Origin of the sequence: Rothia sp. HMSC069D01, assembly GCF_001810135.1 — a bacterium.
Lineage (GTDB): Bacteria > Actinomycetota > Actinomycetes > Actinomycetales > Micrococcaceae > Rothia.
The window spans coordinates 1-57,671 of record NZ_KV800108.1; the positions used below are offsets into that span (position 1 = coordinate 1).

General features: G+C 61.9%; 39 protein-coding genes and 5 tRNA genes. 32 read left to right on the top strand and 12 right to left on the bottom strand.

Annotation, left to right across the window (positions count from 1 at the left end; all coding sequences use genetic code 11):
- Positions 1 to 154: 154 nt before the first annotated feature.
- Positions 155 to 472, top strand: a complete 318-nt coding sequence (locus HMPREF2710_RS04570) for a nucleotidyltransferase family protein (protein WP_070599761.1) — start codon at positions 155 to 157, stop codon at positions 470 to 472.
- A 138-nt stretch (positions 473 to 610) separates the two neighbouring features.
- Here HMPREF2710_RS04570 and HMPREF2710_RS04575 read toward each other — a convergent pair whose 3' ends face one another.
- Positions 611 to 1,453, bottom strand: a complete 843-nt coding sequence (locus tag HMPREF2710_RS04575; protein ID WP_070599763.1) for a response regulator — start codon at positions 1,451 to 1,453, stop codon at positions 611 to 613.
- A 41-nt stretch (positions 1,454 to 1,494) separates the two neighbouring features.
- Complete coding sequence (locus tag HMPREF2710_RS04580; RefSeq protein ID WP_172855771.1) at positions 1,495 to 2,943, bottom strand: histidine kinase; 1,449 nt, start codon at positions 2,941 to 2,943, stop codon at positions 1,495 to 1,497.
- Positions 2,944 to 3,482: 539 nt separating this feature from the next.
- Here HMPREF2710_RS04580 and HMPREF2710_RS04585 point away from each other — a divergent pair.
- The 25 genes from HMPREF2710_RS04585 (at position 3,483) to HMPREF2710_RS04705 (ending at position 34,684) form a co-directional block, all read left to right on the top strand.
- Positions 3,483 to 4,895, top strand: a complete 1,413-nt coding sequence (locus tag HMPREF2710_RS04585) for a hypothetical protein (protein ID WP_246824528.1) — start codon at positions 3,483 to 3,485, stop codon at positions 4,893 to 4,895.
- A 265-nt stretch (positions 4,896 to 5,160) separates the two neighbouring features.
- Positions 5,161 to 6,216: a 3-isopropylmalate dehydrogenase gene (locus HMPREF2710_RS04590; protein ID WP_070599768.1), complete on the top strand. Its 1,056-nt coding sequence runs from the start codon at positions 5,161 to 5,163 to the stop codon at positions 6,214 to 6,216.
- A 366-nt stretch (positions 6,217 to 6,582) separates the two neighbouring features.
- On the top strand, positions 6,583 to 7,680 hold the full coding sequence (locus HMPREF2710_RS04595) for a branched-chain amino acid aminotransferase (protein ID WP_070599770.1): 1,098 nt from the start codon (positions 6,583 to 6,585) through the stop codon (positions 7,678 to 7,680).
- A gap of 265 nt (positions 7,681 to 7,945) precedes the next feature.
- The gene (locus HMPREF2710_RS04600) at positions 7,946 to 8,698 is read left to right on the top strand and encodes a fumarylacetoacetate hydrolase family protein (protein ID WP_005507404.1); all 753 of its coding nucleotides are present in this window, start codon (positions 7,946 to 7,948) and stop codon (positions 8,696 to 8,698) included.
- Between the two features lie 57 nt (positions 8,699 to 8,755).
- Positions 8,756 to 10,267, top strand: a complete 1,512-nt coding sequence (gene gltX, locus HMPREF2710_RS04605) for a glutamate--tRNA ligase (RefSeq protein ID WP_049362078.1) — start codon at positions 8,756 to 8,758, stop codon at positions 10,265 to 10,267.
- A gap of 2 nt (positions 10,268 to 10,269) precedes the next feature.
- Entirely contained in the window at positions 10,270 to 10,737 is a 468-nt protein-coding gene (locus tag HMPREF2710_RS04610) for a hypothetical protein (protein ID WP_070506016.1), read from the top strand.
- A 264-nt stretch (positions 10,738 to 11,001) separates the two neighbouring features.
- A tRNA-Gly gene (locus tag HMPREF2710_RS04615) sits at positions 11,002 to 11,077 on the top strand.
- Between the two features lie 489 nt (positions 11,078 to 11,566).
- Positions 11,567 to 11,638: transfer RNA gene (locus tag HMPREF2710_RS04620), tRNA-Gln, on the top strand.
- 22 nt (positions 11,639 to 11,660) lie between these two features.
- A tRNA-Glu gene (locus HMPREF2710_RS04625) sits at positions 11,661 to 11,733 on the top strand.
- 403 nt (positions 11,734 to 12,136) lie between these two features.
- A tRNA-Val gene (locus HMPREF2710_RS04630) sits at positions 12,137 to 12,211 on the top strand.
- A gap of 108 nt (positions 12,212 to 12,319) precedes the next feature.
- A complete protein-coding gene (locus HMPREF2710_RS04635) occupies positions 12,320 to 13,168 on the top strand; it encodes a PD-(D/E)XK nuclease family protein (protein WP_070599772.1) in 849 nt (282 codons plus the stop codon).
- Positions 13,169 to 13,436: 268 nt separating this feature from the next.
- The gene (gene def, locus HMPREF2710_RS04640; protein WP_070599774.1) at positions 13,437 to 14,042 is read left to right on the top strand and encodes a peptide deformylase; all 606 of its coding nucleotides are present in this window, start codon (positions 13,437 to 13,439) and stop codon (positions 14,040 to 14,042) included.
- A 6-nt stretch (positions 14,043 to 14,048) separates the two neighbouring features.
- A complete protein-coding gene (fmt, locus tag HMPREF2710_RS04645; RefSeq protein WP_070599776.1) occupies positions 14,049 to 15,017 on the top strand; it encodes a methionyl-tRNA formyltransferase in 969 nt (322 codons plus the stop codon).
- Entirely contained in the window at positions 15,014 to 17,026 is a 2,013-nt protein-coding gene (locus HMPREF2710_RS04650; RefSeq protein WP_070599778.1) for an RsmB/NOP family class I SAM-dependent RNA methyltransferase, read from the top strand. Before fmt ends, HMPREF2710_RS04650 begins: the two co-directional genes overlap by 4 nt.
- A 54-nt stretch (positions 17,027 to 17,080) precedes the next feature.
- Complete coding sequence (gene rpe / locus HMPREF2710_RS04655; RefSeq protein ID WP_012903301.1) at positions 17,081 to 17,782, top strand: ribulose-phosphate 3-epimerase; 702 nt, start codon at positions 17,081 to 17,083, stop codon at positions 17,780 to 17,782.
- Positions 17,783 to 18,139: 357 nt separating this feature from the next.
- Positions 18,140 to 19,213, top strand: coding sequence for an ABC transporter substrate-binding protein (locus tag HMPREF2710_RS04660; RefSeq protein WP_070599780.1), 1,074 nt, complete (start codon positions 18,140 to 18,142; stop codon positions 19,211 to 19,213).
- 126 nt (positions 19,214 to 19,339) lie between these two features.
- The gene (locus HMPREF2710_RS04665) at positions 19,340 to 21,433 is read left to right on the top strand and encodes a peptidase (protein ID WP_070599782.1); all 2,094 of its coding nucleotides are present in this window, start codon (positions 19,340 to 19,342) and stop codon (positions 21,431 to 21,433) included.
- 213 nt (positions 21,434 to 21,646) lie between these two features.
- Positions 21,647 to 22,693 (top strand): plasmid partitioning protein, encoded by a 1,047-nt coding sequence (locus tag HMPREF2710_RS04670; RefSeq protein ID WP_070599784.1) that lies wholly within the window; start codon positions 21,647 to 21,649, stop codon positions 22,691 to 22,693.
- A gap of 143 nt (positions 22,694 to 22,836) precedes the next feature.
- On the top strand, positions 22,837 to 23,904 hold the full coding sequence (locus HMPREF2710_RS04675; protein WP_083303488.1) for a FecCD family ABC transporter permease: 1,068 nt from the start codon (positions 22,837 to 22,839) through the stop codon (positions 23,902 to 23,904).
- Positions 23,904 to 25,010, top strand: a complete 1,107-nt coding sequence (locus HMPREF2710_RS04680) for a FecCD family ABC transporter permease (protein ID WP_049342128.1) — start codon at positions 23,904 to 23,906, stop codon at positions 25,008 to 25,010. Before HMPREF2710_RS04675 ends, HMPREF2710_RS04680 begins: the two co-directional genes overlap by 1 nt.
- Positions 25,010 to 25,852 (top strand): ABC transporter ATP-binding protein, encoded by an 843-nt coding sequence (locus HMPREF2710_RS04685; RefSeq protein ID WP_060824615.1) that lies wholly within the window; start codon positions 25,010 to 25,012, stop codon positions 25,850 to 25,852. Before HMPREF2710_RS04680 ends, HMPREF2710_RS04685 begins: the two co-directional genes overlap by 1 nt.
- A gap of 578 nt (positions 25,853 to 26,430) precedes the next feature.
- Positions 26,431 to 27,819 carry an enterochelin esterase domain-containing protein gene (locus tag HMPREF2710_RS04690; protein ID WP_052265071.1) on the top strand — a complete coding sequence of 463 codons (1,389 nt, stop codon included), beginning with the start codon at positions 26,431 to 26,433 and terminating at the stop codon, positions 27,817 to 27,819.
- A 245-nt stretch (positions 27,820 to 28,064) separates the two neighbouring features.
- Positions 28,065 to 29,765 (top strand): (2,3-dihydroxybenzoyl)adenylate synthase, encoded by a 1,701-nt coding sequence (locus HMPREF2710_RS04695; protein WP_070599788.1) that lies wholly within the window; start codon positions 28,065 to 28,067, stop codon positions 29,763 to 29,765.
- A 66-nt stretch (positions 29,766 to 29,831) separates the two neighbouring features.
- Positions 29,832 to 30,059 carry a phosphopantetheine-binding protein gene (locus tag HMPREF2710_RS04700; protein WP_005507422.1) on the top strand — a complete coding sequence of 76 codons (228 nt, stop codon included), beginning with the start codon at positions 29,832 to 29,834 and terminating at the stop codon, positions 30,057 to 30,059.
- A 242-nt stretch (positions 30,060 to 30,301) separates the two neighbouring features.
- Positions 30,302 to 34,684 carry a non-ribosomal peptide synthetase gene (locus tag HMPREF2710_RS04705; RefSeq protein WP_210388902.1) on the top strand — a complete coding sequence of 1,461 codons (4,383 nt, stop codon included), beginning with the start codon at positions 30,302 to 30,304 and terminating at the stop codon, positions 34,682 to 34,684.
- 173 nt (positions 34,685 to 34,857) lie between these two features.
- On the opposite strand, the gene aceE is transcribed toward HMPREF2710_RS04705, so the two are convergent.
- Entirely contained in the window at positions 34,858 to 37,590 is a 2,733-nt protein-coding gene (gene aceE / locus HMPREF2710_RS04710) for a pyruvate dehydrogenase (acetyl-transferring), homodimeric type (protein ID WP_070599789.1), read from the bottom strand.
- Positions 37,591 to 38,071: 481 nt separating this feature from the next.
- Here aceE and HMPREF2710_RS04715 point away from each other — a divergent pair.
- Both HMPREF2710_RS04715 and gndA read left to right on the top strand, forming a co-directional pair.
- Positions 38,072 to 38,144: transfer RNA gene (locus HMPREF2710_RS04715), tRNA-Val, on the top strand.
- A 156-nt stretch (positions 38,145 to 38,300) separates the two neighbouring features.
- A complete protein-coding gene (gene gndA / locus HMPREF2710_RS04720; protein WP_070599791.1) occupies positions 38,301 to 39,773 on the top strand; it encodes an NADP-dependent phosphogluconate dehydrogenase in 1,473 nt (490 codons plus the stop codon).
- A 205-nt stretch (positions 39,774 to 39,978) separates the two neighbouring features.
- Here gndA and epsC read toward each other — a convergent pair whose 3' ends face one another.
- The 7 genes from epsC to HMPREF2710_RS04755 form a co-directional block, all read right to left on the bottom strand.
- Positions 39,979 to 40,563, bottom strand: coding sequence for a serine O-acetyltransferase EpsC (gene epsC, locus HMPREF2710_RS04725; protein WP_005505599.1), 585 nt, complete (start codon positions 40,561 to 40,563; stop codon positions 39,979 to 39,981).
- Between the two features lie 324 nt (positions 40,564 to 40,887).
- Positions 40,888 to 41,823 (bottom strand): cysteine synthase A, encoded by a 936-nt coding sequence (gene cysK / locus HMPREF2710_RS04730; protein WP_005505601.1) that lies wholly within the window; start codon positions 41,821 to 41,823, stop codon positions 40,888 to 40,890.
- A gap of 400 nt (positions 41,824 to 42,223) precedes the next feature.
- Positions 42,224 to 43,000 (bottom strand): DUF6318 family protein, encoded by a 777-nt coding sequence (locus HMPREF2710_RS04735; RefSeq protein WP_049342122.1) that lies wholly within the window; start codon positions 42,998 to 43,000, stop codon positions 42,224 to 42,226.
- Between the two features lie 117 nt (positions 43,001 to 43,117).
- Positions 43,118 to 44,083, bottom strand: a complete 966-nt coding sequence (locus HMPREF2710_RS04740; RefSeq protein WP_049362988.1) for a DUF6318 family protein — start codon at positions 44,081 to 44,083, stop codon at positions 43,118 to 43,120.
- A 106-nt stretch (positions 44,084 to 44,189) separates the two neighbouring features.
- Complete coding sequence (locus HMPREF2710_RS04745) at positions 44,190 to 45,032, bottom strand: DUF6318 family protein (RefSeq protein WP_070599793.1); 843 nt, start codon at positions 45,030 to 45,032, stop codon at positions 44,190 to 44,192.
- A 283-nt stretch (positions 45,033 to 45,315) separates the two neighbouring features.
- On the bottom strand, positions 45,316 to 46,464 hold the full coding sequence (locus HMPREF2710_RS04750) for a DUF6318 family protein (RefSeq protein WP_070599795.1): 1,149 nt from the start codon (positions 46,462 to 46,464) through the stop codon (positions 45,316 to 45,318).
- A 269-nt stretch (positions 46,465 to 46,733) separates the two neighbouring features.
- The gene (locus HMPREF2710_RS04755) at positions 46,734 to 47,555 is read right to left on the bottom strand and encodes a DUF6318 family protein (protein WP_246824529.1); all 822 of its coding nucleotides are present in this window, start codon (positions 47,553 to 47,555) and stop codon (positions 46,734 to 46,736) included.
- 657 nt (positions 47,556 to 48,212) lie between these two features.
- On the opposite strand from HMPREF2710_RS04755, the gene HMPREF2710_RS04760 reads away from it, so the two are divergent.
- Positions 48,213 to 50,132: a dynamin family protein gene (locus HMPREF2710_RS04760; protein ID WP_070599799.1), complete on the top strand. Its 1,920-nt coding sequence runs from the start codon at positions 48,213 to 48,215 to the stop codon at positions 50,130 to 50,132.
- 48 nt (positions 50,133 to 50,180) lie between these two features.
- On the top strand, positions 50,181 to 52,055 hold the full coding sequence (locus HMPREF2710_RS04765; protein WP_070599800.1) for a GTPase: 1,875 nt from the start codon (positions 50,181 to 50,183) through the stop codon (positions 52,053 to 52,055).
- 129 nt (positions 52,056 to 52,184) lie between these two features.
- Here the strand turns inward: HMPREF2710_RS04765 and HMPREF2710_RS04770 are convergent, their stop codons facing one another.
- Complete coding sequence (locus tag HMPREF2710_RS04770) at positions 52,185 to 53,072, bottom strand: IclR family transcriptional regulator (protein ID WP_371326371.1); 888 nt, start codon at positions 53,070 to 53,072, stop codon at positions 52,185 to 52,187.
- Positions 53,073 to 53,483: 411 nt separating this feature from the next.
- On the opposite strand from HMPREF2710_RS04770, the gene leuC reads away from it, so the two are divergent.
- Positions 53,484 to 54,926 carry a 3-isopropylmalate dehydratase large subunit gene (gene leuC / locus HMPREF2710_RS04775; RefSeq protein WP_070599805.1) on the top strand — a complete coding sequence of 481 codons (1,443 nt, stop codon included), beginning with the start codon at positions 53,484 to 53,486 and terminating at the stop codon, positions 54,924 to 54,926.
- A 31-nt stretch (positions 54,927 to 54,957) separates the two neighbouring features.
- Positions 54,958 to 55,551, top strand: a complete 594-nt coding sequence (leuD, locus tag HMPREF2710_RS04780) for a 3-isopropylmalate dehydratase small subunit (protein WP_005505627.1) — start codon at positions 54,958 to 54,960, stop codon at positions 55,549 to 55,551.
- A 154-nt stretch (positions 55,552 to 55,705) separates the two neighbouring features.
- On the opposite strand, the gene HMPREF2710_RS04785 is transcribed toward leuD, so the two are convergent.
- The gene (locus tag HMPREF2710_RS04785; protein ID WP_049349034.1) at positions 55,706 to 57,154 is read right to left on the bottom strand and encodes a hypothetical protein; all 1,449 of its coding nucleotides are present in this window, start codon (positions 57,152 to 57,154) and stop codon (positions 55,706 to 55,708) included.
- Positions 57,155 to 57,671 lie beyond the last annotated feature (517 nt).

Below are 57,671 nucleotides of genomic sequence, written 5' to 3' on the forward strand. Positions count from 1 at the left end.
TTTTGTTGTCCAAGAAACGGGAGGCAGTTCACAGGAGGCGCCCGCCGGGGCTTCGCTGTGTCCTTTATTCTGTTGCGTCCTCTAGTCTGCTGTGCTTGTGCTCTCAGATTCTTGGAGCTGACCTGTAGCATGGCTTTGCGCGTATGATGGGTGTATGAGCACTAGCCACCCCAATCTGCGTCGCGGGTACACGCTACCCCATGAAGCGGAGGTTCTTCAGATCCTCCGTGACGCTGATGTGCGCCGTGCCCGACTCTTCGGCAGCGCCGCCCGCGGTGAGCTGACCGAAACCAGCGACCTGGATTTTCTGGTGCAGATGCCGGGGATAGCCCCTTTTGACGAGTTCATGCAGATGGTCGACGCTCAGCACCGCATTGAACAGCTGACCGGCCGTAGCGTTGATATGGTCACCCGGTTGCGCCCCCGCATCTATGCGGAGGCAGAACCGGACATGGTGGAGTTGCCGCTATAAGAAGTTGCCTGAGCTGATGAGCGACTTTGAACGAATCATCGACGAGATACAAGAAACCACTTAACTAAAGAGCCCCGGAGGGTGCCTCGAAAAGGAGGCGCCCGCCGGGGCTTCACTGTGCCCTTATATAAGGGAGCGCTAGTGGGCGATACCCGCCTCATACGCCATAATGACCGCCTGCACACGATCACGCGCACCCAACTTCGCCAACACATGCGACACATGCGTCTTCACCGTCGCCTCCGAAAGCACCAGCTCCCGCGTAATCTCCGCATTCGACAAGCCGCGCGCAATCAAACCCAGCACCTCAAACTCACGCGGCGACAACTGCTCAATCAACTCACGATGCGGATAACCCTGCACAGTCTCAAAGCTTGCATGCTCAGCCGGAATAAACGTTGCCTTCGGAAGCTCAGAACCAGCAGCCGGGGGAGTAGCAGGAACAGACTCGGCGGCAGGAACAACAGGAGCGGCAGGTGCGGGGGAGTCCAGCACCGGAATCATGTGCTCCAACAGTCGGCGAGTCGCAGATGGCGCAATCACCGCATCGCCGCGGTGCACCGTACGAATCGCCTCCAGCAGCTGCTCCGGCGGGGTGTCCTTCAACAAGAACCCGCTCGCACCCGCACGCACCGCAGAATACACGTACTCGTCAATGTCGAAGGTCGTGAGCATGATAATGCGCACCCGCTCATCCTCGGAAACTTCACGCTCGCCGTCACGCTCCAGAATACGGCGCGCCGCCTCCAGGCCGTCGCAGTGCGGCATGCGCACATCCATGAGGATGACCTGCGGCGCCTGCCCCTCAGAGACCATGCGGTCAAAAACGTCAATCGCCGCCAGGCCGTCATCAGCTTCCATGACGACCTGCAGGTCCGGCTGGGAGTTGACGAGCATGCTCAAGCCGCCGCGCACTAGGCGCTGGTCGTCAACGAGCATCACGCGGATCGGCTGGGTGGTCTGTGGTGCAGAAGAGTACATAGTTTCAATCCTAGATCACGAGGTAGTAGAGGGCACCGGTATTAGAGGTCGCGGTAGGGCAGCGCCGCCTCAACGAGCCAGCCGCCGTCAGGCTGCAGGCCGTAGGTGAGGGTGCCGTGGTAGAGGGCGATGCGCTCGCTCATGCCGCGCAGACCGTTGCCGCTACCGGGTACAGGGCGGGCAATGTGCTGAGCTGTGGCAGAGGAAACCGGGCCGTTCTGAACCCACAACTGCAGACCGTCCTCGCCCCAGTGAATGGTGACGGTGGTTGCCGCGCCGGGGGAGTGCTTGAGCGCGTTGGTGAGCGCCTCCTGCACGGTGCGGTACGCCGCGAGTTCTGCGCCCTGCGGTAGGGTGCGCGCCATGGTGCCGGTGATTCCGGTGAAGGTGACGGGTAGCCCGGCGCGGCGGCTCTGCTCCACGAGGGCGGGCACATCGTTGAGGGTGGGCACGGGCGCGTAGGCGGTCGCCTCGTCCGTGCGGAGTAGCCCGAGCAGGGAACGCATCTGCGTGAGGGAGTCGCGTGCCGTGTCTGCGATGAGTTCTAGGGTCTGCTCGGCAATATCCGGTTCGCTCTGCTGAGCCTGACCGGACTGCTCAGCCTGTTCAGTTTGCTGCTCTGCCTGCTGTGCCTGTTGTGTTTGCTGGGCGCGGGCGGTGCGTGCGGTGCGGGCGCTCGCGGCGGCGTAGCGTGCCCCGTCTGCCTGGGAAATAATGCTGGAGAGCGAGTGCGCCACAATATCGTGCATTTCACGGGCGATGCGGGTGCGTTCATCCTGTGCGGCGAGGCGGCGTTCCTGTTCCTGTTCGTATTCGAGGCGGCGGGCGCGTTCTTTGAACTCTTCGCTGCGCAGTTCGCGCATGCGGCGGGAGTCGCCGAGGAACCAGAAGACGGTGAAGATGGATCCGCAGAGCACGCCAAACATCAGGGAGATGAAGATGCGGGCGGGTATGTCGTCCCAGTGGTAGAGGAATGAGAGCGAGGCCTGCACGGTGACGGCGAGTGCGCCGACCCAGCCGAGAATGAGGCCGCGGAAGCGGGCGCGGCGGGTCCAATGCCTGCCGATATGGTAGGCGGCGAGGCTGACGGGCGGGTAGCAGGTGATGGCGAGTGAGTCGGGGAAGGGCTCCACGAGGGTGAGGCAGAGCGCCGCGATGACCACGTAGATGCTGCCGTAGGGGAAGCGGTAGCGGAAGTAGAGCGCGGTGGTGCTGCAGAGCGCGGAGATGACCGGGATCCAGCCGTAGCTGTTGACGAAGGCTGCTGAGAGCACGCAACAGAAGAACTGCATGTGCGCAACGACGATGATGTTCATCCAGCTGCGTTTGTCTCTGATATAGTTTTGCACGCGGCTGGAGGCGCTGATTGCGTCGGCGGGTAGGTCGCTGTTTTCTGAGCGGCCGCGGGTATGCGTTACGGCGTGGCCTGATTCGGCTGTCTCTGTGCTGTGCTGTGGGTTCTGCTGGGGTTCGGTGTGCTTGAGGGGCATGTTTCCAGTGTATCGGGGTGGTGGGGCGGGACTGGGAGCCTCTTTCTACTCTCACATGCAGGGATATTTTGTGGGTTTGTGTGTGGGGGTGTGTGCTTGAGTGAGTATGACACGCCAAAAACAGCTATTTTTAGTGACCTTAGTTACTTTTTTGAAAAATATTCCTTCAACTAAAACTTGAGAGTTTGGGGTTGTATGGGCTTCGAATTCGGGTTTAAGAGACCAGTAACTCCCTTAAGCAACCTATTTTGGTTGAAAAACCTTCAACTAAGGCGGAGAGTTTAAGGGAAACCCCCTCATCAAACCATTTTTGGAACCATTGCGGGATAGGTTCTTGATGGGTATAGTTTTAGCCGTACCCGAAATCTGCGCCCGAGGTCTAAGGCCTTACAGAACGAACACCAAGCGTTCTGAAGCGCGTCTCCCTATGTAGGGGAGCGGAGTACAGCATTATGTCGTTATCACCAGAGGTTAGGCGCAAGCCTACTTCACTCACTCGAATCTCATCAGGTGACGTTCTTCGCCGCGCACGACGGCGGGTGATAACTTTTATTCCTCAAAATGACATCACTCTCGAAGGACATACATGTCTACTAACATTTTCTCGCCGCAAGGTTGTCGCTGGCGCAGCATGGGCTGCTCCGGTTGTCGCAGCATCTGCTGCAGTTCCCGCTTTCGCTTCCTCCACTGTTTGTGAGTGGGAAGAGACCGTAGCTTACTCCGCAAACGGCGCCGCATCCGGTGCTAAGGGCACCGCATCCTTCGTCGTTCCCGCACTGGTCGACAAGATCAAGTTCGAGGTCGTCGGTGGCGCTGGTGGTACCAACTACGACGATATGGCAGCAGGTTCCGGTGCAAAGATCACCGGTATCATCGAGGTCAAGCCCGGCCAGACCGTTCAGCTCATCGGCGCAGCCGGTGGTATTGGTAACGGCCCCCTGACTGCAGCTGAGGGTGGTGAGGGCTACGGTAACGGTGGTTCCTCCAACCTGCCCAACCCCATCCCCTCCAGCATCATGCAGCAGGTCAACACTATTTGGCCCGCTAACTCCCCCCTGAAGCGTATTACCTACTCCGCATCCGGTGGTGGCTCCTCCGCTCTGGTCATCAACGGTACCCCCGTTGCAGTCGCAGGTGGCGGTGGTGGCGCTGGCTTCATCAACAACGGTGGCGCTAACAACAACCCCCAGTACATGGAAGCTGGCGCAGTGACTGCTTCTTGGCAGTGGCCCTCCGGCGCAAAGCGCAACGGCAACATCATCTTCGGTTCCACCGGTGGTTCCGCTGACGGTGCATCGGGTTCTGCAGGTCTTGAAGGCTTCGGTATCTACGACGCTGACAACTCTATCCGCGAAACCGTTGAGGCCGGTGAAGGTGGCGCAAACGGTATCGGTGGTAACGGTGGTGCTAAGACCGCTCTGCACACCGGCAAGTCCCCGAACGGTGTTCTGGGCTTCTCCTCCGCCAACAACCAGGAGATTTACCAGTCCTCCAAGTCCGGTAACAATGGTGGCTCCGGCTTCACCGGTGCCGGTGGTGACGGTGTAGCATCCTACTCCTACCTGATCGACAACAACGATCGCACCAAGAAGGAAGAGGGTACCCACAACGGTACCGGTTACGCTCTCGAGTACTCCTCCATCGGCTTCAACTTCAACGGCTACGAGTCCGTCATCTCCGCAGGTGGTGGCGCAGGCTACGGTGGCGGTGGCTCCGGTGCTTCCAGCTCCTCCTCCGCAATCGTTCTGACCCAGAAGTGGAACAACAACCCCAACGGTATCCGCCAGAACGTCTCCTTCGGCCAGCTCGGCGGCGGCGGCGGCGCAGGTGGTTCCTACGTTGCTCCCGGTGTTTCCGGCGGTACCATTACCTCCGCAGGTAACGCTCCGACCGCTCGTAGCGAACGTGGCAACGGCTACGTCAAGGTCACCCTCTGCAAGCGCACCGCGTAATTGCATAGACCTTTAGGGCTCTCACTCTGAGTGAGAACTCGTAACGATATTCCCCGGCTGATAATTCAGCCGGGGAATATTGTTTTAACCGGTAGAGGCTGAACACCACAGAATCCAGAACCCCAGACTTCAGGAGGCGGGTCTGGGTCAAGGCGCTGCCGGGCAGAGACTGGGGGGGGGGTAGCCCAGAGCCCGTCTAGCCCAGAGTCTGAGAACCCGTCCGCACACTCTACCGCCCACCCGCTGCGCGTATTACGGTAGAGGCATGACTGAAGCACGTAGCATCGACCTCGCCGTCATCCCCGGCGACGGCATCGGCCCCGAAATCATTACCGAAGCCCAGCGCATCCTCACCCGCGCCTGCGAGCTCGAAAACATCACCGTAACCCCCACCCACTACAAGCTCGGCGCCGAGCACTGGCTGGAAACCGGTGAAACCCTGCCCGACTCCACCATGGACGCCCTCAAGCAGCACGACGCGATCCTCTTCGGTGCCATCGGTGCAGACCCGCGCAGCGGCAAGATTCCCTCCGGCCTCATCGAACGCGAAATGCTCCTGAAGTTGCGCTTCGCCTTCGACCACTACATCAACCTGCGCCCCTCCCGCCTGTACCCCGGTGCAGTCTCCCCGCTCGCCAACCCCGGCAACATCGACTTCGTCGTCGTGCGTGAAGGCACCGAAGGCCCCTACATCGGCAACGGCGGCGTGATTCGCCAGGGCACCCCCCACGAAATCGCCACCGAAGTCTCCCTCAACACCGCACACGGCGTGGAGCGCCTGGTACGTTACGCCTTCGAGCTGGCATCCACCCGCCGCAAGAAGGTCACCCTCGTACACAAGACCAACGTGCTCACCCACGCAGGTCGCCTCTACAACCGCTACTTCACCGAAATCGCGGCTGAATTCCCCGAGGTTGAGACTGACTACCTGCACATTGACGCGACCACCATCTTCATGGTCACCGACCCCGCCCGCTTCGACGTGATCGTCACCGACAACCTCTTCGGCGACATCATCACCGACCTCGCAGGTGCAGTGACCGGCGGTATCGGCTACGCGGCAAGCGGCAACATCAACGCCGTCGGCGAGTTCCCCTCCATGTTCGAGCCCGTACACGGCTCCGCACCGGACATTGCCCGCCAGAACAAGGCAAACCCCACCGCCGCAATCCTCGCCGGCGCAATGCTGCTGCGCCACCTCGGCCACGACGCCGCCGCAGCCCGCATTGAGGACGCTGTTGAGGCAGATATGCGCGAAAACGGCGCGAGCGTGCGCGGAACCGATCAGGTCGGCGCGGACGTGCTCGCACGCCTCGGTTAATACTTGCCTAATACTTGCCCGGCTATAACTGGCTCGGCTAAAACGTGAACTACGCTAGTGAAGCCCGGAAGGAACGCACCTTCCGGGCTTCACCTGTTCACATCCTGAATGGCAGAAAAGGTGCGCATGCGGCAAACTCATCTTTCCGGTACTCTAAAACAGGTCAGGCACACCCGCCCGGCACCTCGGCGGTGGACACCATCCACCACTAGCTTTGATGCATCCAACTAGCACAGACCGCTAGATGCACCATCTGCCCCGCACGACAACGCGCCCGGCGGCACACACCGGTCCCTCGCCCCGCCGCGAGAACCGCCACTCAAAGAACGCCCACAGAGGCAACTAGACGAAGAGGAACGCAGAACGATGGCAACCGAATTCAGCCACGAAGCAAACCAGTCACCCGCCACCGCCGAACGCCGCGCCGAAATCCTCGCAAACCCCGGCTTCGGCGACTACTTCAGCGACCACATGGTCACCATCGACTGGGAAGGCGACTACAAGACCGGCGGCACCTGGTACGACGCACGAGTTCACCCCTACGGCCCGCTGACCCTCGATCCCGCCTCCGCTGTCTTCCACTACGGCCAGGAAATCTTCGAAGGCGTCAAGGGCTACCGCCACGCTGACGGCTCCGTATGGACCTTCCGCCCCGAAAAGAACGCAGAACGTTTCGCACGCTCCGCACACCGCCTCTCCCTGCCCGAACTGCCCGCAGAACTGTTCGTCGAATCCCTGCGCGAACTCGTCAAGGCAGACGAAGCATGGGTACCCACCGGCGACGGTGAAGCCTTCTACTTCCGCCCCTTCATGATCGCAACCGAGGCGTACCTCGGCGTGCGCCCCGCAAAGCACGTGCAGTACCACGTCATCGGCTCGCCCGCAGGTAACTACTTCGGTACCCCCGAACCCGTAGACATCTGGCTCTCCACCACCTACGCCCGCGCAGGCGAAGGCGGCACCGGTGCGGCAAAGTGCGGCGGCAACTACGCGGCATCGATGATCGCCCAGACCGAAGGCGAAAAGCACGGCTGCAAGCAGGTCATCTTCAAGGACCCGCACCGCGGCGACGCCATCGAAGAGCTCGGCGGCATGAACGTGTTCTTCATCTTCGGCAAGGAAAACAAGATCGTCACCCCCGAACTGACCGGCACCATCCTGGAGGGCGTGACCCGCTCCTCGCTGATTCAGCTCGCCAAGGACCGCGGCATGACCGTCGAAGAGCGCGCAATCACCCTCACCGAATGGCGTGAAGGAGTGGCAAACGGCGACATCACCGAAATCTTCGCCTGCGGCACCGCAGCAGTGGTCGCGCCCATCGGCAAGCTCAAGGCAGAAGACTTCGAAATCCCGGCACCCACCGAGCACTTCGGCGAAATCTCCAAGAGCCTGCGCGAAGAGCTCGTCGGCATTCAGCTCGGCACCGTTGAGGACCGCCACGGCTGGATGACCCGCCTCATCTAAAACGTGAATCTAACGTAACCAGCGAAATCCCCGCAGGATGCGCCCGCACCCGGAACGCGCACCCGCGGGGATTCGCTGTGCCCGGTCAGTGCTGTGCTCAGCGAATATTGCGCGCGGTGTTGATAACGCGAGGATAGGGGAGGGGAGGCGCACCCCGCCGAACCTAATAGCGTTGAACCCCGCGGGGATTCGCTGTGCCCGCTAAAACCTGCCCCGCCAATTCCGCCCGCCGCTCACACCCTCGAAGGCTGGTACCCTAGAAAGTATGCGTATTGCACGATTTACCGTAAATAATGAGCTCCACTTCGGGCTGGTAGAAGGCGACGCAGGCGAAGAAACCCTGCGCGTACTCGCCGGCGACCCCTTCTACTCGGGCATCGAACCGACCGGTACCACCTACCCCATCGACCAGGTGCGCCTGCTCGCCCCGATCATCCCCCGCTCCAAGGTGATTGGAGCGATCGCAAACTGGGCAGGAACCGAGGCGCCCGCCTCCCCGCAGTTCTTCCTCAAGCCCAACACCACCGTGATTGGCCCCGGCGACCCCGTGACCCTGCCCGAGTACTCCGAAGCCGTCAGCGCAGAAGGTGAACTCGCCGTCATTATCGGTCGTATCGCCAAGTCCGTGCCTCTTGAGCGCGTGCACGAAGTCATCTTCGGCTACACCGTAGCCAACGACCTCACCGCCCGCGACCTGCTCGAAGACCGCCAGTGGACCCGCGCCAAGGGTTTCGACGGCTCCACCCCGCTCGGCCCGTGGATCGAAACCGACCTGGACACCGACTCGCTGAACATCACCACCTGGGTTGACGGCGACGTCGTGCAGGAAGGCAACACCTCCGAAATGCACTACTCCGTAGCCGAACAGGTTGCCGCAGCCTCCGAAATCTTCACCCTGCTGCCCGGCGACGTACTGCTCACCGGCACCCCCGCCGGCATCAGCGTACTGCGCGACGGCAACGAAGTAGAGGTCGAAGTCGAAGGCATCGGCTCCCTCGTCACCCGCGTGCGCGACTAAGCAGCCCGCACCCAAAAACGTAACGTACATCCTGAAACACACCGTCAAGGAGACATCATGACCGAATACCACGGTCCCGTACTCAACAGCCCCGCAGACACCCGCGTCCGCTTCTGCCCCTCGCCCACCGGCACCCCGCACGTGGGCATGGTCCGCACCGCCCTCTTCAACTGGGCGTACGCACGCCACACCGGCGGCAAGCTGATTTTCCGCATCGAAGACACCGACGCGGCACGCGACTCCGAAGAGTCGTTCAACCAGGTGCTCGAATCCCTGCACTGGCTCGGCATCAACTGGGACGAAGGCGTTGGCGTCGGTGGTCCCCACGAGCCCTACCGCCAGTCCGAGCGTAAGACCGCAGGCATCTACAACGAGATCTTCGAAAAGCTCGTTGAAGGCGGCTACGTGTACGAAGACTTCTCCACCCCCGACGAGGTGAAGGAACGCCGCAAGGCAGCCGGTCAGGACCCGCAGCTCGGCTACGACAACTACGACCGCAACCTCACCGAAGAGCAGAAGGAAGCCTACCGCGCCGAGGGCCGTAAGCCCGTGTGGCGTCTGCGTATGCCCGACGAGGACATCACCTTCAACGACCTCGTTCGCGGTGAAATCACCTTCAAGGCCGGTACCGTGCCCGACTACGTGGTCGTCCGCTCCAACGGCGACCCGCTGTACCCCTTCGTGAACCCCGTCGACGACGCACTCATGGGCGTCACCCACGTGCTGCGCGGTGAGGACCTGCTCTCCTCCACCCCGCGCCAGATTGCGCTCTACCGCGCGCTCATCGACACCGGCGTGACCAGCTTCATCCCCGAATTTGGTCACCTGCCCTACGTCATGGGCCAGGGCAACAAGAAGCTCTCCAAGCGCGACCCCGAATCGAACCTCTTCCTGCTGCGCGACTCCGGCTTCATCAAGGAAGGCCTGCTGAACTACCTGTCCCTGCTGGGCTGGTCTCTCTCCGCAGACCAGGACGTCTTCAGCATCGACGAGCTCGTCGAGCACTTCGACGTACACGACGTTGTCGCCAACCCCGCACGCTTCGACGTGAAGAAGGCAGAGTCCATCAACGGCGACCACATCCGTGCGCTCGACCCCAAGGACTTCCGCGACCGCCTCATCCCGTACCTGCAGGCTGCAGGCGTACTCGGCGAAACCCTCACCGAGCGCGAAGAGCAGGTCCTCACCGAAGCTGCACCCCTCGTCCAGGAGCGTATGCAGCTGCTCGGCGAAGCACCCGGCCTGCTCGCATTCCTCTTCAAGGCTGACGAAGAAATCAGCACCGCAGACGACGCACGCAAGCAGCTCAAGGAATCCGCACCGCAGGTCCTCGCCGCCGCAATCGAGGCACTCGAGCCCCTCGAGGACTTCACCGCAGCCAACATCGAGGCAGCCCTGCGCGCCGCAATCGTCGACGGCCTGGAAATCAAGCCGCGCCTCGCATTCGGCCCCGTGCGTATCGCAGTGTCCGGTGAGCGCATCTCCCCGCCCCTGTTCGAATCCATGGAAATCCTGGGCAAGGAATCCTCCCTCGCACGCCTGCGCAAGCTTGCCGCTGAACTGAGCTAACCATGAGCCAGCCGAATAACCAATCCATCATCGGCAAGGCGCTGCTCAAGGGCACCCTCATGGCGCTCACCAACGCCTGCATTATCTGGCTGATTCTGTACATCGCCAACATGGACAAGTCCGTCTTGATGGTGGTCGCTGTTGTCGTTGCGGCAGCCTTCGGGTACGTGACCGCCTACTTCGAGGCGCGCGCCGCCCTGAACGCTCAAGAAGCTCAGGCACGGCACGCCCGCGGTGGCGACGTCAGCAGCTCGTCTGACGGCGTAGACACTTCGGATTCTTCGGACTCTTCGCGTGAAGAGGACGACGAAGACGACTTCGTGGACCCGGGCCCCGACCCGGACGCGGGCGACTTCGACGCCGGAAGCTCCAGCAGCTACAGCAGTTCGGACTACAGCAGCTACAGCAGCTCCGACTACTCTGGCGGCGGCGATTCCGGTGGAGGCGACTCTGGCGGTAGCAGCGACTAAGCTCTAGAGAATCCCCTTATCCAGCGGGAATCTGACGACCGAAAGGTCTGAAGGAAACCCGGTGGATAAGGGGATTTTTCATAAATTTGAGAATATTTTTTGTGATGGGTATTTCCTGTAAAACTACTAGTCGGTATCTTTTGCGGAGGTGAATCTGGCTCCATTTTGGGGAGTGTGGCAAGAATTTGGTTTGCGCACCCCGGTAAAGGCTCGTATAGTAGTACCTGTTGTTACGACGAACTGAAAAGTTCAAAGCGAAAACATGCGGTTGTAGCTCAGTTGGTAGAGCACCACCTTGCCAAGGTGGATGTCGCGAGTTCAAGTCTCGTCAACCGCTCCACTCAAGCCCCGAGGTTCGCCTCGGGGCTTTTTCGTTGTCTCTGGGTTTTGCTGTCTCTGGGTTTTTAGTTTTTGGAGGCGTGGGCAGCGGGTCCTGTGATCTTTCCCGAGGTGGTTGCTTGGGCGGGTTGGTCGCCATGATGCTTTGGTTATCTGGTTATCTGACTGCCCGGAGGTAGTACAGGAAAAATCTTCAAAAAAATTTGGGGCTCAAAGCGTGCGGGGGAGGGGATAAAACTACTCTCCAAGTCCCCTCGGAGCTGCTGTGAAGGGTGAAAATCGGCCCTAAAACCCTCTTTTTGAAGAAATTTAAAAAACTTTTTAACCCCAAAAACCCCGGAAACACGCGGAAGTAGCGGGCATAAAACCGTGAATGTGAGGCGTCTCTCCAGATTTCGGCTTGCACGCCTCCAGAAAGACCCGTATAGTTATTACTCGTTCCGGTGAAAAGCCGAAAGGCGAAAAACGGAACGGTAACTCAATAGAGTAATGGGATATGGTGTAATTGGCAACACGAAGGTTTCTGGTTCCTTTGTTCTAGGTTCGAGTCCTGGTATCCCAGCTAACCTCCTAACGGAGGTTGCGGCCCCATCGTATAGCGGCCTAGTACTCCGCCCTCTCACGGCGGCAACACCGGTTCAAATCCGGTTGGGGTCACACTAGGAAAGAAGCTCTCCAGTCGAAAGGCTGGGGAGCTTTTTTGTTTATATATTTATTCGTTAGCTACCTCTTGCTTTGGGGTGCCGCTGTGAGCCTCTCACGGCGCCGCTCCTTACGTCACGGCACTCCGGGGCATGATGAAATCCCTCGCGCGCTCGGCATCATGCACCCTCCGTCACCGTTACAAATCCGGTTGGGGTCACCACTAGGAAAGAAGCTCTCCAGTCGAAAGACTGGGGAGCTTCTTTGTTTATCGGGTAAAAATAAGCCCAGAATCTATAGTGCCGCCGCATACTCATCGAAACACAAGTGGCTTCTCGGCGGGAAGGAAACAGGAAGGAAAAAAGGGGAGCGCAAAATTTGACCTTCACGCCAAGCCTCGGTATAGTCTTATCCGTAAGCGTGATTGGCGCAGTGGTAGCGCGCTTCGTTCACACCGAAGAGGTCACTGGTTCGAACCCAGTATCACGCACCAATAACCCCCGTTTCAAGGAACGGGGGTTTTATTATGCCCACCGGTATTTGTGCCCACAAGCAGTACAAACCCAGCCGCGGACACAACCACCCGAGAATGAGGTACCCCGTGACAACACCCGAACTCGCCGCAGCCACCGACTACGGACGCATGTACGCGCGTAAGCGCGGAGGAGAACCCCTCGTCCCCTCCATCACCACCGTCATCGGGCAGCACGCCAACGACCTCAGCGGCTGGCACGGGTACATGGCAGCCAAAGCCGCCCTCGAAGACCAGCGCGCCTACCGCGCCTCCGGATCCCACGGCCTCAAGTTCGCCATTATCCGCGACGCAGCCAGCGCCTCCGAACGATACCGCGACGCAGCCGCCGCCCGAGGCGACCGCGTCCACAACTACGCCGAAGCCGTCGCCCTGCGCGCCATGGGCCGCGAACACAACCTCGACGAAAGCCGCGAACAGCTCATCCTCAACGGCGAACAGGCCTACGCCGACCGCTTCGACGAATGGTGGGAAGCCTTCAAGCCCCGCCCCCTCGCCGCCGAAGTCACCATCTGGAACGACACCGTCGGCTACGCGGGCACGCTCGACCTCGTCGCAGAAATCGCGGGCCGAACCTGCATTATCGACTACAAAACCAAAGGCACCGACAAACGCGGCCGCGTCAAAGCACTCGACGAGAAAGTCGTCATGCAGCTCGTCGCCGGACTCAAAGCTGAAGAATCCATCGTTGACCCCGACGAAGGCACCTGGGAACCCTGGAAATACGGCGACGCGCCCGTCCTCATGGGCGTGGCACTCGGCGAAACGCAGGTGCTGCCGCAGCAAGCAAACCCCGCCGTGCTCGAACGCAACTGGTACAAGTTCTGCGCCCTGCGCCGCGTCTGGGAATTCGACCGCCAGGTTCAAGAATTTGAAGACCCCGCGCTCATGCCCGTAGTGCCGCCGCCGGTGGCATAGGGGAGTAGACGGCATAGGGGAGAGGCCCCAACAGCCGGGGAGGTGAGGCTCAGCCCTCACCCTGCCGCCTCCACCCCCAGCGCCTCGATTCGTTCTAGATTCGCGCTACTGAATCGGCGACAATAGAACAATAGGCAGAACGGCGCACCTGCTGTGAAGAATGCGCCCGCTGTGAAGAACCCGCTACTGAGAAAACCGCCAGCGCAGTTCTGCCGCCATATTGAAATCCGTAAGCACATTCCCGGCACCCCGCCGGCAAAGGAGAACCATGACCATCCTGAGCATCCGCACCGTAGGCGACCCGGTGCTGCGCAGCGTCTGCGACCCAATCACCGTCTTCGACGACGACCTGGCACGACTTATCGACGACATGCTAGAAACCATGTACGACGTGGGCGGCGTGGGCCTTGCCGGCCCGCAGGTTGGCATCTCCAAGCAGATTTTCACCTTCGGCGGTATTGACGACCGCGAAGGCTACATCATCAACCCTGTGCTTGAAATCGGCGAAGAAGACCAGGAAGGCGGCGAAGGCTGCCTGTCTGTGCCCGGTCAGAAGTCCGCGACCCCGCGTAAGAACTGGGCGCGCGTGACCGGCGTGGACCGCCACGGCGAACCCCTCGTGCTGGAGGGTGAGGGCCTGTTCGCGCGCATGCTGCAGCACGAAACCGACCACCTGCACGGCAAGCTGTTCATCGACCGCCTCGTGGGTGAAGACCGCCAGCGCGTGATGCGTGCCCTGCGCGCCGCAGACTACAACACTGTTGCCGCGAAGACCGTGACCGAGCGTGCAACCCGCGTGGGCGGTGCCTTTGGCGGCGGTGGCGCATTCGGTGCCGGTTCTGCCGGTTCCTCCTTCGGTAGCTTCGGAAAGTAGGCTCACATGCTCAACATCATTTACGCAGGCACCCCCGACGTTGCCGTGCCCCCGCTCGACTACCTGGCGAACTCCGATAAGGTTCGCGTGGTCGGCGTGCTCACCCGCGAAGACGCCCCCGTGGGTCGCAAGCGCGTGCTCACCCCCTCCCCGGTCGCGCAGCGTGCCGAAGAGCTCGGCCTGCCCGTCGTGAAGGCAAACCGCTGGAACGACGAAGCCGCCGCGGCCATCGCCGAACTGAACGCTGACGCAGCCGCCGTGGTCGCCTACGGTGCCCTGCTGCCGCTGCCCGCGCTCGAATCCCTGCGCTACGGCTGGGTCAACCTGCACTTCTCCAAGCTGCCCGCATGGCGCGGCGCCGCCCCCGTGCAGCGCGCCCTCATGGCCGGTGAGCAGGAAATTTTCTCCACCACCTTCCTGCTCGAAGAAGGCCTGGACACCGGCCCCACCTTCGAACAGGAATCCACCCCCGTAGCCGCCGACGACACCGCAGGCACCGTGCTGATGCGCCTCGCAACCAGCGGCGGCGCACTGCTTGAACGCACCTTCGAACGCCTCGAAGCGGGCGAGAACGGCACCGTGCAGGTCGAGGACGAATCGGTCAGCTACGCCTCCAAGATGAGCATTGCTGACGGCCGCCTCACCTGGACCGAACCCGCCGAGCAGATCCTGGCACGCTTCCGTGGCGTGACCCCCGAACCCGGCGCATGGTGCGAACTGGGCGAAAACCGCTTCAAGATCGGTGGTCTGGCGGTTGCCGATGAGCACCTGGTGCAGTCCCTGACCGAGGCGAACGGCGGCCCCCTCGCACCCGGTGCGGTGCGTCTGCACGCGAAGAAGGTACTGGTCGGCACCGGTACCGAACCCCTGATGCTGCTGCAGGTTCAGCCTGCCGGTAAGAAAATGATGGATGCGCCCGCGTGGGCTCGCGGCGCTGGCAAGGACATGGCGGAAGGCCTGGTGGTACTCGCATGAGCAACGAAAAGCGCCCCTACAAGGGAGGACACGGCAAGCCCGGTCACTCCGGTAAGCCCGGCAACGGCAAGTTCGGCCAGGGTAACTCCAATCAGGGCGGCGGCCAGGGTAACGGTCAGGGCGAGGGCGGTGCGAAGCGTAAGCGTCGCCGCCGCTCCGGCGCTGGCAACGGCTCGAGTTCTGGCGTGAGCGAGCAGAACCGCCAGCAGTCCCAGAATTCCCAGCGTACTCAGAACCAGCGTTCGCAGGGCCAGCGCTCCCAGAATCAAAGTTCTCAGGGCCGCCCGCAGAAGTGGGACGACAACTCCCGCAGCGAATCGCGCACCGGCCGCCGTTTTGACGGCCTGACCAGCGTCGAACGCGCCGCACGCCGCGCCAAGACCGAGCACGACGACACCAAACGCGGTGGCGGCGGCACCTCCCAGCGCAATAAGAGCGGCCACGAACGCAACCGCCGCTCCATGTCCGCCCGCGAATTCTCCGCGGTGGCGCCCTCCGCACGCTCGCGTACTGCAGACACCGCACGCGCCACCGTCTTTGAGGTGCTACGCTCCGTGGCGGAATCCGATGCCTACGCGAACCTCGTGCTGCCCAAGGCGATTCGTAGCCACCGCCTCGACCACCGCGACGCAGGCTTCGCCACCGAGCTGACCTACGGCACGCTACGCCACCAGGGCACCTACGACGCAATCCTCAGCCGCTGCGTAGACCGCCCCATCGAGAAGGTCGGCACCACCACCCTGATCGTGCTGCGCATGGGCGTGCACCAGCTGCTGAACATGCGCGTTCCCGCCCACGCGGCACTGAACCAGAGCGTGTCCCTGGCACGCGAAAAGATCGGTGCGGGCCCTGCAAGCTTCATCAACGCGGTGCTGCGCCGCGTCTCCGAGCGCACCCCCGAAGAATGGTACGAACTCATCATCGAGGACGCGAAGGACGACACCGAGCGCATGGCGCTGCTCGCCTCGCACCCCGGCTGGATTGTGCGTTCCATGCGCCAGGCACTCGTCGCACACGGCCGCCCCGCCTCCGAAATTGAGCAGCTGCTTGAAGCGGACAACCTCGCCCCCGTGGTGAACCTGGTTGCGCTGCCCGGCCTGGGTAGCCTCGACGAGGCACGCGAACAGGGCGCCGTCGACGGCGAGCTGGTTGAAGGTTCGGCGCTGTACGCCTCCGGTGACTTGGCACGCCTGGAATCCGTACGTGAAGGCACCGTCCGCGCGCAGGATGCTGGCTCCCAGCTGGTGGCACGCGCGCTCGCCGCAGCACCCCTGGACGGCACCGACACCGCCTGGCTCGACCTGTGCGCAGGCCCCGGCGGTAAGGCGGCGCTCCTCGGCGCACTCGGTATTCAGCGCGGCGCATCCCTGGTCGCCAACGAGGCGGCACCGCACCGCGCGCAGCTCGTGGAATCCTCCATGCGCCCCCTGCCCGAGGACAGCTACACGGTACTCACCGGCGACGGCCGCCAGATTCGCGAGACCCTGCGCAAGAACGCCTCCGACCTGCCCAGATCCATTGAGCCCGGTCAGCTTTTCGACCGCGTGATGGTGGATGTGCCCTGCTCCGGTCTGGGGGCCCTGCGCCGCCGCCCCGAGGCGCGTTGGCGCAAGTCCCCGCGTGATATTGCCGAGCTGTTGCCCCTGCAGCGTCAGCTCCTGGACGCAGCCATTGAGGCGACCCGCCCCGGCGGCGTCATCGCCTACGTGACCTGCTCCCCGCACGCGGCAGAAACCCAGAACATTGTTGCCGAGGTGCTCGAAAGCGGCGCGGTCAGCCTGCTTGATTCCGCCGCCGCACTGCGTGAAGTCGCCCTGCACACCGAAGGCGCGAACGGCGAACCCGTGAGCGTGCTGGCGGGGGAGAAGGACCCCGGCCACACCCCCGAGATCAAGGTCAAGAAGGGTGCGCCGGTCGTGAAGGCTTCGGAGAACCCGACCACCGCACAGCTGTGGCCGCACGTGCACGGAACCGACGCCATGTTCCTCGCCCTGCTGCGTAAGAACTAGCCGCTTCACCGCCTAGCATCATCCGCCATACGGCACGGATTTGAAAGGAACCCCATGGGTATTGCTATTAACCCGTCGATTCTTTCGGCGGATTTCGCGAACCTGCAGCGCGAGCTGGAGCGCATTTCCACCGCAGACGCCGCGCATATTGACGTGATGGACAACCACTTCGTCCCCAACCTCACCTGGGGCCCGCCCGTGGTCAAGCGTCTGCGCGAAATCTCCCCGGTGCCGTTCGACGTGCACCTGATGATTGAGGACGCCGACCGTTGGGCACCCGAATACGCCAGCATGGGCTGCGAATCGGTGACCTTCCACGCGGAGGCGGCTATCGCCCCCATCAAGCTGGCGCGCACCCTGCGTGCTGAGGGCGCGAAGGCTGGCATGGCGCTGCGCCCGGCAACCGCCGTGGAACCCTACCTGGACATGCTCAGCGAACTGGACATGCTGCTAATCATGACCGTGGAACCCGGCTTCGGCGGCCAGGCATTCCTGGATGTGACCCTGCCGAAGATTGCCCGCGCCGCCAAGGCGATTGAGGGCGCGAACCTGCCGGTGACCGTGCAGGTGGACGGCGGCATCACCGAAGAGACCATCCTGCGTGCCGCGGAGGCGGGCGCAACCTGCTTCGTTGCAGGCAGCTCGGTCTACGGTGTGGACGAGGCGCTCGGCGGTCCGGAGGCGGCAATCGCCTCCCTGCGTGCGGCGGCAGCATCGGTCAAGCGTTCCGGCGCCGGTTGCGGTTGCGGCTGCTAGCGGTGCTCGCCGGTAACAGTGCCCAGTCACTCTGATACTGCTGCCCGCGCCCATAAAACCTCATACGCCCCGTTGTGAAGACTGTGCCTCGTCGCGGCTCTTTGCGGCGGGGCGTTTTGCGTGCCAGGCGTTCTCAACCACCGCAGATTTATAGTGAGACGACAGCAGGGGATAGACCCCCGTTTAAGTGACGTAGTGTCAGCAAGACTATGACAAAGCGTGAAATATGTTACCCCGCGCAATTCCGCGGCAAAACCGGGCATTCTGACGGTCAGAGAAGCCAAGCTGAACCCGCCTTGATGTAACACTCAGATATCTGTAAGGTTAGGTATAGTTTAGTCATTTATAGGGGGAACTATGTCTTTCAACCGAACCGAGCTGACCGACACCGAAAACCACGGCGCATCGGGCGTTAACCGCCGCGCCTTCTTTGGCCTGGCGCTCGCCTCCTCGGCAGCTCTCGCCCTCGCAGCATGCAGCAGCGAGACCACCACGACCACCACTTCCGGCGGTTCCACCTCCGGAGGCAACAGCGGCACCCGCACCATCAAGGACATTGATGAGGAGAACGTAGAAGTTCCCGCCAACCCGCAGAAGGTTATCGTCCTCTCTGAACCCACCCTCGATGGCCTGCTCGCCCTCGGCGTGACCCCCGCCGGTTCCGTCTCCGGTCGCGGCCAGTCCGGCGTGCCCAACTACCTCGCCGACCGTGCCAAGGGCGTGCAGATCATCGGCACTGTCGCCCAGGTCAACTACGAGCAGATTGGCAACCTTGATCCCGACCTGATTCTGGTCGACTCCACCGGCGTGGACAAGCGCTCCGAAACCTACGAAACCCTCAAGAAGATCGCCCCCGTGGTCTACTGCGGCTACGCGGGCGGCGACTGGCGCATCAACTTCCGCAACGTCGCTAACGCCATGAACATGGTCGACAAGGGCGAAGAAGTCATCAAGGCATACGAGGCAAGCGCCGCAACGTTGAAGGATCAGCTCGCCCCCAAGTACGGCGACAAGACCTTCTCCATTGTCCGCTGGGCAGGCAACGGCCCCGCCCTGATTCTCAAGGAACTGCCCGCCGGTCAGGTGCTCACCGACCTGGGCCTCAAGCGCCCCGAGGCGCAGGACCGCAACGGCCAGGGCCACTCCGAGCCGGTCTCCCTGGAGAACCTGGCAACCATCGACGCGGACTACATGTTCCTGGGCACCCTCGGCGGCGCAAGCCAGCAGAACCCGAACGCGCAGGGCTCCGCAGGTCTGCAGGGCGCCGAAGAAGCACTGAATAAGGCGAAGGAAACCTCCGGCTTCACCAACCTGAAGGCAGTCAAGGACGACCACGTGATTCTCGTGGACGGCTCCAAGTGGACCTCCACCGGCGGCCCGCTGCTGCTCGAGGGCATTATTGAAGACGTCAAGAAGGCGCTTCCGCTCTAAACGCCCCGCTCTAAATACCCTGTGAAGCAATCACCCGCTGAAGCTTCCGCCACCCTTCCCGCCGCGACCTAAAAACCGCGGCGGGAAGGGGATGCACGACCCACCACACCATCCTCAAGGACCACAATGACCGAAACTCGACCCGTGCGCACCGCAGCCCGCTACGGTGCCGTCGTGGCTCTCGTCGGCGCGCTCATCACCCCCGGAGCAGCGCTGACCGGCACCACTCTCGCATTCGCGGATACCCCCGCCGCCACCCAGCAGGAAGCTAAGGCTGCCGTGACCATCTCTACCGAGAAGTGGCGCGAAGGTAAGCTCGTGCTGCGCGGCACCGGCTTTACCAGCACCGCACCCGGTCGCGGCGCAGTGTTCGCCGTGAAGTTCCTCGACGCCCTGCCGGATGAAGCGCACCAGGCGATTAACCCGATCACCAAGAAGGGCGGCAACTCGCCCGCGAACTTCATGGCAACCGCCAAGGAGGACGGCACCTTCGAGGTTGAGGTGTCCCTGCCGACCCCCGAAAACACCGGTCTGACCGCTGAGCAGCTGAAGAACAAGGGCTGGACCGTGGAGGGTACCAGCCACCGTATTCAGGTGCTTTCCGGTTCCCTGGGTGGTACGGATGCGGACGGTAACACCTACGACCGTCGTGCATCTGTGTCGCAGAATATTACGCTGAGCGACCCGGCTCCGAGCCCGGCACCGACCGCAGAGCCCACCGCAGAGCCCACCGCTGAGCCCAGTGCAACTGCAGAGCCTTCCATGACTGCCGCGCCTACCGCGGAACCGAGCGCAACTGCAGAGCCTTCTGCGACCGCTGAGCCCAGTGCCACTGCAGAGCCGACCCCCGAGCCTACTGTGGAGCCCAGCGCAACTGCTGCTCCCACCCCCGAGCCGAGCGCAACTGCAGATCCTACGAAGCCTGTTGACCCGAAGCCTGCTGACCCCAAGCCCGCGAACCCGGTGAAGGCGAATGTCACCATCTCCACCGAAAAGTGGCGCGAAGGCAAGATTGTGGTGCGCGGTGAAGGCTTCGTAAGTAATGCTCCCGGTCGCGGCGCCATATTTGCGGTCAAATTCCTGGATGCCGTCCCCGATAATGCGCACCAGGCCATTAACCCCCTGACCAAGAAGGGCGGCAACTCGCCCGCAAACTTCATGGCAATCGCCAATGAAGACGGCACCTTCGAGGTTGAGGTTCCCCTGCCCACCACCGAAAACACCGGCTTGAGCGCTGAAGATTTGGCTAAGGCAGGCTGGGCTACCGAAAATTCCGAGCACAACGTGCAGATCCTCTCCGGTTCCCTGGGCGGAGCAGATGAGCAGGGTAAAAACTACGACCGTGGTGTGTCTATTCGACAGAAGATTAAGCTCAGCGACAAGGCTCCGGAGTACGCCCCCATTGACGCACCCGAGCCGGTCAACGCCTCCGAACTGACCGCGGGTAATGGCGTGCAGGTGAGCCGTGACGGTTCCACCGTGACCGTGACCGTGCCGAATGCTGAACCGGGCACTTGGGTGTACGCCGCGACCTACCTCGGCAACTCCCCGCAGACCCTCTACGGCTCCGGCTGGAAGCGTCTGGACGGCAACCGCAGCTTCAGCTACGAAACCAGCGTGAGCATGCCCGCCGCCACCTACCGCGTGGTTGTGCACAACGGCAACCAGGGCGCTGAAAATGCGGTGCTCGGTTTTGCTGACATGACCGTGGAACGCGCTGTTACCCCTCGTCAGGACGTTTCCCGTGATGAGCAGGACGCCACCGACCAGCTGGTTGAAGAGCTGAACGAGAACCCCGCAACCAGCACCTCTACAGCGCCTGTTCCCATGCGTAACGCGGGCGGCCGCATCAGCACCCGCGCCACCGACGTGGACGCATCCCTCGCCGCGCTCTCGCAGAGCACCGCTCCGGTCGTGAACCGTGTGCAGGCTAAGGCGAAGGTTCAGAACGCGCAGAAGTCCCTGGCTACCAGCCTGCAGAAGACCGAAGCCAACGCGAAGAAGGCTGCGAAGGCAGCCGCTGGTTCGCAGGGCTCGCAGAACACGCAGGGCTCCCAGAACTCCGCCGCAGGCACCAAGGCTCAGGGCCCGGTCATTGAGGGTACTGAGCTGACCGGCCTGACCAAGTGGGTGGTCAACAACGCCAACAACCTGCTGCTTTCGGCGGCTGGCCTGGTGGTTTTGGCTGCGGCTCTGATTCTGCGCACCTCCAAGAAGTAAGCTCTCTCAAGAAGTAAGCTCTGACCACACATTCATATCGGCACCGGCTCACGCCCCCCACTCTTGGCCCCGCACCCTTGAACAGGGGCGTGGGCCGGATGCCCCACTAACCACTCGGGTCGCAACCTACTGAACTGCACCGACCTACTGAACTTCACCTACACGAACCCGGTAGCGTTCAGCTTCGACCCCGGTAATTTTGAAAGGACCACCATGCGTGCACCTTTTTCGGGAGCCCCGAAGGCATCCCTGACCTCTAAGGCGCTGACCGCCTGCGCCGCCGCGACCCTGGCGCTTGGCTTGGGCGTTGGCACCGCATCCGCTCTGCCTCCGGGCGGTGCGAAGGCATCCACCCCCGGCACCTCCTCAACCGTTTCCTCCTCCGTGAGTGAGCACGGCGTGATTTCCTTTACCCTAAGCGGCTTCCCCGCGAATGCTGTGGTGTCCGTGAAGGTGGACGACGGCAACCTGTGCCCCTCCGATGCGGCTCAGGGCGCGTGCGTGGTGCACCAGCAGAAGAGCGATGGGAACGGTAACGTCTCCGGTTCCTTCGTTCTGCCGGATGTAGGCCCTGGCACCCACACCCTGCGTTTCCTCGCATCCGGTGAGAAGCGCGACAAGGACGGCAAGTACCTGGGTACCGAGGCGTACAGCAACCGCAGCCCCGAGTTCACCGTGGTGGGTGAGGGCGGTTCGGATAACTCCTCCTCGAACTCTTCGGGTTCTTCCTCGAGCCGTGGCTCTTCCAGCTCGAAGAGCAACGGCGGTTCCTCGAATGGCGGTTCGAACTCTAATAACTCCGACTCTGCAGACGACGCTCAGGGCTCTAACGATTCCAACGAGTCCTCGTCCAATGGCGGCTCGAACGGCTCCTCGAATGGTTCTGCAGGCGGCGCGGCTGAGGCTGAGACCGTCTACACCGATGCTGATGGCAACACCATCACCAAGGAAGAGTACGATCGCCTGAACTCGGAGGCTGATTCTTCCGGTACTACCTCTGGTTCTTCTAATGCTTCCTCTGCGCCTTCTGCTTCGGCAGATGCTCAGAAGAAGAAGGCGACCGCTTCGGCGAGCGCATCTTCTTCGGCTGTTGCGCGCGGTACTGCGTCGAGCCCGAGCGCTTCGGCTTCGGGCGCGGCTAACACCGCATCCACCGTTCAGACCGTGACTTACGGTGCTGCGTTCCCGTGGATTGGCGTGGTGGTTCTGGGCGTAAGCATTGTGGGTGCCGCTGCGCTGCTGCTGACCCGTAAGCGCTAAGACTTAACGTCGGATGCGGGTGGGGGAGTGACCCGCCCGCTCCGGCGTTTCTCTCATTATCTACCGGTGTGCCGGGTGCCCCCTCTTGCGGCGGGGTGCCGGGTGCGCCTCCCCGTTTTCTTGTATCGAGCATAAGGAGCATAGTGGCCCGCACGAGCTCATTGTCCCGAGGTGTTCAGCAGGAGAGTACGTCCCGTCAGGGGTCTGTGATTCAGGGGCAGAAGTTGGGTAAGCGCCTGGCTTTTCTGTTCTTGTTTGCGGTGCTTTTGGCGGGTGCTGTGGCTGCTTCTTTGCTGTTCGGATCGAATAATCTTCCGCCGGATGAGGTTCTGGCTGTTTTTAATGGCACTGCTTCTGAGCAGGCGCAGACGATTGTGATGGAGCAGCGTATTCCGCGTACCCTGGTGGGTCTTGCGGCGGGTGCGGCGTTGGCTGTTGCCGGTTCGCTGATGCAGTCGCTGACCCGTAACCCGTTGGCTGAGCCCGGCCTGATGGGTGTGAATGCCGGTGCTGCGGTGGCTGTGATTGCTTCCGTGGTGGTTTTTGGTGTGATGGGTATTTGGCAGTACATGATTGCTGCGACGATTGGTGGCGCGTTGGCTGCGGTGCTGGTGTACACGCTGGGTCGTGGTCGTGACGGGTCGATTGTGAAGCTTGCGTTGGCGGGTGTGGCGATTTCTGCGGCGCTGTCGGCGATTGCACAGGGCCTGATTTTGGCTGATCAGGATGCGTATAACGAGTTCCGTGTGTGGGTTGCCGGTTCGCTGGAGGGCCGCGGCATGGATATCGCGTCGACGGTGGGCCCGGTGATTGTGCTGGGTGTGCTGGTGGCGTTCTTTGTGGCTCCCGCGATTAATGCTCTGAGCATGGGCGAGGAGGCGGCGACCAGCCTCGGCGTGAGCGTGCGTACGACCCAGAATTTGACGTTGCTGGCGGTGACGGTGCTTGCCGGTGCGGCGACTGCTGCGGTGGGTCCGATTGGTTTTGTGGGTTTGGCGGTGCCGTTTGTGGTGCGTGCCCTACTCGGTAATGATGTGCGCTGGGTGAATTATGGTTCGGCGCTGTTGGGTCCGGTGTGGCTGCTGTGTGCTGACGTGTTGGCGCGTGTGCTGGTGGCTCCGCAGGAGACTCAGGTGGGTATTGTGGCGACTCTTGCCGGTGCCCCGGTGTTCTTGTTCTTGATGACTCGTCGTAAGGTGGAGGCTCTCTAATGTCGAATTCTTCCGCTGTTTCGACGGCGACCGTCACCACTGCAGCTAATCGTTCTGCGCGTCGTAGCGGCCGCGATTTGGGTGGCCGCCCGGTGTTGACTGTGCGCGGTCCGCTGAGTGCTCAGGTGCCGTGGCGTGTGCTGATTTTGAATGTGGCGTTGGTGGTGCTGATTGCGGCGCTGGCGTTTTGGGGCATGTTGCAGGGTGATTATAAGATCGCCCCGGAGAAGCTGATCCCGGCGCTGCTGGGTGAGGGCAAGCAGATTACGGTGACTTTCGCTCAGCAGCGTGCGGCGCGTATTGTGGCGGCGCTTCTGGTGGGTGCGGCGCTTGGTCTCTCGGGTGCGATTTTCCAGGTGATTTCGGGTAATGCCCTGGGTTCGCCGGATATTATCGGCTTCACGAATGGTGCTGCGACCGGTGCGCTGTTGCAGATTATTGTCTTCAATTCCGGCCCCGTTGAGGTTGCTCTGGGTGCTGTGGTTGGTGGCTTGGCGACTTCGGTGCTGGTGTGGCTGTTGACGCGCCGCACGGGCCTGCATGGCTTCCGCTTGGTGCTGGTCGGTATTGGTGTGGGGTCGACCCTGGCGGCGTTCAATGCGCTGCTGGTGGTGCGTGCTTCGCTGACTCAGGCGCAGACCGCGGCGTCCTGGCTTGCCGGTTCGCTCAATGACATCACGTGGGAGCGCACCTACGCGCTGATGGGTCTGCTGCTCGTGGTGACTCCGCTGTTGCTGATGCTGGTCCGCCCGCTGGGCGCGATTCGTTTTGGTGACCAGGTGGCATCCGGTTTGGGTGTGAGCGTGAACGCGTACCGTGTGGCGGCTCTGTTTATCGGTGTGCTTCTGGTTTCGCTGGCGACCGCGACGACCGGCCCGATTGCCTTTGTCGCCCTGGCGGCACCGCACATCGCGAAGACCCTGTCTCGCAGTGGCGGGGTGGGCTTCACCTCCGCGGCACTTATGGGTGCGCTCATGGTGCTCGGCTCTGACCTGATTGGCCGATTCGCTGTTCCCGGACGCATCATTCAGGTGGGCGTAGTGACCGGCGCGATTGGCGGCCTGTACCTGATTTACCTGATTTACCTCGAAAGGAAGAAGAGCTAGTGAACACTAGTGTGACGACCCGCCTTGAAGGCGAGAACATGGTGGTTGCCTACGGTGAGCATACGGTGCTCAACGGGGTAGATTTTCAGGTGCCGGAGGGGGAGCTGACCGTTATCCTGGGCCCGAACGCCTGCGGTAAGTCGACCACCCTGAAGGCTCTTGCCCGCGTGAACCCGCTCAAGAAGGGCGAGGTTCGCCTGGACGGCACCCCGCTGCCGCAGATGAAGTCCCGCGCTATCGCCAAGATCCTGGCGATGCTGCCGCAGACCCCGGAGGCGCCTAGCGGCGTGACCGTGGCGGATGTGGTGGCGCGCGGCCGCTACCCGCACCAGTCGCTGCTGCGTTCCTGGTCTGATGAGGACGAGCGCGCCTGTGTGGAGGCGATGCAGGCGGCGAACGTGCTGGAGCTTGCTGAGCGTCCCATTGAGGCGCTTTCGGGTGGTCAGCGTCAGCGTGTGTGGATTGCCATGACCCTGGCGCAGCAGACCCCGCTGATTCTGCTCGATGAGCCGACCACCTACCTGGACATCACGCACCAGATTGAGGTGCTGAACCTGACGAAGAAATTGCATTCCGAAGGGCGAACGGTAGCCGTGGTGTTGCATGACCTGAACCTTGCTTTCAGGTATGCTACTCATGTTGTGTTAATGAAGCAGGGCCGGATTATCGCTCAGGGTGATCCGCGTGCGATAATTACACCGGAACTTATTCAGGAAGTTTTTGACCTGCAATCGGTCATTATTCCTGATCCGTGCACTGGTACCCCTTTGGTTATTCCGAAGGAGAACCAAACAATTCATATTGCCGCTGACGCTATTTCGGCGGCCCGCGAAAGCGAATAGTTTTCGCCCCTAAGCCGCGTGGGAGTTTGCACCAACCGTCTCAGTACGGGTGGAAAAGTTTGGCATTGCGCCGAGCAGCGAACGTTAGGATCTGAGGGACCCAGGATCCCCTGCGCGTAGGGCGCCTACCCGGTGCTCGCCCGTCTTTGACGCATGAACGGATCCGAGCACTGGGTAGGTTCCATTTTGGGAACCCGTAGATGAGGCACCGAGACTGCCGCATGAGACTTTGAAAGTTGCGACTTGAGAGGTTTGATGCACGGTCTCGGTGCCTCATCTCTTTTAACTTCTGAGCCGGGCTGGGATGAGCTGGTCTGGGCGGGGCTGGGCTGGGTTGCTCTGAGCCGGTCTGGGCGGGGCTGTGCCGGTCTGGGCGGGGCTGCGGCGGCTTCGTGCTTGGGTTTTAGCAGCGTGTGTTCGCTGTCATGAATGTCATCTTTTGGTTCTTTCGTTTTTCCCTTTGGCTGGAGTTTGGGTAAGGGATACCATAGAGTGAGGTAGTAGAGGCTAACTAACAATAATGCGCCTCCTCACCGATTCTCACCGATTGAGTGTTTCCACAGACCAAGGAGGAACCGTTGGGCGAGCACGAACCCACCGCGATCGTTCCCACGCAGAACGCTTCTGAACAAGCTGCTTCCGTGCAGCCGCGTACCGTTGCGCCGGCTGTGCGCCCGGCCCCTCCCAAGATCCCGCGCCCCGTACCGGCACCGCGCGTGGACAGCCCCCTCATCAGCGCCATTATCGCCGATGCGGTCAGCCCCGAAGAGCTGAACGCCCGCATCCTTGAGATCGTCTCCGAAGGCACCCCCATTATCGAGCCGGTGCACCGCGAAGACGGTAGCATCAGTGAGAACGAGCGCATCGTCACCTTCCTGTACCGCAACGAGCAGGCGGAGCAGGTGCTCATGTTCATCAACCGCCTGACCGATGAGAAGAACCTTGACCGTTCCCTTATGGCCCGCATCGAGGGCACTGGCTGGTGGCAGCTGAGCATACAGATGGAAACCACCTGGCGTGCCTCCTACAACTTCTTGCCGGCGCTGCCCGGCGAGCGCCCCGCCTGGTTGGGCGATGACGACCAGGTGCGCCTGCGCGCCGCCCTGGATTCTGGCGAGGGTGACCCGCTGAACCCCGAGACCGTGTGCAACCGCATCGGTCGTTGCATGGGTGTGGTGCAGCTTGAGCACGCGCCGGTGCAGGAGTTCATCCTGACTCAGGAAGAGATTGACGCGCTGCCCGCCCCCGAGTGGATGCAGACCTCTGACGGTCACCAGTACGTGCTTGGCCGCGTGGGTGACCCCGCCCCGGATGCGCCGCTGTTCATCCAGTTCGACGGTGAGATGTGGTTCAGCCAGGGTATGGAGCAGACCCTCAACCGCGCCCATGAGGCGGGCCGTATTCCGGCGATGCACGTGTTCTTCCTGCACTCCGGCGGCCGCGAGAACCGCTGGAAGGAACTGAACGGCGACAATCCGATTGCCGACTACCTGGTGGAGATTGCGTTCCCGCACCTGGAAGCGGTGCACGGCATTAAGACCGACCCGCAGAACATTGTGATTAACGGTCAGTCGCTGGGTGGCCTGTCCTCCCTGCTGGCGGTGCTGAGCCGTCCGGAGGCGTTTGGTGGCGCGATTGCGCAGTCTTCGTCGCTGTGGCAACCGCAGGTCATGGACCGCCTGGACGAGCTGGAGGCGGCGGGCGAGATTGACCGTCTGCGCCACCTGTACCTTGAGATTGAGGTGGGGGAGCAGGAGTGGGTTCTGGTGCCTCCTCACCGTGAGCTGAAGGAGCGCCTGGAAAAGCTGGGCCTGGAGAGAGCGCGCTGCACGACCTTCAACGGCGGTCATGATTATGCGTGCTGGCGCGGTGCGATTGTGCCGACCCTGGAGCGTATTATTGCTGCCAGCCGGGAGGCTGAACGCACTGAGCTGGGCTTTGCAGAGGACCTGCGAGAGGCTGCTTAGGGCTCCCGCACGGTAGAGCACGCCCCGCATGGTGGGCGTGCGGGGTTCCCGTTAGGGTAAACACCGCCGCGCCCGTATCCTAGAGAAGTACAGCCTAAGAGAAGTGCAACACTACCGCGCCGCGAGGGGTACCGAAGGGTACCCGGCGTAGGTTGCGCACCCGCCCTCATTGACGAGATGGCATCACGCTGCGAACACAACGTGAGCGCTATAGAAACCGCAAACGACACAGAAATCGAGAGAAGATGACCGTAGAACGTAGCCCCCTGGCCCCCACGCCGCTCATCCCCGAGTCTTTTGCCTCGAAGTACCGCGAAGCCGGCTACTGGATTGACCAGACCATCCCCGAGTTCCTGCTGGATGCCTGCCGCGCAAAGCCGCACTTCCCGGCGCTGGTGGCGCTTTCGCACGCGCAGCTCGATGAGGACGGCAAGCCCCAGCAGATTCGCCTCTCCTACGGTGAGCTGGAGGCGGCAGGTCGTGCCGCTGCGGCGCGCCTCGTTCAGGCTGGTGTGCAGCCCGGTGACCGCGTGCTGCTGCAGCTGGGTAACACCGCCGAGTACCTGGTGTACCTGCTGGGTATTTTCTGGGCGGCGGCTCTGCCGGTGTTCTGCCTGCCGCAGCACCGCACCACCGAGCTGGTTCACTTTGCGACCCGCACCGACGCTGCGGCGCACGTGTTCTCTTCGCTGACCCCCGGCACCGATTTCACCGCCCTGCACGAGGACGTTGCCGCCGAGCTGCGCAAGAACTCCCTGGAGCCGCCGGTTGCTATTGACGTTGCGGAGCCACTGACCCCGCTGACCGAAGAGGAGCTCGCTGAAGAGTTCGTGCCCGGCGTCATCCAGAACACCGAGAAGACCCGCGCGAGCGAGCAGGTGGCGTTCCTGCAGCTCTCCGGCGGTACGACCGGAATTTCGAAGCTGATTCCTCGCACCCACGCCGCCTACCTGTACTCGGTGCGCGGCTCGGTCGATATCTGCAAGCTGAACAACAACACGACCATGCTCGTGGTGCTGCCCGCCGCGCACAACTTCACGATGAGCTCGCCCGGTATTCTGGGCGTCATGTGCGCCTCCGGCAAGCTGGTGTTCGCGGCGGATCCGTCCCCGCAGACTGCGTTCCACCTCATTGAGATGGAGGGTGTGACCACCTCCGCGCTGGTGCCGCCGCTGGCTCAGGCGTGGGTCGCCTCCGCGGAGAAGCGCGGCGTGTCCCTGCCGTCTCTGCAGACCCTGCAGGTGGGCGGTTCGAAGCTGGCTCCGGCGGTTGCGGGCAAGATTGAGTCGGTGCTCGGCTGCACCGTTCAGCAGGTGTTCGGCATGGCTGAGGGCCTGGTGAACTACACCCGCTCGACCGACCCGATTGAGATGCGTCTGAGGACCCAGGGCTACCCGATCAGCCCCGACGACGAAATCCTGATTGTTGATGATCAGGACCAGCCGGTTAAGCGCGGCGAGAGCGGCCACCTGCTCACCCGCGGCCCGTACACGATTCGCGGCTACTACCTGGAGGAGAACGCGAACCGTTACGGCTTCACCGAGGACGGCTTCTACCGCACCGGCGACATTGTGCGACTGGTCGCAGGCAAGTACCTTGAGGTGACCGGCCGCGCGAAGGACCAGATTAACCGCAACGGCGAGAAGATTGCCGTGGACGAAATCGAAGAGCTGGCGCTGACCCACCCCGATGTTTTTGACGCCGTGGTCCTGGGCATCCCGGATGAGACTGTGGGCGAGCGCGTGGGCCTGGTCATTGTGCCGCAGGAAGGCGCCGACCTGGGCGAAAACCCGCGCCGCACGATGCACGAGTTCTTCACCTCGAAGAAGCTCGCCGACTTCAAGATCCCGGAGCGCGTGCAGGTTCTGCAGGAGCTGCCCACCACGAACGTGGGTAAGATTTCTCGCCGCGAACTGCGCGCCAAGCTTGCCGAAATTTTCGGCTAAACCCTTTGAGCTGATCATTTTCAGCTAAACCGTACGCCCTTATTCCTACCCCTATTGAGGAGAAAAATGTCCGCATTTGAGACCCTGCGCCCCATCATGGAGAAGTACATCGTCGAGCCCGACTCCCTGCAGACCGCTTTTGACGAGCCGACCACCGACCTGTTCTCCCTGGGCATGGATTCTATGGGCGCATTCGCCCTGCTCGACGACCTTGCCGCCGAGGGCGCCGTGATTGAGTTTACCGAGCTGGTGGAGAACCCGACCGTGGAGTTCATCGCCTCCCGCCTGGGCTAAGCGTTACCGCACCCCGAGTGCCCGCCTGCCGCGAATGCAGACGGGTGCCCGGGGTGTTTGCTACTCGCCTCGTTTTTCTGTGCGCCGGTTTTACGCCGTGTTGTGTAGCTGCGTTTGCACTTGTCAGCGAACTTCTGTTAGTGCACTTCTGCCAGCGCGAAACGGCGGGGGAGTAGCCCGACCCTTCACACACACCTCATCCCTAATCCAGATCACTGATCCAGACCTTGAGAGAGGCCACCATGGGCGTAGCTGATACTACCGCACCCGCTAGCTTCGGGACTGCTTCCGACCTTCGCACCGCCGCGACTCACCCCGCATCGCACAGCGCTGACAGCCCCTGGCTGCCGCTGACCACCAATGCACGCGGCATCTATTTTGCCGCCGCAATTGACCCGGAAAACCCCTGCTACAACACCGCGGAGGTTCTGCAATGCCCCGCGGACACCGACCTCACCCTGCTGCGTGAGGCTTTTGAACAGCTCTACCGCGAGAACGAGGGCTTCCGCGTGCGCACCCGCATTGCCGATGGTGCCGCTTCCCAGCAGATTCTGACCGAGGAGGCGTTCCTTGCGGGTATTGACCTGCTCGTAGATGAGGGGGAGCTGGACGGGGGCGAACTGGAAGAGAGCGAACTGAGCGGCACCGCGAAGGCGGGGGAGGAGAACGCCTCTGACCTGCCCGAATCAGCCCTGCCTGACTCTGATTTGCCCGCGCCGGTACGCGCCTGGGCGCAGCGCCTGCTCGCCCAGCCCCTTACCACCGATGAGGGCGTGACCGTGCGCAGCGCAGTGGCGCGTTACGGCGGGTTCCTCTGGGTGTACCATTCCTTCTCCCACGTGGTTGCCGACGGATTCGCGGCGTTCAACGGCCTCTCCCGCGTGGCGGCGATATACCGCGCCCTGTCCGCCGGTCAGCCGGTTCCGGCAACCCGCCGCATGAGCCTGCAGCAGCTGCTCGATGCCGACGATGCCGCCTCCACCGCCCGTGACGAAGACGTCGCCTTCTGGGAGGCGAGCGGCGCCCTGGAGCAGGAAGACACCTCCCTGGCGGGTCGTACCGCCTCCCCGTCAGCGCAGTCTGTGCGCGTGGCGTTCAGCATTGATGTGCCCACCCAGCAGGCCCTGCTGGATGCGGCAAAGCAGCACGCCGTCTCCTGGCCGGTGCTGGCGACCGCGGCCGTCGGCTCGTACCTGGCGCGTGTGGGCGGCTACCCGCAGGCTTCGTTCGGTGTGCCGCAGATGAACCGCATGTTCGCCCGCACCCTGCCGGAGACGACCCGCGCCCTGGGTACGGCGAGCGCGCAGACCGGTTGTACCGCGGTGAACGTGCTGCCGGTGCAGGTTGCGGCGACCGGCCCCATCGCGGAGTCCCTGCACTCGGTGAAGGAGCAGTACGCCCGCAACGCGGAGCATCCGCTGGCTCGTCAGGAAGACCTCGAGCGTACCGCGCGTAATGCACAGTCCAGGCTGTTTGGTGCGCAGATTAACGTGGTGCCCTTTGACGCGGTGCTGCCGCTGGCGGCACCCTCCAAGGGCGGGTCCGGAACCCCGGTACCGACCGCGCGTATTCACAATATCTCTGCCGGTCCCGTTGCTGACGCGACCTTCACCCTGCGCGGCATGCCCGGCCGCGGCAACAGCATCTCCTGCGAGATTGACATGAACCCGGCGCTCTACACCGCCGAGGAGCTGGAGCGCCATGCCGCCCGCCTGAGTGAGTGGCTGCCCGCCTACGCGGCGGAGGCGCAGCGCGAGGGCGCCTCCCTGAACAACCTCGGCTTGGCGACCGAGGCGGAGCTTGCGACCCTGCGCGAGCTGACCGCCCCGGCGCGCACCGAGCACCCGCTGGAGTACAAGACCCTGCTGGATCGTTTCCGTGACGCGGTGGCGGCGCATCCGCAGGCGCTCGCCGTGCTGGATTCCGCCCCCGCGCCCGGCGAGGTGCTCACCCCCGAGTCGGAGCGCGCCTACGCCTTTGACCGCGCCCTCACCTACGCCGAACTGGACGAGCGCGCCCGTGCGCTTGCCGCGCAGCTGCTGAACTGGGGCGTTCGCCCCTCCGACGCAGTGGGTCTGCGTGTGCACCGCGGCGCCGAGCAGTACGTGGCGCTGTACGCCCTGCTGTACGCTGGCGCCACCTACGTTCCGGTGCTTCCGGATCTGCCCGCCGAGCGTGTGGGCGTGATGATGGAGGACGCCGAGTGCTCCCTGCTGCTGCACGGCCCCGGTCTGCACCCGCTGAGTGCGGAGGAGCTGAACCCGCAGGAGCCTGCGCGTCACGCGAACCTGCCGCAGCACACCCTACCGCAGCTGAGCATCGAGGAAGCTGTACAGGCACCCGCCGCCGAGGAGCTTCCGGGCGCAAAAACCGGCCTGGACGAGGACGCTTACGTGCTCTTCACCTCCGGCTCCACGGGCAGGCCTAAGGGCGTTGCCATCAGCCACCGCGCGATTGATAACCGCCTGCGCTGGCAGCAGCACCAGATTCCGGTGGGGGAGGGCGACCGCGTTCTGCACAAGACCCCCATCTCCTTTGACGTGCACGTGTGGGAGCTGTACTGGCCGCTCGCCGAGGGTGCCGCCGTGGTCATTGCCGCCCCGGATGGGCACCGCGACCCCGCCTACCTGGCGCGCGTAATTGCCGAGCAGTCCGTCACGGCGGTGCACTTTGTTCCGACCATGCTGTCGGCGCTGACCTCTTCGCCGGCGGCGCGCCGCATCCTGGCGGAGGCTGGCTTCGGCAGGGAACGAGAGCAGCCCCTGCGCTACGTGGTCTGCTCGGGTGAGGCTCTGCAGAAGGACCAGGTGCAGGCTGCGGGCGAGGTTCTGGGCGTGTACCCGCTGAACCTGTATGGCCCGACCGAGGCGGCGGTGGACGTGACCTTCTGGGAGACTTCCACCGATCCGCACCGCGAGAGCGTGCCCATTGGCGAGCCGGTCTGGAACACCGGCACCCTGATTCTTGACCCGACCGGCCACCCCGTGCCGGTGGGTGTGACGGGTGAACTGCACCTGTCGGGCGTGCAGCTGGCGCGCGGCTACAAGAACAACCCGCAGGCGACCGCGGCGGCTTTCGTGGAGCAGGCTCCTGCCGGTGCGCTCGCACTGCTGAACGGTGAGAGTCAGCGCCTGTACCGTACGGGCGATTTGGCGTGCTGGGAGATTCTTCCCGATGGCCGTGCCGTCATTGGTTACCGCGGCCGCACGGACTATCAGATTAAGGTGCGCGGTCAGCGCCTGGAGCTGGGCGATATTGAGATGGCTCTTGCCGCGGTTGAGGGTGTGAGCGCTTCGGTGGCTCTGCTGTACCGCGGTTTGCGCGAGCCTGCCCTGGCGGCGGTGCTGGAGGTGGGCGATGTGCCCGCCGAGCGTGCCGCGCAGCTGGTGGAGACGGCGCGTGAGCATTGTGCGCAGGTTCTGCCGGATTACATGGTGCCGACCCTGTGGCATACCCTGCCTGCGTTGCCGGTGAGCCCCTCCGGTAAGGCGGATCGCAAGCTGTTGGCGTCCCTGGACCTGACCCCTCAGACTTCCGATGCCGAGGGTCCGCACGGTCTGCTGGAGCATCAGCTGTGCTCGATTATTGCGGGTGTGCTGGGTCGTGAGCGTTTTGGCGTGGACGAGGATTTCTTCGCCTCGGGCGGTCATTCGCTGGCGGCTCTTGAGGTGATTGCCGCGGTTGAGGAGCAGCTGGGTCTGAGCGTGAGCATCGGTGCGCTGTTTGCGCATCCGACCGTGCAGGCTTTGGCGGCGTCCATTGCGGGCGAGCGTGGCGAGGGTGCCGAGTTCGCGCCGGTTCTGCCGCTGCGTGAGCACGTTTTGACTCAGCGCGAACACGTTGTGACTCAGCGTGAGCAGCCCGTTGTCCCCGATACTACCGAGGCCCCCGCGCCGCTGTTTATCCTGCCGCCTGCGGGTGGTTTGGGCTGGTGCTATGCGGGGTACCTTTCGCATCTTCCGGCTCAGCAGGGTGTGTATGCTTTGCAGGCTGAGGCGTTCTCTGACCCGAATGCCGGGTTTGCGTCGAGCCTGCAGGAGCTGGCTGAGGGCTACCTGAAGCTGATTGAGAAGACTCTGGTGGAGCGTTCGTTGCCGCGTCGTTTTGCGTTGATGGGTTGGTCTGTGGGCGGTACTGCCGCGGTGCAGGTGGCGGCCCTGGCGCAGGCTGCGGGTGCGCTGGTTGAGCGCGTCATCCTGTTGGATGCGTATCCTTCGGAGCAATGGCAGGGCGTGCCTGCGCCGGATGAGCAGGAGAGCTTCCGTGCGCTGTTGCGTATGGGCGGTTTGCCGGAGCCTGCCGCCGATGAGCAGCTTGATTTGCCGGGTACGTTGGAGCGTTTGCAGCGGGCGGGTTCGGCGATGGGTTACCTACCGGAGGAGAAGCTGGGCGTGTGCCTGGGTAGTATGCGTGCTTCGGCGGCGTTGATGCGTGGTGCTGAGCAGGCGTTCTTTGAAGGGGACGTGTTGCTGGTGGGTGTGCCGCATGAGGATCAGCCGTACCTGGATGCGGCGGGTTGGGCGGCGCATGCGTCGTCGTTCCGTTCGGTGCTGCTGGAGGGTACGCACCCTGATTTGGTGAATCCGGCGCGTTTGGCGGAGGTGACCGGCCACTTCGCCGGCTAGCCTCACCGACACCCCAATAACTGGAGTAGCCCGGAGGTAATAGTCGTTACCTCCGGGCTACATCGGTTAAAACATGCGGTTGAGTTAAAACACGAATGCCCCCGGTTGATGAATCATCAACCGGGGGCATCGTTTAGCGTCTAACGCAGAACCGAGGTTCTACCGCTAAATGCTTAGTGCTGCTCCAGCTCGGAGTTAGCGTTCACGTTGAGCAGGTCGTACTTAGCGAATGCCTTCGCGGGAACGTCTGCTGCAACCTCGCCGCGCTTTGCCAGCATCTGCAGGGTGCGGACAACAACCGACTCTGCATCGATGTGGAAGAAGCGACGTGCACCCGGGCGGGTGTCTGCGAAGCCGAAGCCGTCAGCACCCAGGGTTGCGAAGTCGTTCGGAACGAACTGGCGGATCTGGTCGGGAACATCCGAAGCGAAGTCGGTGGTCGCGACGATCGGGCCAGCAGCGCCTGCCAGCTTCTGGGTCACGTAAGGAACGCGAGCGGGCTGGTTCGGGTTCAGCAGAGCCTCTTCCTCAGCGGCAATGCCGTCGCGGCGCAGCTCGGTCCACGAGGTGACAGACCAGAGGTCTGCGGAGACGCCCCAGTCCTCAGCCAGCAGCTTCTGAGCCTTCTCAGCCCACGGAACAGCAACGCCGGATGCCAGCAGCTGTGCCTTGGGACCGGAGGTCAGCGGGGACTCGCTGATCTTGTGGATACCCTTGATGATGCCCTCAACGTCAACGTTTGCCGGCTCAGCAGGCTGGTGAATCGGCTCGTTGTACACGGTCAGGTAGTACATGACGTTGTGGTCTTCGTCCTTGGTACCGTACATCTGCTCGATACCGCGCTCCACGATGTGAGCGATCTCGTAGCCGTAAGCCGGGTCGTAGATCTTGAACGCCGGGTTGGTGGACGCCAGAATCGGGGAATGACCGTCGTTGTGCTGCAGACCCTCACCGGACAGGGTGGTACGACCTGCGGTTGCACCGATGACGAAGCCGCGGCACAGCTGGTCGGCAGCAGCCCAGAAGCCGTCGCCGGTGCGCTGGAAGCCGAACATCGAGTAGAAGATGTAAATCGGGATCATCGGCTCGCCGTGGGTGTCGTAGGAGGAGCCCAGTGCGATGAACGCAGCGGTTGCGCCTGCCTCGTTAATACCCACGTGAACAATCTGGCCCTCGGGGGACTCGGTGTAGGTGAGCATGAGCTGGTGGTCAACGGGCACGTAGTTCTGACCGTTGGGGTTGTACAGCTTAGCCGAGGGGAAGAAGGAGTCCATACCGAAGGTACGTGCCTCATCGGGGGTGATGGGAGCGATACGGTGACCGAAGCCCTTCACGCGCATGAGGTCCTTCATCAGGCGGACGAACGCCATGGTGGTAGCAGCGGTCTGCTTGCCGGAGCCCTTCTTGGTCTGTGCGTAGACCTTGGACTCGGGCAGGATAATCTCAGGCTGGGTGTTTGCACGGCCGGGGATGTAACCGCCGAGTTCCTTGCGGCGTGCCTGCATGTACTGCAGTGCCGGGTGGTTTGCCTCGGGCAGGTAGTACGGCGGGTTGTACAGATCCTTCTCCAGCTCCTCGTCGGAGATGGGGATGTTCAGGTGGTCACGGAAGCCCTTCAGTGCTTCCATGGTGAACTTCTTGATCTGGTGGGTGGAGTTACGTGCCTCGAAGTAGGGGCCGAGCTCTGCACCCTTAATGGACTGTGCCAGGATGACGGTGGGCTTGCCCTTGGTCTCCATAGCTTCCTTGTAGGCTGCGTAGAGCTTCTTGTCGTCGTGGCCACCCAGGCGCAGGTTGAAGATCTGCTCGTCGGTCAGGTCTGCAACGAGTTCCTTGGTTTCGGGGTACTTGCCGAAGAAGTGCTCGCGGATGTAGCCACCGTCTTCGCCACGGAAGGTCTGGTAGTCACCGTCGAGGGTCTCGTTCATCAGCTGGATGAGCTTGCCGCTCTTGTCCTTCTTGAGCAGCTCGTCGTAGTCGGAGCCCCACAGGACCTTGATGACGTGCCAGCCTGCGCCGCGGAAGAATGCCTCGAGCTCCTGAACGATCTTGCCGTTACCGCGAACGGGGCCGTCCAGACGCTGCAGGTTGCAGTTGACGACGAAGGTCAGGTTGTCCAGGTGCTCGTTTGCAGCCAGCTGCAGTGCACCACGCGACTCGGGCTCGTCCATCTCGCCGTCGCCCAGGAATGCCCAGACGTGCTGCTCGGAGGTGTCCTTGATCTTGTGGTTGTGCAGGTACTTGTTGAAGGATGCCTGGTGGATAGCGTTCAGGGGGCCCAGACCCATGGAAACGGTCGGGAACTGCCAGAACTCGGGCATGCAACGGGGGTGCGGGTACGAAGGAATACCGTTTGCGCCCTTGGTCTTCTCCTGACGGAAGCCGTCCATCTGGTCTTCGCTCAGGACGCCCTCAACGAATGCGCGGGAGTAGACACCGGGGGAGGAGTGACCCTGGAAGAAGACCTGGTCACCGCCACCGGGGTGGTTACGGCCGCGGAAGAAGTGGTTCTGGCCCATTTCGTAGAGGTCAGCCACACCTGCGAAGGTGGAGATGTGACCGCCAACGCCGATGCCCTTCTTCTGGGCACGCTGAACCATGATTGCTGCGTTCCAACGAATCCATGCACGGTACTGGCGCTCGAGTTCCTCATCACCGGGGTACTCGGGCTGCTGGTCGGCGGGGATGGTGTTGATGTAGTCGGTCTTGACCAGAGTCGGGACCTTAACGCCCTTTGCGCCAGCTTCCTTGAGCAGTGCGCGAAGGATGTACTCTGCACGCTCGGTGCCGTGAGTCTTGATAAGGTCCTCGAGGGACTCGGCCCACTCCTGGGTCTCTTCTACGTCGATGTCCTTGAAGCCATCGAGAAGGGTGCTCAGGGAGTGCTCGTTCGGTACGTTAGCCAAACTAATCCAACCTCTCTTCTGTGCGGTTGTGAGATCGCCCGCCGCGCGTTGTTGCGTTGTCGAACAATCTTTGTGTTTAAGCGCTATAGGTCCGTAAGACCCACATCGCTTCTTATCTCTACTATCTTAGACCTAAAGGTGCCTCTCTTGGTCTCAAATGAGGGTTTTTGTGATGTGGGTTTCGCATTGTGACTATCTGAGTGGGAAAAATACGCATCAAAAGTACTAGTTAGGGTCTTTTTGCACCTAAATGGCGCGGAATGGTGGGGGTGGCGGAATGGTGCGGAACGAAGGGGTGTGACCCATCTGAGGGGAGGGTGTCAACTATGGCTTGGTGTGGCTTGGTGTGGGGTGCAGTGGGAAAAGGAAAAAAATATTGAGACATAGAACACGCTCCGTGGATTTGCATGTCATATCGAAAGTCCGTATAGTTTTTTCTTGTGTTCGCCACTGGGTCGTCAAACGAAACAGTGAGAACTACGGGTCTTTAGCTCAGCTGGTAGAGCGCCACGTTTACACCGTGGATGTCATCGGTTCGATCCCGGTAGGACCCACCGATTACCCCGGTACCGCAAGGTACCGGGGTTTTTCCGTTCTAAGCACTTTCTCCACGCGCTATATTTCTCCAAGAGTGAGAAGGGCGACTCTTCAGAGCATAAAAGTGCACTCCACCTATATATAGCCTGCCCTCAGCGCGTATCCTTATATACATGACTGAAAACAAGAAGGCACAGATTGGTGTCACCGGCCTTGCTGTCATGGGCGCAAACCTCGCCCGCAACCTGGCACGTAACGGCTACACCGTGGCACTGCACAACCGTTCCGTAGAGAAGACCGACGCACTGCTGGCTGAGCACGGCGCAGACGGCGACTTCATCCGCACCGAGTCCCTGCAGGAACTCGTCGACTCCCTCGAGTCTCCCCGCCGCATCCTGATTATGGTCAAGGCGGGCGCACCCGTCGACGCTGTTATCGAGCAGCTCACCCCCATGCTCGATGAGGGCGACATCATTATTGACGGCGGTAACTCCCACTTCCCCGACACCATCCGCCGCGAGCACGCCCTGGCTGAAAAGGGCCTGCACTTCGTGGGCGTTGGCGTCTCCGGCGGTGAAGAGGGCGCTCTCTGGGGCCCCTCCATGATGCCCGGCGGTTCCGCAGAGTCCTACAAGCACCTCGGCCCCATGCTCGAGAAGATTGCAGCGAAGGCACCCCAGGACGGTGCACCCTGCTGCGCATGGATCTCCACCGACGGTGCGGGTCACTTCGTGAAGATGGTCCACAACGGCATCGAGTACGCCGACATGCAGGTGATCGGCGAGGCCTACGACATTCTCCGCTCCGTGGCAGGCATTGAGCCCGCCGAGCAGGCAGAAATCTTCAAGACCTGGAACGAAGGCGACCTGAGCTCCTACCTGATCGAAATCACCGCAGAGGTGCTCGCACAGGTAGACGCAAAGACCGGCAAGCCCCTGGTCGACGTTATCGTTGACGCAGCGGGCCAGAAGGGTACCGGCCTGTGGACCGCTAAGGCTGGCCTGGACCTCGGTTCCCCCGTCTCCGCTATCGCAGAGTCCGTGTTCGCACGCGCCCTCTCCTCCTCTGAGCGTGAGCAGCGCGAGCAGGCACAGCGCGAACTGCCCGCAGGCCTGATTGCAACCACCGGCATCGGTGCAGGTGACCCCGAGTTCGTTGAGGATGTGCGCCGTGCACTCTTCGCATCCAAGCTCGTTGCGTACGCACAGGGCATGGACCTGCTCACCCGCGCAGGCAAGGAATATGGTTGGGACCTGAAGCTGGACACCATCGCATCGCTGTGGCGTGCAGGCTGCATCATCCGCGCCGAGCTGCTGGGCGACATCATGGCTGCCTACGCAGGCGAAGCACCCGCAAACATGCTGCTGGCACCCGCCTTCAAGAACCTCATGGAGGAGCTCGTTCCTTCCTGGCGTCGCGTGGTGGCTAAGGCGACCGCACTGGGCATCCCCGTGCCGGTGTTCGCTTCCGCACTGTCCTACTACGACGGCCTGCGCCGCGACCGCCTGCCCGCATCCCTGATTCAGGGTCAGCGTGACTTCTTCGGTGCACACACCTACGGTCGTATTGACGAAGAGGGCGCCTTCCACACCATGTGGAGCGGTGACCGTTCCGAGGTGAACGCAGCGGACATCCACGTTCACTAAGCTCCCGTAGCTGAATACGTCAAAGCCCGCCTTCGGCTGGATTCTCATCCAGCCGAAGGCGGGCTTTCGTTATATCTTCAATATGTTGTTGCGCGGGGTGCTAAAGAGAAGCGTCCCTAGGGGAAGAACCGTAGGGGAGAGGCGTTGCGGATATTAGCTAGGAGCCTCCAGCCGCGCCTCTACGAGCTCAAAACGCTAACAAGCACTAAATCCACATGGCGGGGTCAATATACTCCACAGCGTCCACCAGCGGCTTCTTCTTCTCCGGGGTACGCGGGCGGTGCTTCGCCGGAATGCCGGTAATAATCGAATCGGCGGGGTGATCGTTGACGACCACGGCGTTCGCACCAATAGCGCTATCGGCACCAATCTCCACCGGACCCAGCACCTTAGCACCGGCACCAATGGTCACACGGTCACCAATAGTGGGGTGACGCTTCACCTTCTCCAGGGAGCGACCGCCCAAGGTCACGCCGTGGTACAGCATCACGTCGTCACCAACCTCAGCGGTCTCACCAATGACAATGCCCATGCCGTGATCAATGAAGAAACGGCGGCCAATGGTCGCGCCGGGGTGAATCTCCACGCCGGTCAGAAAACGCGCAAACTGCGAGAGAGTACGAGCCAGAGCCTTCGTCTCATCCTTCTGCCAGAGCTTATGGGTCAGACGGTGAACCCAAATCGCGTGCATACCCGAATAGTTCAGCGCAATCTCGACAGCGCCGCGCGCAGCAGGATCGTGCTGGCGGACGTTCTCAATATCTTCACGCAGACGCGCAATAAAACTCATGGGTTCCCTTTCCCTCATCGGTCGTGCTCTGTGTATGCGACCTTTCCAAAGGTACCAACAACGGGGCCCTTTCGGCTATTCCCACCGCAATCAGCAATATGATGGACGCACCCGCCCCTATCACTGCTCAACCGCGGCGGATGCACGCGGGACGGTAGAAAAGAACAGCCCGGGACCAACAGGGGAGCGGCGGAACGGTTCAGCTCCTCGCCGTACAGTTCGCAGAGGGCATAGAAACGCCCCGCCTGCCGTGTATGCAACCGGCAGACGGGGCGTAGCACTATAAACCTGACGCCTCCCGATAGCGGGGGCTCAGAAGCTCAATTAGCCGCGGATATCCTCGTACAGAGCGGTAGAGATGTAACGCTCACCGAAGTCGGGAACGATAGCCACAATCAGCTTGTCCTTGTTCTCAGACTTCTTAGCCTCCTCCAGAGCAGCCCACACAGCCGCACCGGAAGAAATACCGCCCAGAATACCTTCCTGGGTAGCCAGCAGGCGGGAGGTGCGCATAGCGTCCTCAGCGCTGACCGGGGTCACGGAATCGTAGATGCCGCGGTCCAGGGTGTCGGGAACGAAGTTAGCGCCCAGGCCCTGAATCTTGTGGGGACCAACGCGACCCTCGGAGAGCAGCGGGGAGTCCTTCGGCTCAACCGCAACAACCTTCACGTTCGGGTTCTGCTCCTTCAGGTACTTACCGGTACCGGAGATGGTGCCGCCGGTGCCAATACCCGCCACGAAGATGTCGACCTTACCGTCGGTTGCTTCCCAAATCTCGGGGCCGGTGGTGTTGTAGTGAATGGTGGGGTTCGCCTCGTTGGAGAACTGGGACGCCAGGATAGCGTTCTCGGTGGTCGCAACGATTTCCTTAGCCTTCTCCACAGCGCCGCGCATACCCTCGGTACCGGGGGTCAACACAATCTGAGCACCGTAAGCGCGCAGCAGCACGCGACGCTCAGCAGACATGGTCTCCGGCATGGTCAGGATGACGCGGTAACCGCGAGCAGCACCCACCATAGCCAGCGCAATACCGGTGTTACCGGAAGTGCCCTCAACAATGGTGCCGCCGGGCTTCAGCGCACCCGACTTCTCAGCAGCGTCAATGATGGCGCGGCCGATACGGTCCTTAACCGAACCAGCGGGGTTATAGAACTCAAGCTTGACCGCTACGTTACCGGGAAGACCTTCGTCCAGTCGGTTCAGCTTAACCAGGGGGGTCTGGCCGGTTGCTTCAACAATGCTGTTGAGAATCTTTGCCATGGTGTGCTCCTTTATGAGCTTGGGGGAGGCCAGCCGCGACGGGGTCTCCGCAATGAATAATCGGTTACGTGGCAACTCTACTACTCGCCGGCGGCAGGTTTAAACCTGCGGTCACAGTTCGTAATAATGCCAGAGAAAAACCTCAGGGAACGAGGTTCAAAAAGAGGGTACAGAAAAGCGCCGCACAAACCCTTTCTCGATAAAGGATGATGAATGTGCGGCGCTCTCTAGAAACATTATGTAGCCCAAAAGACAACCTCTGTATATAAGAGTAGTGGTGAACTCCGTTCACCGCAAGCTGGAGCCACAAATTTTATTGCCATCAATGGAAAAAACAGTAAAAACCGCATCCTGAGACGGCACAACGCTAAAAGCGGGGGAGAAAACCAGCCTCAGAGGACTAGTTGATGTCCATGTGAAGATCCCACTTGTTGTTCAAGTAGCGACCAACAGCCTCACCAAACATCTTCACGTGACGCTTATCAGCCGCCACAGTCTGCTCCTTGCCGTCCTTGAACAGCTTCTCACCTAGATCAACATTCAGAGTCACGGTCCAGTTGTACGCGCCCTGCGCCAGAACCGGCTGCTTAGTACCAATAGTCAAGGTAGCGGTCGGGTTCACGTACCAGGTCTTCTTCTCGTCAATACCTGCCTTAGTGGAATCCGCGTACTTCTTCATCGCCGCCAGGGTCTCCTGGTCGGTGCTGACCTCGTTCATGTAGTGCATATCGCCGGTACGCAGCAGGTACTCAAACGCCGCACCGAAGTACGCCAGAGCCGCCGCGAAGCCAGCCACCGAATTCTGGTGCATAGCCTCCGGAACAATCGGGGAAGGAACATTCTGCGGCGGGTGCTCAGCGTTACCCGGCTGGTACTCGCCGTGATCCTCCATCTTCTCCAGCTTCGCTACGCCACTGTAATCCTTATTGTCGTTAGGCAGCGGAGAGCTCGTCGCAGTAGCCGACGCAGAAGCAGAAGGGGAAGCAGACGCCGAAGCCGACGCAGAAGCGCTCGGCGAGGCGGTAGCAGACTCAGAAGCAGCGGCAGAAGCGCTCTCAGAGCCAGAAGCGGAAGCAGACGCCTCAGAAGTAGCCTTAGAGCCACAAGCCGCCAGCAAAGCCATGGAGCTGACGCCCAGTACACCCAGCGCCGCGCGGCGGGTCAGGTTCTCGGACATAGTGATACCTTTCAGTCAGTCGGTGATTGCAACCAGTTTAGCCGCAAACCCAACAGGATACAGAGTTGAGTGGACGAAGCGTGAGAAGCGCCTCGCAGATAAAAGCGTTATGACGAACTATGACGCCGCGGAAGTGGCGGACGCCTCAGTGGAAGCTTCAGCAGAAGCGGCGGCAGAAGCAGAAGCCGAACCGGATGCCGCGCCAGACGCCGCAGCACTCGCGGTGGATGCGCCTCCCTGGGCGGTACCTCCCTGAACAGTGGCACCGTACGCCACGCTCAGCTCCCACATCTTAGAATCAGCATGGTAGCGGCCGCGGAAATCGCACTCCTGAACCGTCACCTGAGAAGCCGGACCCGCCGCAGAAGCCGTGGCAGAAGCAGTGGGGGATGCCGCGTCAGACACCAGCGCATCCTCAGAAGGCTCAGCAGAAGCGCTCGCGGAGGTAACCACCGGCTGGATCTTGCCCTCAGCCACCGCCTCCGTACCGAAGTCCAGAGTGTACTTGCCCTTAAACAGCAGGTTGCCATCGCTCATAATGGACGGCTGCGCACTCGAAAGCGCATAGGAAGCCGACGGATTCACATACCAGGAACCCTTCTCCACACCCGCAAGAATAGAAGCCGACAGAGCATCCACCTCAGAGCGAGTCTTCGACGACAGCTGAATGCCGGTCGAGAACGCATCCGTGCTACCGGTCTTCACCAGATAATCCATAGCCGCCGCAAAATAAGCAATCGCCTCATGAAAACCCGTCACCGTATTCGCCGACAGAGCATCAGTCACCTTCGGCTTCGGAGCATTACGCGGCGGATGCTCCACCGTACCCTGCTCATAATTCAGCGCACCCTCATAGTGGGTGTACTCCACCAGACCCGAATAGTTCTTACCATCATCACTGTACCCATTCGGGTTAGCGCTCGACTTCGAACCATTCAGGCTACCACCCTGAGAACCTGACTGCTGGCTAGATCCACCCGAACCGCAAGCGCTCAACAGCGCCGCAGAACCGGCAACAGCAGAAACGCCCACACCCAGACGCAGCAGAGAGCGGCGAGAGAAAGACTGAGAAAAAGAAGACATAAGAGAAAAACCTTGAATCCAGGAAAGCTCGTTACTACCAGAGTAAAACAGATCATGCCCTAACCCGAGTGCGAGTTAGGGCATGATGCCTCATCCATCTGAGGGCTTAAAGGTTGTCACCATTAGAATTGCCGCCATTACCGGAGTTGCCGGAATTGCCAGCATTACCGCCGTTAGCGGCACCACCATTAGCGCCACCATTCTGCGGCTGAGCCGAAGCCTGAGCCTCGTACTCATCCTGAATAGTCAAAGTCCAATCATTATCGTGGCGCACACCGGTAATCACCAGACCGCGCTCAGTACGGCGCACCTTCTCGGACATCTCCGCAGGAGCACCGTCAATCACCACGGTCGGACCCAAATCAATCACCAAGTCAAAGGTCCACTGCACGCTCTTTTTCACCAGCGCAGGAACCGCAGTGAACGCAGACATAGTCACCTTCGGCGACACAAACCAATCACGATTCTGCGAGCTCTCATTCGACTCATCCATGAACGAAGAGAACGATGCAACGAACTTCTCATCAGCCTTCGACTCACGCAGCGGAGCCGCATCACCGGTCAATACCAGGTAGTTAATCGCCGCATACACGAACGCAATCGAATCGTACAGACCCTGCACCGAGTTCTCCGTTGCGCTCACCGGGCGCTTCGGGACCGGCACGTTCTGCGCGGGAGCAGACTCGGTCGCCGGAACGAAAGTGCCCTTCTTCTCATAGTTGTCGAAGGTGACCTCGCCGCTAAAGTCAGTGCGTGAAGAGGCAGAGGGGGAAATCTGAGGGGTATCCACGTCAGCGTTCTCGGTGGTGGAGGAAGAGCCACCGCAGGCAACCAGCAGGGCGCTCAACGACACGCCTGCAACGCCCGCACCGGCGTAACGCAGAGCAGAACGGCGGCTGATGCCGGTAGTGGAACTGGGAAGCCCAGAGGTCAAAGGGAAAAGCGCCACGGAGTACCTTTCGAGTGAGAATCTCAGGTGAGAGACGAGTGAGAGTGCGCCTCGACGAGCGGATATCACACGTGGATATCCCTCTAGAGACAGTCCTAAGTATAACGCGCCCCCGCCTTCACACCCGTGTGTACCACCGCTCAAATGAGCGTGATATGCCGCCCATCAGCGAACTTACCGCAGCCAGTGAACTCAGTGGAACCAGCGGGAGCATCGCACCAGATGAGAGTAGCGAAGGAGGGGACGCGTGCATCGTCTATAGGGATTGTCTATAGGGGAGGGGCTACTGGGCGCCCCCGGCGGGAGCAGCATCTGCACCGGCATCACCGGACTGAGTGGCGCCGGGTTCAGGAGCACCGGGAGCTACACTCGGCTGAGCCGTCGCAGCTGCAGGCTGAGTCGCCACGGGCTGCGCGGGAGCGGTAGCCGCAGGCGCCTGGGTAGCGGCAGGCTGAGGAGCCTGAGCTGCGCCACCCTGACCTGCAGAACCCTGACCGGCACCATTCTGGGAGCCGGTGTACTGACGGGAACCGCCCTGGCCGGCACCGCTCTGACCTGCGCCATTCTGGGCGGCACCGTTACCCGAAGTGTTCGCGCCAGTGTGAGCGCCGCCATTAGCCGCCACGGTGCTGTCATCAGTCACCGTCGGGGTATAGGTCGAAGAAGGGTGAGCACGCGGAGTCTGCGTCGGCTTCGGAGTCAACGCGGGATCGTACTGCTGAGGCGCAATTACCAACCAGCGCTTCGCCTCCTCATCGTACTCAGCGTAGAGAGCCTTAATCTCCTGTGCCTCAGTGTCTTCCAGAGGCTTGGTCGTATTGGTCGCCTTCTCAACCTGCATACCGTGCGCCTGAGTTACGGTGCACGCCCACGCATACTTAGTGCCGCGGGTCGTCGGCTGCTTATCGGTCAGACGGAAAGTCCACTCACCATCAACCAGCCAGTTCGTGCCGGGCGCATAGAACGCACGCAGTTTCTCCAGCGCCGCACGGTCGGTAGAGTTCTGAGCCTGAACCACCTGCAGAGCAGGACCGGGGTCACCGGTCATGCGGGCATAGTTCACCGCCGCCGCAAAATACGCGAAGGTGGCGCGCAAACCGCGGGCGTTCTTGTCGTACATGCTCTCATCCTCAATCGGGATGGGCACGGCACTCGCCTTAGAATCAACGCTTGCCGGGCCGGCAGTCGGCTCAATCGTGTAGACCTGACCGGTTTCCGGGTCGGTGCTACTCATCGGAGCTGCGCCATTGCCGGGAATGTACTTGGTCCACTTCAGCTCGCCCGACAGGTTGTCGTAGGCACCCGCAATCGAAGCGGAAGCAGTGGGGGAGGCGGTCGCCTCCGCAGTCTTTTTGGAACCGCAAGCGGCAAGCATAGCGCCCAGGGCGGCGGTGCCCGTAAGCGCAATAAAGTGGCGGCGGCTGTGAATCATAGTGATCCCCTTGAATGTGCTGTGATGCGGAAGTATCGGTGATAAGTGAAGAGCTCACGCTCCAATTCTCAGCCTAACATCACGCCCCTACAGGAGGGCGCGAAGCAGTCACCCGCAGGGCGGGTAGACGCGTATTGAGGCGAAAATGGGCGGACCTCATCTAGCCCCTAGCCTATAGATTTCACGCGTGGCACACAAATAAAAGCCCTCATCCGTGCCTCATATCACCCAATATGACGGGTTCTTTGAGGCACGGATGTAAAGAAGCTTTAGGCTGAGCCTCGAATATAACGAGCCGCCTTAGAAGGGGTGCTCTCATTCGGGGTCGGGTGCGCACTCGGAATATTCGCGGACGGTTCAGCGGTAGCCGCCGGGGTTGCGGTAGCGCTCGGGGAAGACTTCAGATCCTCCAGCATCTGCCAGCCCTCTTTGCCAAAGTAGACGTACGCATCCGCCTTCTGATTGCTGCCGTAGATGCCGGTGAGCTGCTCACGCTGACGGGTTTCATGGTTGAACAGGAACGCGTTCTCGTCCACCTTCAGGGTTGCCTTCCAGCAGTAGACGTCCTGCTCGGTAGCGGGCACCGGCTGCGGGGAGCTCAGGTTAATGCACATGGGGTGGTTGTTCTTAGAGACCAGCCAGCCAATGTTGTAGCGGTAGATATCGCGGTACATCTGCGCCATGTTGCTAAAGTGCTCCTGGCCGGGCAGACCCATGAAAGGGTCGGTATCGCCGGTGAGGAGCATGTAGTTCTGTGCCGCACCCCAGTACTGCAGGAAGGCGTGCAGACCTTCGACGGTGCGCTCTTTAGCTTCCGGGGGCATGGTGGGGCGGGGGACATTGACGGCTCGATGGCTCAGGGTGCTGTTTGAGAAATTTCCGGAACGCTCAAAGAACTGATCCGGCAGAAGAGCCGGTCCGCGACCGTCCAGAGCCGATGCGGGCAGGGGCTCGGCGTACGTAATGCTGCGCGTGGTGGTCGCAGATTTGGTCTGGGAGCTCTGAGGAGCAGCCTTAGTAGGGGAAGGGTTAGCGAGTGGTTGAGGGCGAGAAACTGCGCTGGGGCTGCAAGCGCTTGCGAGTGCGCTCAATGCTGCTCCGGAAGAAAGAGCAAGAAGATGGCGCCGTGACAGCGAACCGAACATACGCAACCTTTCGCAAGAGTAAAGATGGGCAGACAGTATGCGGGTAGCTCGGATGCAGTGAACCTCAACGGCAGTAAATTGTGAATGTAGTTGCGTGAGGGTTCGGTGAGCATTCCCGGTGGGTGTGGCATACCGCGGTGAGTACGGATGCGATACGAAGGGCAGGTCAGAAACCTCCTGGGGATTCGGTGTGGATTATGACCTGCCTGTATGTCGTGCTCAACGATTCTAAGCGTACTTTCAGGTTCAAAATGACCATATCTGCGCTTGAGCGTAAAAAGTTATCAAATCTTAATATTTGCCCGTTTTATGCGGGTTATAAAACGTACCAATGTGTTCGAGATAACCGCAATAAGATGCGCTGTTTTCCCGCGGAAACTTAGGGATTTTCTAATCTTTTCTTCTTGTGAATAAATCATAAATTGGAGTTATTGCACTCTGGGTGCAAGTAGTATCTCAACCCCTTAAGGTTGTCCAAACACCTATCAAAAACAGCCCCTCGCACAGCCGCAGCACCCCCATCCGCACAATCTAGCTACAACGCGACCGCGCCAACGCCCAAACATGGCATGAAGCAGGTGCACCCTATGGGACAATAGCGCTGTGACTACCACCGACTATGCGCAGCTCAAAGTAGCTCGCGAACTGCTCACTCGAATCCCCCTCCCGCTCGACGTAGAAGCCGGCGAAACCCCCGGCACCCCCTACACCGTCACCCACGACGGCACCGCAGAGCACGGCACCGCCACCGCACGCACCCTGCTCGCAGCCATGGCACGACAACTCGACGACTACATCCTGCCGCGCAGCGCCAGCGTCGATAACCCCCTCACCATCGTGGTCGGCGGCTCCACCGGCGCCGGCAAATCCACCCTCGTCAACACCCTGCTCGGCGAACCGCTCACCCAGTCCGGCGCGATTCGACCCACCACCCGCCACCCCGTACTCCTGCACCGCGCAGAAGACGAGGCGGCACTGTCACCCGAACGCTTCCTGCCCACCCTGCCGCGCACCCGCACCTCCGGCATGAACGCCGGATCGCAGGCACTACCGGGCCTTGACCCGAAGATTGCGCGCGCCCTCATTCCTATTACTACCTCGGCGCTACCGCAGGGCATCGCGCTCATTGATGCGCCCGATATCGACTCCGTCTCCGAAGAAAACCGCACCCTCGCCAAGGAACTGCTCTCCGCAGCAGACCTGTGGCTCTTCGTCACCACCGCCAACCGCTACGCCGACGCCGTGCCCTGGGAGCTACTCCACGAGGCTGCCGCGCGCTCCATCGCAATTGCCGTGGTGCTCAACCGCGTGCCCGAAGGCGACGAAGAAGCCATTGAAAACGACCTGCGACGCATGCTCGACGAGGCGGGAATCCACGCCGTGCTGATTCACACCGTCACCGAACAGCCGCGCGATGAAAGCGGCATGCTCGCCCCCGTCAGCCTCGCCCCTCTGACCCTGTGGATCCGCGAACTCGGCGCCGACGCGCCCGCCCGCGCCGCCATTGCCCGGCAAACCCTCGCCGGTGCCGTCGAAACCCTCGCCGGTAACCTGCAGGTGCTCGCCGCCGAACAGGCACGCCAGCAGGCGGCACACCAGTCGCTTGCCACCATCGTCGCCGAAGAATACGAGGACGCGCTGACCACCATCGACGGTGCCCTCTCCGACGGCTCCCTGCTGCGCGGCGAAGTGCTCTCGCGCTGGCACGACTTCGTGGGAACCGGCGACTTCTTCCGCTCCCTCGACAGCACCATCGGTCGCCTGCGTGACCGCGTCGGCTCCGCCCTGCGAGGCCAGCCCGCCGCCGCCCAGAAGGTAGAAGACGCCCTCGAAAGCGGCATCCACGCCGTCGTGCTGGATGCCGCCGCCCGCGCCTCCGAAAACACCCGCACCCGCTGGCGTGCCAGCCGCGCCGGACGCTCCCTGCTGGCGCGCCTTGATGCGCCGCAGGCTGTTTCTGTTGCGCCGCAGACTGTCTCTGCCGCACCCGAACAGAATGCAGAAGCTAAGGGCGAAGTGCAATCCGCCGAGGACATCTTCTCCGCAGCCGTTGCCGAGCAGATTCGCCTCTGGCAGGGTTCCGTCCTCGAAATGATCCGTGAAGAAGGCGCCGACAAGCGCAAACGTGCTCGCTTCCTTTCCCTGGGCGTGAACGCTACCGCCGTGATGCTCATGGTCGCCGCGTTCAGCCTCACCGGCGGCATTACCGGTATTGAAGCGGGTATTGCGGGCGGTAGCGGCGTGGTCGGCACCAAGCTGCTCGAGTCCATCTTCGGTGAAGACGCGGTGCGCCGCATGGCAACCCGCGCCCGCACCGACCTGCTCGAACGCATGGCGGATCTGCTCACCGAGCACGCCCAGCCCTTCACCGCCGTGCTGGAAGAAACCGACCCGCAGGCTGATGCCGAGGACATTCACCGCGCCGCCGAACAGGTACAGGCAATCGCCGCAGAAATGAGCACCCAGAGTCAAACCACACAGCGCCAAGCCGCAGCCCACACTAACGGCACGGTTGCCCGCTAAACCACTCCGGGCAGGCACCCCGCACCACAGACGAAGAAATAACGCACTATGACTACCCCCGAGAAAAAACTCGAGAACGCCGAGCGCAACACCGATCGCAACGCCGAGCGAGGCGCCACCCCCGGCGTGGCGACCTCGCCCTTCGCGCGTTCCGTCGCATCCCTCAAGGAAGCCATTAGCTACGGCGAAGGACGAGTCCCCGAGACCGTACTGCTCGATGCCACCGAAACCCTCGAACGCCTCAGCCAGCGCCGCGAACTCTCCACCGAGCACACCGTCATCGGCTTCTTCGGCGCGACCGGCAGCGGCAAATCCACCCTCTTCAATGCCATCGCCGGGCAGAACATTGCCCTCTCCGCACCCACGCGCCCGACCACCTCCACCGTGCAGGCGGCAATCTGGGAGGCAGAGGGCAGTGAAGAACTGCTCGACTGGCTCGGCATCGACAAGCGCGTTTACCCGCAAACTCAGGCGCTCGCCGCCGAAGGGGAAGCAACCGAGGGTAACGGGGCTGGCGGGGGAGTAGCGGCACCCAACGCCGTCACCGAACCCGCACCAGGACTCTTCAACCGCATCCGCCGCGCAGTAGGCGGACGCGGCGAAATGCGCACCCGCACCGGTGGACTGATCCTGCTGGACATGCCCGACTTCGACTCGGTCACCACCACCAACCGCGACCTCGCCGCCCGCATGATGCGCTACGTGGACGTACTCGTCTGGGTCGTCGACCCCCAAAAATACGCCGACGCCGTCATCCACCGCGACTTCATGGTGCCGCTCGCCGCCTCCGGTGCGCAGGCACTCTGCGTGCTCAACCAGGCGGATAAGCTCGCACCCGCCGAGGTTCCCGCCGTGCTCGCATCCCTCACCCGCCTGCTCCAGGCTGAGGGTACCGAGGCGCACCTGCTCGCCGCACCCATCGCCGTTTCCGCCCGAACCGGTGAGGGCGTGGACGCGCTCCGCGACCTGCTCGCGCAGGTAGCCGCCGCCAAGAGCCTGTCCCTGCAACGAACCGACGCGCAGCTGCACGCCACCGCCTCCCAGCTGCGCACCTACGCCGGGGGAGAGGGCGCCGTTCTCGCTGGAGCCTACGCCCTCGAAGCGGAACAGAAGCTCGTGAAGGCGTGCTACACCTCCAGCCAGGCTGAGCAGGTTTTGCAGGCGGCAACCGCCTCCTACCGCCGCGCCGCGGGACAGCACACCGGCTGGATCCTCACCCGCTGGATGAGCCGTCTGAAAGCTGACCCCCTGCGCCGCCTGCACCTGGGGCATCAGGACGAAACGAAGAGCGCGTCTAAGGCGGAGAAGTCCTCGGGCATGCTCGGCTCCGATAGCGAGAACGCACCCGAGCTGGTGGCATCCTCGCTACCCCCGCTGAGCGCCGCGCAGAAGGCAGGCATGGCAAATGCCGTGCGCCAATACAGCAAGCAGATGGCGGACCGCGTCGAAGACCCGTGGAAGCGCAGCATGAAGGAAGCCGCACTCTCTCGCGAGGCGGAGCTACCCGAACTGCTCGAACGTGACATGATGCGCATCGACTACGGCCTCGGCCGCACCCGCGCCCCCTGGGTCATCTTCAACGCGCTGCAATGGATTGCACTACTGAGCGCCCTGGTAGGCGTCGGCTGGCTGACCCTCATCTCCGGCATGGCGTACCTGCAGATTCAACTGCCGCCCGCCCCGACTCCCGAAGGCTCCCCGGTACCCCTGCCGACCCTGCTTCTGTTGCTGGGTATCCTGCTTGGTATTGCCTCGGCGGGTGTGGGCAGGTTGCTCACCGCCATGGGCTCACGCTACTACGCACGCAAGCTGCGCGGTCGCCTGCAGACCGGCGTGGAGAAGGCGGTGCAGTCCTGCGTGGTCGCCCCGGTGCAGCTGGAAGCTAAGCGCCTCAACTCCTACCGCAAGGCGCTGGACATTTAGCGGCGTATCATCTGAAAAACCGCATCAGGATAAGCTGCATCAGGCTAAGAGTGCATAAAAGAATCCCTCCCTACCTCTCAAACGAAGTGGGGAGGGATTCTTTTCGTGAAAACTATCTAGAACAGAGCCTTAGCTTTCCTCAACATCCGATGCCGAGTGAGAAGCAGAAAGCTCACGCAAACCGTCAGTAATCGCCTGAGCAGCCTTGACGACCAGCTCGGGGTAGTTGCGGTTCGGCTGGCGGGTCATACGATCAATCGGACCCGAGATAGACACAGCCGCAATCACCTTGCCACCGGGAGCACGCACCGGAGCGGACACCGAGGCGGTACCGCGCTCGCGCTCGCCCACGGACTGCGCCCAGCCGATGCGGCGCACAGCCGCGAGCATGGCTGCGCTGAAGTGTGCATCGCGCAGGCCTTCAACAATGCGGTTCTGATCTTCCCAAGCCAGCAGAACCTGGGCGGCGGAGCCTGCCTGCATGGACAGCTGGGTGCCGACCGGAATAGATTCGTGCATGCCGGAGGGGCGGGGGGAGGTGGCTGCGCACACGCGCCAGTCACCCTGGCGGCGGTACAGCTGGGTGGACTCGTCAGCTTCGAGGCTGAGCTTCTGCAGGATCGGGTCTGCCACGGTGATGAGCTCGTCAGCAATGGTTGCGGATGCGAGTTCGGTCAGGCGGGGTCCGAGCATGAAGCGTCCCTGCACGTCGCGGGCTACGAGGCGGTGGTGTGTCAACGCCACGGCGAGGCGGTGTGCGGTGGGGCGCGCCAGACCGGTTGCCTTGACGAGGTCACCCAGAGATACGGGTCCTGCCTCGAGGCAATCAAGAATGAGGGTCGCCTTGTCGAGCACGCCAACGCCGGAGGAGCCGTGGGAGTTTACCTCTACCATCTGCTCGTCGGCGGCCATGTGTTCGGGCGGCTTGACGGGGTCGACAATCGGTGCGTTGTGGTATGTGGATGCGTTGGGGTGACGCATTCCGTGTGCGTTAAAACGTGAAGCGGAAGGAGTCATTCTTATATTCTATCTCAGAATATGAAAGATACCCCGGACTTCGTGGACTCTTTCGGGTGCACAGCTGAAGATGGAATCACCCCCTACGGGATAAATTATGAGTTTTTCATAATAAGTGTTTATGTGTGTTTATGGGTGAAAATGTGTGAAAAAGCCGCAGGAAAATGCGCGCAATCCCGCAAAATTACCCTGGAGTCATAGAGTAAACCCACATAAAAACACTCGCTAGTTCGGGGTGTTTCTGGGCCGTCTCACAGGCTAAGAATTCGTGAAAAAATATGCGACACGCCGCAGGGAAATACCGATTTGAGGGTCCCATCGGGTACATAATCCGCCCCTCAACTCCGCAAACTTGCGGCACGCACCACACCGAACGCATCCACCGTAGGAACGCATCAAGCAGGAGAAAGCATGACTAGCGAACAGAACGCAACCACCGCGGGCACCCGTCCGCGCACCCTGGCAGAAAAAGTCTGGGACGCACACGTCGTCGTCCCCGGTGAAAACGGCAAGCCCGACCTGCTCTACATCGACCTGCAGCTACTGCACGAAGTGACCTCCCCCCAGGCATTCGAAGGCCTGCGCATCGAGAACCGCCCCCTTCGCCGCCTCGACCTGACCATCGCCACCGAGGATCACAACACCCCCACCGACAACATCTTCGGCACCATCGCCGACCTGACCAGCCGCACCCAAATCGAGACTCTGCGCCGCAACGCCAAGGAATTCGGCGTGCGCATCCACTCCCTCGGTGACGAGGAACAGGGCATCGTGCACGTGGTCGGCCCGCAGTTGGGTCTGACCATGCCCGGCATGACCATCGTCTGCGGCGACTCCCACACCTCCACCCACGGTGCGTTCGGCGCTCTCGCGTTCGGCATCGGCACCTCCGAGGTGGAGCACGTCATGGCGACCCAGACCCTGCCCCTGGCACGCTTCAAGACCATGGCAATCAACGTTGAAGGCACCCTCAAGCCCGGCGTGACCGCAAAGGACATCATCCTCGCCGTCATCGCGCAGATCGGTACCGGCGGCGGTCAGGGCTACGTGCTCGAATACCGCGGCTCCGCAATCCGTTCCCTCTCCATGGAGGGCCGCATGACCATGTGCAACATGTCCATCGAGGCGGGCGCACGCGCCGGCATGGTCGCCCCCGACGAGATCACCTTCGAGTACATCAAGGGCCGCCAGCACGCGCCCAAGGGTGAAGAGTGGGACAAGGCAGTCGAGTACTGGAAGAGCCTGCCCACCGACGAAGGCGCCGTCTTCGACAAGGAAATCTTCATCAACGCTGACGAGCTCGAACCCTTCGTCACCTGGGGCACCAACCCCGGTCAGGGTATTCCGCTGAGCCACGCCGTTCCCTCCCCGGACGACTTCGAGGACGAGAACGACAAGGTCGCAGCAGAACGCGCCCTCGAATACATGGATCTGAAGGCCGGCACCCCCATGAAGGAAATCCCCGTGGATGTCGTCTTCCTGGGTTCCTGCACCAACTCCCGCATCGAGGACTTGCGCGCCGCAGCAGACATCGTGCGTGGCCGCACCATCGCCGAGAACGTACGCATGATGGTCGTGCCCGGCTCCCAGAAGGTGCGCGCACAGGCCGAAGAAGAGGGCCTGGACAAGGTCTTCAAGGACTTCGGCGCCGATTGGCGATTCGCCGGCTGCTCCATGTGCCTGGGCATGAACCCCGACCAGCTGGCACCCGGCGAGCGCTGCGCCTCCACCTCGAACCGTAACTTTGAAGGACGCCAGGGCAAGGGCGGCCGCACCCACCTGGTCTCCCCGGTGGTCGCCGCCGCAACCGCCGTGCGCGGTACCCTGTCCGCACCGTCCGACGTTCTGGCGTAATACGCCACCGACGCTATAAAGGAGAGCCATTATGGAACCCATTATTAAGCACACCGGCATTGGCGTGCCGCTGCGTTCTTCGAATGTTGACACCGACCAGATCATCCCCGCCGTCTACCTCAAGCGAGTGACCAAGACTGGCTTTGATGATGCCCTCTTCGCTAACTGGCGTAAGGACCCCGAGTTCATCCTGAACCAGGAGCCCTACAAGCACGGTAGCGTGCTGGTTGCGGGCCCGGACTTCGGTACCGGTTCCTCGCGTGAGCACGCCGTGTGGGCGCTGCGCGACTACGGTTTCAAGGTCGTTATCTCTGCTCGTTTTGCCGATATTTTCCGCGGCAACTCCGGTAAGCAGGGCCTGGTCACCGCACAGGTTGCACAGGACGATATCGAGCTGATTTGGAAGGCGCTGGAGCACGAGCCCGGCACCGAAATCACCGTTGACCTGGAGTCCAAGACCGTAACCGTGGGCGCGCTGGTTGTTCCCTTCGAGATTGACGACTACGTGCGCTGGCGCCTCATGGAGGGCCTGGACGATATCGGTCTGACCCTGCAGAACCTCGAAGCTATTGAAGCGTACGAGGCGAAGCGCCCCTCCTGGATGCCCCGCACTCAGGAGCTCTAAGTAGGGGAACTCTAAGCCGTAGATATATAAAGCTCGAAGGCGGCGACTGATTCAGTCGCCGCCTTCGAGCTTTTCTGTACCCAAAAACCTGGCACACATATGAATGTGCCTCCCCGGAACTTCCGGGGAGGCGTATTTATTCAATACCTAGAGCTTAGGCACCCTCAGTGATGGGGGTGTTCAAGGTTGCGTTCTCGGTGCAGCTGTACAGCGCCGCCGAACCGGGGGAGCGCACACCCGCGGTCGGGTTCGCGTTCTGTGCGGTGGCAAGAGCGAAGTCAGAAACCACCTCGTGGTTAATGTAGCTGCCGCCTGCGCCGCCGCCGCTGCTCAGGGCGCTGAGCGAGTAGATGTTGCCTTCGCCCTCGAACTGCACCTGACGGCCGAAAACGGCCTCGTAGTATGAGCCAACGGTCCAGATGTTCAGGCCTGCGCCGCCGCCGCCGTAGCCGGCGCCACCACCGGATGCTACGGAAGTGAGGGAGAGCTTGCCGTAGGTGTGGGAGAGCAGCGCGCCCGAGCCGCCCTTACCGCGGTAAGAGCCGGTAGCGTCCGCACCGCCGGTTCCCTTTTCCTTATCACTCACGGAGTCGCCCTCGTAGCGGTAGTAGCGCGGGAAATCGTAGGAGTCGAACCAGGATTCGGACATGGGCATGAGCTTTAGCTCGTTGTTCTCGTCGAGGACGCCTGCCAGTGCCTCACCGAGGGTGCCAGCTACGCCGGAGCGACCAGCGGTACCGCCGGTGACCATGAAACGCATGTCGAGGGTCTTATCGTCCTCGTCGAGGGGCTTGAACTCCTGGTAGGGGCTTGCCATGAGCATGCCGCCCTGACCGGTGTTGTCGGTGCCCAGGTCGCCGCCCGCGCTGCCGCCTGCGGTGGTGGATGCATCGCGACCGTCCAGCGCCACGCGCAGTGCCGGGTTCAGCTGATCCTTGGGCTGGGCGTTGAAGAGGCTCTGGTGGGTGGTGAGGGTGCCCAGCTGCGCGCCGCCGCCGCCAGCACCGGCAACGGCTACGACGGTGACTGCGCCGTCGCGGACGAGCTCGACCGCGGAGGAGCCGCCGCCGGACGCGCCGTACACGTAGCCGCTATCGGTGCCTACTACCTGCGCTGCGCCGGTTGCGGTGCTGGAGCCGGTGGAGTCGCCGCCTGCTGCGTAGCCTTCGCCTCCGAGTGCGGGCTGTGCGCCGGCTGCGGAGCCGACGCCGCCGTTACCCGCCCAGACGCGCAGGATGTCGCCGGACTTGACCGCAAGAACACCGCTGAGCTGTGCACCGGCACCGCCGCCAGCCAGGGCCGCGTTCGTGACGTCGGTCAGGTATCGGGGAGTGAAGGAAGATGCGGCACCGCCGGCACCTCCCACGAGGTCGAAGCGTACTCGTCCAACGCCTTCAGGGACGAGCCATTCGGTGTATGCGCCAGCCTTGTCGTCGAAGCCGGTTGCGGTCGGCTTGAGGGTCAGAGCGGGGGAGCAGGTGGGCTCGCCGCTTGCCGCCCATGCAGGGACGGTTGCGCTGGCGAGGATAACGGGAGCACTCCACGCCGCACCCTGTACGAGGCGACGGCGCGAAATGCGTGATGCAGTGTTGTGATGTGTCATATTTGGGGTCCTCCGGTAGTTCGCGGATGCAGCCGCGAAGCGACCTGTGGTTGGTTGCGATGGGCCCTGGTTTTTAGTTGACTTTCGAATATTTACGGTGATGTTGAAGTGAATTTTTGAAGTTAAAGTGAATCAGGAAGCCGAACCGTTTTGGTTGGGTACCATCGCAAAGGTTTATGCAGTGAATGCACGCCACGCGCCCTCCCGTGAGGCTCTGTACTGCGCGGGTGCAAGGTCGGTGCCGGCGCCTATGCCGCAGTGTAGAGCTGATTGGCTCCTCCGTGAGAGCGGAGGCGCCGTTCAGTGGGCACGAGTGTGCACGTTATTGTAGGGGTGAGGTTGCTCTCAAGTTCAAATTCGGACGTTAAAAAGACGAAACTAACGTCAAATTTCGGCGAAGAAACAGAAAATGTTTGCATTAGTGTGAATGTTTGTGTATCTTTTTGTTTTTCTGGCTCTGAATCTGAGGGGGCCAGAGCGGTTTTTCACATACACAACAGAGCAAAATCTCAGTCAC

Excerpts from the sequence above, each read along its gene's own strand:
- HMPREF2710_RS04570 (WP_070599761.1), top strand. The coding sequence starts at position 155 with ATGAGCACTAGCCACCCCAATCTGCGTCGCGGGTACACGCTACCCCAT.
- HMPREF2710_RS04575 (WP_070599763.1), bottom strand. The coding sequence starts at position 1,453 with ATGTACTCTTCTGCACCACAGACCACCCAGCCGATCCGCGTGATGCTC.
- HMPREF2710_RS04580 (WP_172855771.1), bottom strand. The coding sequence starts at position 2,943 with ATGCCCCTCAAGCACACCGAACCCCAGCAGAACCCACAGCACAGCACA.
- HMPREF2710_RS04590 (WP_070599768.1), top strand. The coding sequence starts at position 5,161 with ATGACTGAAGCACGTAGCATCGACCTCGCCGTCATCCCCGGCGACGGC.
- HMPREF2710_RS04595 (WP_070599770.1), top strand. The coding sequence starts at position 6,583 with ATGGCAACCGAATTCAGCCACGAAGCAAACCAGTCACCCGCCACCGCC.
- HMPREF2710_RS04600 (WP_005507404.1), top strand. The coding sequence starts at position 7,946 with ATGCGTATTGCACGATTTACCGTAAATAATGAGCTCCACTTCGGGCTG.
- gltX (WP_049362078.1), top strand. The coding sequence starts at position 8,756 with ATGACCGAATACCACGGTCCCGTACTCAACAGCCCCGCAGACACCCGC.
- HMPREF2710_RS04610 (WP_070506016.1), top strand. The coding sequence starts at position 10,270 with ATGAGCCAGCCGAATAACCAATCCATCATCGGCAAGGCGCTGCTCAAG.
- def (WP_070599774.1), top strand. The coding sequence starts at position 13,437 with ATGACCATCCTGAGCATCCGCACCGTAGGCGACCCGGTGCTGCGCAGC.
- fmt (WP_070599776.1), top strand. The coding sequence starts at position 14,049 with ATGCTCAACATCATTTACGCAGGCACCCCCGACGTTGCCGTGCCCCCG.
- HMPREF2710_RS04650 (WP_070599778.1), top strand. The coding sequence starts at position 15,014 with ATGAGCAACGAAAAGCGCCCCTACAAGGGAGGACACGGCAAGCCCGGT.
- rpe (WP_012903301.1), top strand. The coding sequence starts at position 17,081 with ATGGGTATTGCTATTAACCCGTCGATTCTTTCGGCGGATTTCGCGAAC.
- HMPREF2710_RS04660 (WP_070599780.1), top strand. The coding sequence starts at position 18,140 with ATGTCTTTCAACCGAACCGAGCTGACCGACACCGAAAACCACGGCGCA.
- HMPREF2710_RS04665 (WP_070599782.1), top strand. The coding sequence starts at position 19,340 with ATGACCGAAACTCGACCCGTGCGCACCGCAGCCCGCTACGGTGCCGTC.
- HMPREF2710_RS04670 (WP_070599784.1), top strand. The coding sequence starts at position 21,647 with ATGCGTGCACCTTTTTCGGGAGCCCCGAAGGCATCCCTGACCTCTAAG.
- HMPREF2710_RS04680 (WP_049342128.1), top strand. The coding sequence starts at position 23,904 with ATGTCGAATTCTTCCGCTGTTTCGACGGCGACCGTCACCACTGCAGCT.
- HMPREF2710_RS04695 (WP_070599788.1), top strand. The coding sequence starts at position 28,065 with ATGACCGTAGAACGTAGCCCCCTGGCCCCCACGCCGCTCATCCCCGAG.
- HMPREF2710_RS04700 (WP_005507422.1), top strand. The coding sequence starts at position 29,832 with ATGTCCGCATTTGAGACCCTGCGCCCCATCATGGAGAAGTACATCGTC.
- HMPREF2710_RS04705 (WP_210388902.1), top strand. The coding sequence starts at position 30,302 with ATGGGCGTAGCTGATACTACCGCACCCGCTAGCTTCGGGACTGCTTCC.
- gndA (WP_070599791.1), top strand. The coding sequence starts at position 38,301 with ATGACTGAAAACAAGAAGGCACAGATTGGTGTCACCGGCCTTGCTGTC.
- epsC (WP_005505599.1), bottom strand. The coding sequence starts at position 40,563 with ATGAGTTTTATTGCGCGTCTGCGTGAAGATATTGAGAACGTCCGCCAG.
- cysK (WP_005505601.1), bottom strand. The coding sequence starts at position 41,823 with ATGGCAAAGATTCTCAACAGCATTGTTGAAGCAACCGGCCAGACCCCC.
- HMPREF2710_RS04735 (WP_049342122.1), bottom strand. The coding sequence starts at position 43,000 with ATGTCCGAGAACCTGACCCGCCGCGCGGCGCTGGGTGTACTGGGCGTC.
- HMPREF2710_RS04740 (WP_049362988.1), bottom strand. The coding sequence starts at position 44,083 with ATGTCTTCTTTTTCTCAGTCTTTCTCTCGCCGCTCTCTGCTGCGTCTG.
- HMPREF2710_RS04750 (WP_070599795.1), bottom strand. The coding sequence starts at position 46,464 with ATGATTCACAGCCGCCGCCACTTTATTGCGCTTACGGGCACCGCCGCC.
- HMPREF2710_RS04765 (WP_070599800.1), top strand. The coding sequence starts at position 50,181 with ATGACTACCCCCGAGAAAAAACTCGAGAACGCCGAGCGCAACACCGAT.
- HMPREF2710_RS04770 (WP_371326371.1), bottom strand. The coding sequence starts at position 53,072 with ATGACTCCTTCCGCTTCACGTTTTAACGCACACGGAATGCGTCACCCC.
- leuC (WP_070599805.1), top strand. The coding sequence starts at position 53,484 with ATGACTAGCGAACAGAACGCAACCACCGCGGGCACCCGTCCGCGCACC.
- leuD (WP_005505627.1), top strand. The coding sequence starts at position 54,958 with ATGGAACCCATTATTAAGCACACCGGCATTGGCGTGCCGCTGCGTTCT.
- HMPREF2710_RS04785 (WP_049349034.1), bottom strand. The coding sequence starts at position 57,154 with ATGACACATCACAACACTGCATCACGCATTTCGCGCCGTCGCCTCGTA.